This is a genomic window from Tistrella mobilis (assembly GCF_039634785.1).
GTDB classification, from domain to species: Bacteria; Pseudomonadota; Alphaproteobacteria; order Tistrellales; family Tistrellaceae; genus Tistrella; species Tistrella mobilis.
The window spans coordinates 1-57,671 of record NZ_JBBIAB010000017.1; the positions used below are offsets into that span (position 1 = coordinate 1).

Sequence of the window (57,671 nt, forward strand, 5' to 3'; positions counted from 1 at the left end):
AGGCCGTTCATAAACCCGGCGGGTTTCCGTCGTCCACATTCTGTCCGCTCCCGTTTCCTCTGGCGCGGCAGAGAATCACAACGGATTCACCGGATTCAATAACCTTCCGGACGGGCTCTCAGCCGCGCGACCGCGACAGCAGGGCCTGACAATGGGCCGCCACCGCATCGATCAGCGGCACGGCCGGCCGCAGCCGGTCGCGGATCAGCGGCAATTCGGTGCAGCCGAGCACGACGGCATCGGCCCCGCCCGCAACCAGATCGTCGAGGGCGGCCTGAACCGCGGCGATATCGGCCGGGGTCGGGCGCCCGGAAGAAATGCCGGTCTTGATCGCCCGGTCGAGCCCCGCCGCCAGCCCGGCACCGGGCGTCACCACCCTGTGGCCGGCCGCGGCGAGGGGGCCCGTAAATACGCCCGCTTCAAGGGTCTGTGCCGTGCCGAGCACGCCGACCGCGGCCCCTTTGGACGGGAGGCCGTCGGCCAGGAGACCGTCGGCCAGAAGACCATTAGGCAAAAGATCGGCCGGGCGCCGGAAGGGCTCTGCGATATGCAGGCAGGGCACGGGCACGGCGGCGGCGACCGCATCGAAGGCCAGATGCGCGGTGGCGGCACAAAGGCCGATCACACCGGCCCCGGCCGCGGCAAGCCCCTGCCCCGCCGCCACGAAGGCGGCGGTGACCAGATCGAAACGGCCGCGTTCGGCATCGGCCAGGACGGGCGCGAAAGACAGGCTGGCGATCAGCACCGGCACGGTGCCCGGCTCTGCCAGACGGTTCAGACGCTCGTAATAAAGCGCGGTGGAGGGCCAGCCGGTGCCGCCGATCAGGCCGATGGCGCCAGCCATGGGGAGGGTGTCGCGGGTTTGGGGCGCGCGCATGGCTCAGGCGGCCTCGGCCAGAACCAGCACGATGCCGCCGGCTTCGGCCGCGGGCACGACCAGCCGGCTGCCCTCGTCCCGGAAGCGCACGCCATTGCGGGTAAGCACCGCGCGGGCGGTATCGGCCGAGGCGACGCGCACCTCCACCGCCAGTTCGGCGGCGCTGCCATCGGCGCGGCGCGCGGCATCGCCCCAGGCGGCGGCGAAGCCCGCGGCATCGACCGCCTTAAGGGTCTGATCGCCCAGGGTCACCGAGACCGGCCCCTGCCCGGCCGGATCGATGCCGTAGATCGCGGCCAGATGATTGCGCATCGCCGCCGGATCATCGGTCACCACCGTCGCCGCCGCCCAGTATTCGGCGCCGTTCGGATGGGTGATCCAGGCCGGGCGCAGATAATGGCTGCGGTCCATCACCTCGCAGGCATTGAAGGCGAGCGGCCCGCGCGGGGCATCGGGCACCAGCACCCGGAAATGGATCCGGTCGACCGTGCCGTCCTCGGGGTCGCGATAGTCGGTGTCGAGTTCGTAATACATGCAGGCCGGAAAACCCGCCGCCTGCCAGGCCTGATCGAGCGCGGGCAGATCGGTCGCGGCATGGACGATCATCGCCAGCGCCGGCCTGCGGCCCAGAAGATCGCGCATATAGGGCACGGCATGGGCCGGGTCGGCATAGGCGAATTCCAGGAAATTGGTCATGCGATCATCGGTCGGGCGGAACAGCACCAGATGGTTGCCGCCGCGGCCGCCGGTTTTACCGCCGCCCATCGGCTCGTTGGTCCGCCAGGGCGTGACCGAGAAACCCAGCCGCAGATAGCAGGCGCGGATCGCCGGCAGATCCGGGGTTGAGATCATCAGATGATCGAGACCGATCAATTCCTTACGCATCGCGGAGGCTCCTTGACAGATGGCGGGACGTATTCCACGATCCAGAATATATTCCGCGATACAGGACATCAAGCCGGCCGCGGAGCGGGAGACGACCGATCGGGGGACAGGACCCATGACCAGATTGACGACACTGCGCCGCGGGCTTGCCGCGGCGGCGATCTGCCTGGCGGCGACCGCCGGCACGACGGCCGGGGCGGCCACGCTGACCTATGGCTCGCCGGTGCCGGAACAGGCGCTGTTCAATCGCGAGGGCGTGGTGCCCTTCCTGAAGGGCATCGAGACCGCGACCGAAGGTCGGGTCAAATTCCGCGGCCTGTTCGGCGGCACGGTGGTGAAGATGCCGACGGTGCTGCCCTCGATCCGCGACGGCGTGGTGAATGCGGGCTTCGTGGTGCTGGCCTTCTACCCGTCCGACCTGCCGCATGCCTCGGTGATGTCGGAACTGACCGGTTTCGGCGTCGACCCGGTGGCGGCGATGGGCGCGATCAACGAGGCGTTTTTCCAGGGCTGCCCCGACTGCCTGGACGAGATGCGCCGCGAGGGCCAGATCCCGCTGTTCCTGAATGCGACCGCACCGATGGCGATGCAGTGCACCAGCCCGGTGGCGGGCAAGGCCGATCTTCAGGGCCGCCGGGTCAGCGTGATCGGCAGCCCCGAGGCGCGCTGGGCCGAGGCGCTGGGCATGATCCCGGTCACCACCTCGATCACCGATCTGCTGATCTCGCTGCAGACGGGCAAGACCGATTGCGCGCTGGTGCCGATCAGCTGGGCGCAGAGCTATGGCCTGACCGATGTCGTCAAGGGCGTGATCGACATGCCCCAGGGCATCGTCGGCGGCGCGGTGCCGGTTTCGGTCAGCGTCGAGGCCTGGTGCCGGATCGGCGAGGCCGACCGCAAGGCGATCCTGGCCCATGCCGCGGCATCCGCCCTGCCCTATGTGCAGAAAGCCTATATCGATGCCGATGCCATGGTGCGGCCGAAGCTTGAAGCGGTGGCCGGCTTCTCGGCCGGAGATGCGGCGATGCGCGACGCCTGGCCAGCCTATCAGGCGGGCGAGATCAAGGCACTCGCGGCGCGCGCCGCCGAACGCGGCATCGCAGAGCCCGACGCCTTCGCGGCGCGGATCGCCCTGATCTACCGCAAATGGCACGAGGATTACCTGCCGAAGATCCAGGCCGACCCGGCCGAGATGACCCGGCTGCTGACCGAGACCGTCTTCCCGGAAAGCCTGACGGCGTGCCCCGGCTGATGCGCATCCTTGACCTGCTGGCGGCCCGGGCCGCCACGGCCACCGGCGCGCTGGGCGAACTGGCGGTGCTCGCCATGTTCGCCCATATGGCGCTGGATCTGATCATCCGCCTGGTGGGCGGCGGCACGCCCGAGGGCATGCCCGAGGCGGTGGCGCGGATCTATATGGTGATGGTGGTCTTCCTGCCGCTGGCGGGGCTTCAGGCCAGCGGCCGGCAGATCGAGGTGGCGGTGCTGGCCGAACGGCTGGGCGGCCGGGCGCTTTACCTGCAGCGGCTGGCCGCCGCCCTGGTGACGGTGGCGGTGGCGGGGCTGTTCACCTGGCTGTCGTTCGATGTCGCCTGGGTGGCGACGCTGCGCGGCGAGCGGGTGGTGCTGACCGGCTTTTCCCTGCCGGTCTGGCCGGGGCGCTGGGCGGTGGTGGCGGGGTTCGGCGCGCTGGCGCTGGTGGCCCTGGCTCAGCTGATCCGCACCGCAGCCGGCCGCGCGCCGGTGGAGGCCGCCCATGGCGCTTGAGAGCCTCGCCCCGGAATACCAGGCCTGCCTGGCCCTGCTGCTGTTTCTGGGGCTGGCGGCGCTGCGCGTGCCGATCGCCTTCGCCCTGTTCACGGCCGGGCTGGCGGGGACGGTGGCGATGATCGGCATCGGCCCGGGCTTTGCCCTGCTGTCGCGCGCGCCGCTGGAATTCGCCGCCAGCTGGGAGCTTTCGGCCGTGCCGATGTTCCTGCTGATGGGCAATATCGTCGCCCGCGCCGGGCTTGCCGATGTGCTGTTCACGCTGTTTCAGCACCTGACGAGGCGGGTGCCGGGCGGGCTGGCGGTTGCGACCAACATCACCTGTGCCGCCTTTGGCACGGCATCGGGGTCGAGCCTGGCGGCCACGGTGGGTGTCGGCCGGATCGCCGTGCCGCAGATGCTGAAACGCGGCTATGACCCGGGGCTGATCGCCGGGGTCTGCGGCTGTGCCGGCACCATCGCCGCGGTGATCCCGCCCTCCATCCCCTTCATCATCTTCGCGATCCTGACCGAACAATCGGTGCTGACCATGTTCGCCGCCGGCCTGCTGCCGGGGCTGCTGACCGCCCTTGCCTATACGGTGATGATCATCCTGCGCGCCCGGCTGAACCCGGCGATCGCCGGCGCCGATGCCCGCGAGGATGCGGGCCCCCGGCCGGGCCTGCGCGATCTGCTGGGGGTGTGGCCGGTGGCGGCGATCGCGGCCATGGTGATCGCGGGGCTTTATGGCGGCTTCGCGACGCCGACCGAAGCCGGCGGGCTGGGGGCGCTGGCGGCGCTGATCGTGGCGCTGATCCGCCGCACGCTCGACCGCGCGGGTTTTCGGGCCGCCATCGCCGACACCGCCCGGACCACGGCCGCGATCCTGATCGTGGCGGTGGGGGCAAGCACGCTCTCCACCTATCTGGCGCTGACCGGTTTTCCGGAAGTCGTCGCCGGGCAGCTGGCGGTGTTCGCCGATACCGATATCGCCTTCCTGCTGGTGCTGTCGGTGGTGCTGCTGGCGCTGGGCACGGTGCTGGACCCGATGGGGGTGATGCTGCTGGCCCTGCCGATCTTTCTGCCGGCGGTGGAGGCGCGCGGGCTCGACATGGTCTGGTTCGGGGTGATCGCGGTGAAGTATATCGAGATCGGGTTGATCACGCCGCCGCTCGGATTGAACTTGTTTGCGGCCCATGGTCTGATGCCGGCCGGCATCTCCTTCGGCCGCGTGGTGCGCGGCGCCGCGTGGTTTCTTCTCGCTGAAATGGTCGTCATGGTTCTGTTGCTCGCCTTCCCCGGCATTTCCCTCTGGCTGCCCTCGGTGATCCGATGAGCGGGGTGGAGATGGAGGACGACAAGGGGGCGGACGACGAGAAGGGGGTGGAGCGGCGATCCGGCACCATTCAGTCGGTGTCGATCGCGGCGCGCTTTCTCACCATCCTGGCCGATGCCGAGGGGCCGATGGCGCTGGGCGAGCTGGCCCGGCGCGCCGGCACCGGCACCTCCACCGCCCATCGCTATATGCAAAGCCTGATCAAGGAAGGGCTGGCGGTGCAGGAAACCGCCAGCGGCCGCTATGATCTGGGGCCCACGGCGCTGGATATCGGCATCGGCGCGCTGCGCCGGATCGATGCGGTGGAGGTGGCGGCACGCCATATGAAGGCGCTGGCCATGCGCATCGCCGCCAGCGGCGGGGTGGCGATCTGGACCGATCGCGGCCCCACCGTGGTGCGCTGGTATCGCAGCGCCTATTTCTCGATCAGCGCCATTGGCCTCGGCGATGTGCTGCCGCTGGACAACACCGCCTGCGGCCTGGTCTTCCAGGCCTTTCTGCCGCCGGAGCGGATCGAGGTGGCGCGCAGGCTCCAGCCGGCGCCGTTTCGCGGCAAGCCGCCGGCCGCCCGCGATCTGGCGCAGATCCGCGAAAGCTTCGGCCATGAACTCAGCGGCCATCTGCTGTCGGGGATCACCGGCCAGGCGGCGCCGGTTTTCGATGCCCAGCATGAAGTCGCCTGCGTGGTGACCACCACCACCGGCACCGCCCTGCCGGAAGCCGACCGCGCCCTGATCTTCGCCGCAGCGCGGGAGGCCTCGGCCGAAGCCGGCGGCGCCGGGGCCTATGGCCGGCCATAACATCTTTCAAACACCGTATATTTTGCGCTGCGGCGCGCAGCCGCTATGATCGCGCCTGCCCACGGCAGACGCGCCGCGGGCGGCGGGTCCGCCGATCATGCCCCCATATGCCCGGGATCATATGCCAGCAGGGCCATATGCCAAGAGGGTGGCCGGACCGGCAAAGCGGAAGACGACCGACAGGGAAGGTGGAGTTCATGAGCATGAGGTTCGACGGCCGCGTTGCCATCGTGACCGGGGCCGGCGGCGGCCTTGGGCGTTGCCATGCGCTGGCGCTGGCCGCGCGCGGTGCGAAGGTGGTGGTGAACGATCTGGGCGCCGACGGCCGGTCTTCGGATGCGGCCGCCCAGGTCGTGGCCGAGATCGAGGCCGCCGGCGGCGAGGCGATGGCGAGCGGCGCCTCGGTGACCGATGCGGCGGCGGTGGAGGCGATGGTCGCCGAGACCATGGCGCGCTGGGGCCGGGTCGACATTCTGGTCAACAATGCCGGCATTCTGCGCGACAAGAGCTTCGCGAAGATGAGCCTGGACGATTTCCGCCTGGTGGTCGACGTGCACCTGATGGGTGCGGTGATCTGCACCAAGGCGGTGTGGGAGATCATGCGCGCGCAGAATTACGGCCGCGTGGTGATGACCACCTCGTCCTCGGGCCTGTACGGCAATTTCGGCCAGTCCAATTACGGCGCCGCCAAGATGGCGCTGGTCGGGCTGATGCAGACCCTGTCGCTGGAAGGTGTGAAGAACGACATCCGCGTCAACTGCCTGGCCCCCACCGCCGCCACCCGCATGACCGAGGGCCTGATGACGGCCGAGGTTCTGGCGGCGCTGCGCCCCGAGACGGTCTCCCCCGGCCTGCTCTATCTGGTGTCGGAAGACGCGCCGACCCGGATGATCCTGAACGCCGGCGCCGGCAGCTTTGAACGCGCCTATGTGACGCTGACCGAAGGCGTCTACATCGGCGACGGCCCCGACGCCGCCGAGCAGATCGCCGCCCGCATCGACGAAATCGGCGACCGCGCCCGCGAAATCGTGCCGGAAAGCGGCACCGCCCAGGGCACGTTCGAAATCGGCAACGCCACGGCGGCGCTGAAGAAGAGCTGACCTTTGACCTGCCCGGGTACGGGCGGGGTGGAGGGGTGAGAACGGCCGCATCCTTGGGGGTGCGGCTGTTTTTTTTGGGGGGGTGGGGTCAGAAATCGGGGGGTGAGAGGTCGGTGGTCCAGACCGCTTAGATAGGTAACAGTTCAGCCCGCCGACGTGGGTAACAGGTGTGCAAGATGATCGCGGCCGGCTATCATGACGTCGTCTACATCAAGCCCTCCACCCAGATTCTTATAGCCGTCTCAAATGGTGGAGAGATCGCCGCACCCTTTTTCAACTTGAAGATGGCGTGGCATCTGATTTACGGTGCAGACGAGTGGAAGGATTCTGACGGGAAAATTCTCGATGGGACTCCCCATCTGAGATTTCGGGAGGGCTGGGAGTTGGCGATCAGAAATTTCAATGAGGCGCAATTAGTCGGAATTCTTAGTAATAGACTATCCCCCTCTCAGGAGATAAAATCCCCTGAGAAATTAATAGGACGGGAGGCTTACCTACAGCGCATTCATCGAGCACTCCATTCACCGGGACGGCATTTATTTATTTTCGGAGATAGAGGAGTAGGAAAAACTTCTCTTGCAGTTACGGCAGGCCAAATTTCAGTAAATGAAGACAAGAATTTTATATACATTCCTTGTAGTAATGGCACTACTTTTTTTGATGCCATCTGGGCAGTGGGGCGCGCCGTCTCTGATATCAGCCCGGTAAAGAAATCAGGTGGGTTCGCAGTTGGAATAAATCTTCCGCAAGTCGGCGGAGTGAATTTTGGCGTCAATCACGGTGGAAAGACACTAGACAAGCCAACCTCCTTTAACGACTGTCTATCAATGATAGGCTTCGTGAGATCTCGATTAACAGGACAAATAATAATATGCTTTGATGAAATGGATAGGATCTTATCGTCGGGGGAAAAGAACAACTTTGCTGAACTTCTGAAAAATATTAGCTCAGTGGTTGATGATGTAAGATTCATATATTGTGGCATTGGCGCAGATGTCGATGAGTTAATCGGTGCGCATCTATCTGTTGGACGCATGTTTGAACCAATTCACGTTGAAAAACTAAGCTATGATAGTCTTTGGAAAATAATTGACAATGCAGCATCCGATTTAAGCGTAACCATTCCTCAGGGCATTCTCATAAGAATCGGCGTCATCAGCGACGGATTTCCTCACTATGTACACTTGATGGGAGAATGCCTCTTCTATAAAATGTTCGATGATCCAGCATATGTTTCAACATGTTCCGCGGAACACTTCAAGGCCGCACTCCGAGATTCTCTAGTAAAGGCCGAGCCATCCCTCCGAAGAATATATCAAAAAGCCACTGAAAAATCAAAAAATAGTCTGGATTATGAGATTGCGCTTTGGGCACTAGCGGATAGAACCGCGACGCGCCGCCAGATTAAAGAGATATACGAGACATCGTATTCACGTATCCAGAATGCAATGTATACGTCGAATTTTTTGTCAAAAGACGTATTCAATCAGCGCATGCTAATGCTGAGGAAGGATAGCCACGCCAAGATCGTTACTGGGCATGGCGCAGGATGGTTTTCATTCAGGGAGAATGTTGTGCGCGGTTACGTCCGAATGAAGGCCGAAAGTGAAGGTATTGAACTTTCACCAGAACTGACAAATTGATCTGACGCTTCTAAGCGAGGTGATGCCAATAAAGATCAATCAGCGGAGACCCCAGATAGCACGCATTAAGAGAAAAAAGTCCCACGCCCTCGACGCCGCCATCCTCCGCGGCCTCGCCGACGGGGCCGCCGGGCGCACAACCCCTGCTGACGAGGTCTTCGACGAACTCAAAGCCCGCTACACCGCCATGGCCGAAGCCCGCAGACCCAGGTAGGGTCCCCTCGCCCCCTGCCCCACGCCGCCGCGCCCCAACCGCACCGCACACCCCGCCCTAAAATTTCTCCCGCACCGCACAATACGATTTGATCTTGCGCACCGCCCCGGTTTCGGCGACAAGAATAATGACTCATGAATCATTAATCAGTTCGGAGCGAGGCATGCACGCCGAGTTCACGGCCGAAGAGCGGGCGTTCCGCGATCAGGTGCGGCGGTTCTGCGAGGAGCGGCTGCCCGAGGATATCCGGGCGAAGGTGCTGGAGGGGCGGCATCTTTCCCGTGCGGATCACATCCGCTGGCAGAAGATCCTGCATGAACAGGGCTGGATTGCGGGGTTCTGGCCGAAGAAATGGGGCGGGTGCGACTGGACGCCGGTGGAAGGCTATATCTTCCAGGAAGAAACCGCGCGCGCCGGTGCGCCCTGGCTGCTGCCCTTCGGGGTGAATTATGTGGGCCCGGTGATCTTCACCTATGGCAATGCCGATCAGCAGGAACGGCATCTGCCGGGCATTCTGTCGTCCGACGTGTTCTGGTGCCAGGGCTATAGCGAGCCCGGCGCCGGGTCGGATCTGGCCGGGCTGAAGACCCGGGCGGTGCGCGACGGTGACCATTATGTCGTCAACGGATCCAAGATCTGGACCACCATGGCCCATTGGGCCGACATGATGTTCTGTCTGGCGCGCACCGATGCGGAGGCCGCACGGCCCCAGGAGGGGATCTCGTTCCTGCTGCTGGACATGAAGCAGCCGGGGGTGACGGTGCGGCCGATCGTCTCCATCGACGGCGCGCATCACCTGAACGAGGTGTTCTTCGACGATGTCCGCGTGCCGGTGAGCGAGCGGGTCGGCGACGAGAACCGCGGCTGGACCTATGCAAAATTCCTGCTGGGGCATGAGCGCATGCTCTCGGCCGAAACCGGCAAGGCAAGGCGGCTGATCGGCAAGATCCGGCGCATGGCCGCCCGCCTGCCCCATGCCAACGGCCGGGGCGTGCTGGCCGACGATGCCCGCTTCCGCGACCGCATCGCCCGGCTGGACATCCGCGTGCTGGCGCTGGAATGGACCACGCTGCGCATGCTGGATGCCGCCATGGAGGGCGCATCGCCCGGGGCCGAGGCGTCTCTGCTGAAGATCCGCGGCAGCGAACTGGTGCAGGCGATCACCGAACTCGCCACCGACGTGCTGGGCCTCTACGGCATCCCCTTCGATGTGCGGCTGCTGGAAGCCGAGGCACAGGGTGTCGAAATCGGCCCCGACGGCGCCGCCGGCATCCTGGCCGAATTCCTCTACCACCGCGCCCCCACCATCTGGGGCGGCTCCAACGAAGTCCAGCGCAACATCCTGGCCAAACACGCCCTGGGCCTCTGACCGTAACGCCCCGAAGCCCGGGCACTGCCTGCGTTCACAACAGGCTCCCAGCCGCCATTGAGGCGGCGGCCAAGGGTGCGGAGCACCCGCCCGGCGAGGGGCTAAAAGACCCGGCGGCGGCCAAGGGCGCGGAGCACCCGCCCGGCGAGGGGCAAAAAAAACCCGCCCAACCCAGGCTCCCAGCCGCCATTGAGGCGGCGGCCAAGGGCGCGGCAGCGCCCGCCCGGCGAGGGCCAAACAAACGAGCATCACATGAACTTCCGCTTCACCGAAGAACAGTCGATGCTGCGCGACATGGCCAGGCGCTGGGTCGCGGAGCGCTATGATCTGAAGCGCCGCAAGGCCGCGGCGGCCGGCGGTTTCGACCGGGTCGCCTGGGCCGATATGGCGGAAATGGGCTGGCAGGGCGTGGCGCTGCCCGAGGCGGCCGGCGGCAGTGCCGGCGGTGCGGTCGAGACCATGATCGTAATGGAGGAAATCGGCCGCGGGCTGATGGTCGAGCCGTATCTGCCGACCGCGGTGATCGCCCCGGCGGCGCTGATGCTGACCGGGGCGGCCGCGGATGACGCGCGGCTGGCGGCCATCGCCGGCGGCCGGCTGGTGGTCGCCTTCGCCCATGACGAGCCCGGCCTGCGCGACCCCGCCGCCCCGCGCCGCACCCGGGCGGTGCCGGTGGGCGATGGCTGGCGGCTGGACGGCGCCAAGAGCGTGGTCCGTGCCGGGGCCGAGGCGGATTGCCTGCTGGTTTCGGCCGCGATGCCCGAGGGCGCCACCGGGCTGTTCCTGGTGGATGCGACGGCGCCGGGGATCACCCGCACCGGCTATCCGACACTCGACGGCATGACCGCGGCCGAGATCGCGTTCGAGGGCACCGAGGTGCCGGCGGCCGCCCTGCTGGCCGGCGCGGCGGATGCCATCCTGGCCGCCCTGATCGACCGCGCCATCGCGGCCGAACTGGCCGAGGCGCTGGGGGTGATGGAGCGGCTGAAGGCGGCGACGCTGGACCATCTGCGCACCCGCCGCCAGTTCGGCCAGGAAATCGGCCGGTTCCAGGCGCTGCAGCACCGCATGGCCGATATCCACATCGCCTGCGAAGAGGCGCGGTCGATGGTGATCATGGCGACGGTCGCGCTGGACGAGGACGACGTGCTGGCCCGCGCCCGCGCGGTGTCGGCCGCCCGGCTGCATGTCGCGGAACTGGCGATGCATGTCGGGCGCGAAGCGATCCAGCTGCATGGCGGCATCGGCATGACCGACGAGATGATCGTCGGCCACGGCTTCAAACGCCTGAAGGTGATCGCCGCCGGCATGGGCGGCAACGACCTGCATCTGGACCGCTTCATCGCCACCACCGAGCAGAGCAACGCCGCCTGATCGCCTGATCGCCAGAGACGTTGAAGACATCACCCAAGGGCGGCAGACGAACCGCCCCACCTCTGAGGAAACCAGCCCCGTGACCACCGAACCCGGCGCCTTCGAATTCCGCGACTATCAGTGCTTCACCTTCGAACGCCGCAACCGCGTGCTGACCGCAACCATCAATCGCCCCGAGGCGATGAATGCGGTCAATGCCCGGCTGCACGAGGAATTCTCGCGGCTGTTCACCGACCTCGCCATGGATCCCGACAGCGATGTGGTGGTGCTGACGGGCGCCGGCCGCGCCTTCTGCGCCGGTGGCGACATCAACTGGATGCAGGAACATATCGATGTGCCCGGCGAATTCGAACGCACCGGGCTTGAGGCCAAACGCATCGTGTTCAGCCAGCTGGACCTTGAAAAGCCGCTGATCTGCCGGCTGAACGGCCATGCCACCGGGCTGGGTGCGACCATCGCACTGATGTGCGACATCATCATCGCCTCCGACAAGGCGAAGATCGGCGACCCGCATGTGTCGGTGGGGCTGGTCGCGGGCGATGGCGGCGCGGTGATCTGGCCGCAGCTGATCGGCTTTGCCCGCGCCAAGGAATTCCTGCTGACCGGCGACCTGCTGACGGCCCCCGAGGCGGCGCAGATCGGGCTGATCAACCGCGCGGTCGCGCCGGAGCGGCTGGACGACGAGGTCTACGCCCTGGCCGACCGCCTGGCCGGGGGCGCCACCAAGGCGATCCGCTGGACCAAGACCGCAACCAATATCGCCCTGAAACAGCTGGCCCATTCGATGATGGACGCCTGCATCGGGTACGAGAGCATGTCGAACCTGACCGAAGACCATCGCGAGGCGGTCGCCGCCTTCCGCGAGAAGCGCAAGCCGGCCTTCACCGGTCGATAAGCTCACCGGTCGATAAGATCAGAGGAACCCCGTCATGACCGCCCCCACACCCCAGGGACCGCTTGAAGCCGATCTCGCCCGCAGGATTGCGGAGACGGGCACGCTCGGCCGTCTTCTGCGGGCGCGGGCGGCGGAACATGGCGCGGCCCCCATGCTGATCGCCCCCTCGCGGCTGTACCCGGCAGAGGCGGACGGGCTGGCGGTCACCAGCTTCGCCGCCATGGCGGCGGGGGCGGAGCGGCTGGCCCGGGCGCTGGTGGCGGCGGGTGTCGGGCCGGGTGACGGCGTCGGCGTGCTGGCCGGCAACACCGCCGTCACCGAGGCGCATCTGGTGCAGTATGCCGCCGCCCTGGCCGGCGCGGTTCTGGTGCCGATCAACCCGCGCTATGGCGACGAGGATCTGGACCACGCCATCGCCCTTGGCCGGCTGAAGATCGCCTTTGCCGAACCGGGGCTGATGCCGCGGCTTGCCGCCGCCGCGATGCGGACGGACGGCAGGATCCGTACCGTTGATCTGGGCGCGGGGCTCGCCGGGCTGATGGTGGATGCCGATGCCGGTCTCGCCCTGCCCGAGGTGGCGCCCGAGGCCGTCGCCGATCTGATCTTCACCTCGGGCACCACCGGCCGGCCCAAGGCGGTGGAGCACAGCCACAGCTCTGCCGTGGCCACGGGGGCGATCTTCGGCACGGCGCTGGGGCTGACGCCCGATGACCGGCATCATCATGCGGTGCCGTTCTTCACCAGTTCGGGCGTGCATTTCAACCCGCTGGCCGCGCTCTGGGCGGGTGCTGCGATGATCGTGGAGCCCGTCTTCGACGCGGCGCGCATCCTTGCGCGGATCGCGGCCCGGCGCAGCACGGTGCTGCTGTCGGTGCCGTCGGGCTTTCTCTATCTGCTGGATGCGCTGGCGCGGGCGGGCGGCGACGCCCCCGATCTGTCGAGCATCCGGCTCTGGAATTATGGCGGCGCCGCCATGCCGCAGGAGGCGGTGGCGGCACTGGCCCGGCGGTTCCCGGCGGTCGACCAGCGCCAGAACTACGGCATGACCGAGACGGGCCCCACCGGCACCATGCTTCTCCCCCACGAGGTGCTGGCCAGGCCCGGCTCGGTCGGCCGGCCCATGCCGCTCTGCCGGGTGCGGATCACCGATGCCGGGGGCTGCGTGCTGCCGGCCGCGGCGGCGGGCGAGATCGAAATCCTGAGCCCGGCCAATATGATCGGCTATCGCGATGCGCCCGAGGCGACGGCGGAGACGATCAGGGATGGCTGGGTCCGCACCGGCGATTGGGGGCGGATCGATGCCGACGGCCATCTCCACCACCTGGACCGGCTGAAGGATGTGATCGTCCGCGGCGGGCTGAAGATCGCCGCCCGGCGGGTGGAAGACGTGCTGCACCGCATCCCCGGCGTGTTCGAGGCGGCGGTGATCGCCCTGCCCCATCCACGGCTGGGCGAGGATGTCGCGGCGGTGGTGGTGCGCACGGCGCCTGACACAACCGAAGACCTTGGCACAACCGAAGACCCTGGCACAACCGAAGACCCTGGCACAACCGAAGACATCGAAACCGATGAACACTTCATCGCCCGGCTGCAAGCGGCCGCCGCGGCGGTGCTGGCCGATTACGAGATCCCGAGACGGGTCTTCCTCACCGATGCGCTGCCCCGCAACCCGCTGGGCAAGGTGTTGAAGACCGAACTGCGCCGGCTGCATGCCGGGGCGGCCCCACCCTACCGACACGATCTGCACCCACAAGATCTGCACCCATCGCATGGATGAGGCATGAAGGCGCGGCCCGCGACCCCAGGGGACGGAAACCAGAACCGCGCCATGCCCAGGGAGGAGACAGAGATGACCCAGAGCATCACGGGCCGGAAATTCAGCCGGCGGACCCTGCTGAAGACGACCGCCGCCGCGGCCGCGATCGCGCCGATGAGCCGGCTGTGGATCCCCGGCGCCCATGCCGCGGACAACCCCGTCACGCTGGGCCTGGTGACGCCGCTGTCGGGCGCGCAGGAGATGATCGGCAGCTTCGTGCGCCATGGCGCCGAAATCGCGGTCGAGAAGATCAATGCCGATGGCGGCGTGAACGGCCGGCCGCTGGCGCTGGAGATCCGCGACAGCAAGGCCAACCCGGCCGCGGCGACCGTGGCCGCGCGCGAGCTTCTGGGCCAGGGCGTCAACCTGCAGCTGGGTACCATCTCGTCGGCGGTGGCGCTGGCCATGGGCCCGCTGATGCAGGCGGCCGGCGGCACGGTACTGACCTGCGGCGCCGGCACCGAAAAGCTGAACCACGAGAATTACAGCCCCAATGTCTTCCGGGTGGGCGACAGCCCCTATTCGCGCCAGTACGGCCTGATCCGGCTGATCGCCGAGCGCTACCCGAACGTCACCAGCTGGGGCGGCATCATCCCCGACCATGAATACGGCCGCACCACCTGGGCGATCTTCGTGGATGCGATGCTGAACATCTTCCCCGAGGTGACGGGCAGGCAGCCCGAGATCCAGCGCCCGATCCTGATCCCCTATGGCGCGGGCGATTATAAGAACTTCATCGCCGCCGCGGTGCGCCAGCCCTTCGAGGGGCTGTATACCTCGGCCTATGGCGGCGATGCGGTGACCCTGTTCCAGCAGGCGAAGCCCTTCGGCCTGTTCGAGAAGACGAAGGTGGTGGTGGACTCGGCCAATGAATTCCTGGTGCCGCTGGCGATGAAGGACCAGACCCCGGACACCTGGACCGGCACCCACTGGTATTTCAACGGCAACACCGACAACCCGATGTCGAAGCATCTCTACGATGCCTATGTCGCGCGCACCGGCAACAAATATCCGATGGGCTGGGCGGCGGAAGCCCATGCCGCGGTCTATGCCTACAAGGCCGCACTTGAGAAGACCGGCGGCGAGACGAAGGCCGATGCGATCATCGCCGCGCTGAAGGGCCTCACCTTCGACAGCGCCACCGGCAAGCGCACGCTGCGCGCCGAGGACAACCAGGCGATCAAGAGCGTCGAGATCATCCGCATCAGTCCCAAGGCCGACAACCCGGATGGTTTCGCGGTCACCGATTTCGTCTCGGTGCCGGGGGAGAGCGTGGTGGAGCCGGCGCGGCCGGGGCAGAAGCTTGAACTGAAGACGCTGTAAAGGTCTCTCGACTTGCAGCCACCGGGGCGCGGCCAGAACGATCGCGCCTCCCCGGTGACGGGCCGCACCCCCTCCCCGGTGGCTGCACTTTTTTGAGAGTCCAGGGCGGCGGTTTTCGCGGCAGAGAAGAAGGTGGATCCCCGCCTGCGCGGGGATGACGGCATTTTCTTTCTGATCAGCGATCCGCCGTCGGATCCGCGGCAGGCCGGCCGACGAGCGGCGGCAACGAAAACCGATCCCGTCATCCCCGCGCAGGCGGGGATCCACCTTTCCACCCGCCACCCCGACCACCCCGACCTTCCGCACCCCGATGCGGCCTTACGGAGGCGATGATGACGTTCGCCGATCTGGCGCTGATCCTGTTCAACGGCATGGCCTGGGCGGCCGCGACCTTTCTGGTGGCGGCGGGGCTGACGCTGATCTTCGGCATCCTGCACATCCTGAACTTCGCCCATGGCGGGTTCTTCATGATCGGCGCCTATATCGCCTTCACCCTGCTGCAGCTGGCGGGCGGGGGCGGGGTGCCGCTCTGGCTGTATCTGGTGGTGGCGCTGGCATCGGGCATGGCGGTGGCCGTGCTGGGGGTGCTGGCCGATCTCGCCATCTTCCGGCGGCTGCGCGGGGTTGAGGACGCCTATGTGCTGATCGCAACCTACGCCCTGCTGCTGGTCTGCGACGGCGCGGTCAAGCTGATCTGGGGGCTGAACTTCATGTCGGTGCCGACCCCCGACGAGCTGGGCGGCGCGGTGTTCCTGGGCGATGCGATCATGCCCGAATTCGCGCTTTTCGTGGTGGCCTGCGGCCTGCTCGCCTTCATCGGGCTGGACCTGCTGATGGAGCGGACGACCTTCGGCAAGCTGATCTGGGCGGTCGCCATGGACAGCTGGATGGCGAAGCTGCTGGGCATTCGCGTCGGCCGGGTGCTGATGATCACCGTGGTGATCGCCTTCGGCCTGGCGGGCCTTGCCGGCGGGCTGCTCGCCGCCAATCAGAGCCTGTCGCCCAGCCTGGCCGGCGTGTTCCTGCTCCAGGCCTTCGGGGTGATCATCGTCGGCGGCATGGGCAGCATTCGCGGGGCGGCGATCGCCGCCGTGATGCTGGGGCTGATCGAAAGCTTCGGCACCGTCTTCCTGCCGGATTATCCCGGCATCCTCTTCTTCGTCGCCCTGGCCGCCGTGCTGCTGATCCGGCCGCAGGGGCTGATGGGACGCGCACAGGTGGCATGATGACGCTTGCGACCCGGACGACACCGCTTCTGGCGCTCTGGCCGCTGGCGGTGGGCCTCATCCTCTTCGCCCTGGCGCCGGCACTGCTCAATCAGGGGCTGGTGTTCCTGGCGGGGCTGACGCTGGTCAACATCGTGTTCGCCCAGGCCTGGAACCTGCTGTTCAGCACCATCGGCCTGCTGTCCTTCGGCCAGGCGATGTTCTTCGCGATCGGCGCCTATGCCATGGCGGCAGGTCCGCAGCAGGCCGGCGGCGGGCCGTTCCTGATGTGGCTTAGCCTCTCCACCGGGCTGGGGGCGCTGGCGGCGATCGTCTTCGGCATCGTGGCGCTGCGCCGCTCGGGCGGGATCTATTTCGCGGTGCTGACGCTCGCCTTCGCCGAACTGGTCCATGTGCTGATCACCAAGACCGACTGGCTGGGCCGCAATGACGGGCTGACCGGCATCTATCGCCCCAGGATCGAGCTTGGCATCGCCACCATCGATCTGACGCAGGGCGATGCCTATTACTGGTTCATGCTGGTCGCCTGCGGCCTGGCCTCGGCCCTGCTCTGGTGGGCGGGGCATGGCGTGCTGGGCCGCAGCTTCCGGGCGATCCGGCAGGATCCCGTGCGGGCGGCGTTCCTGGGCCTTGATGTCGACCGCCACCGCCTGGCCGCCTTCGCCATTTCGGGCGCCGCCAGCGCCTTCGCCGGCGCGGTGAGTGCGCCCTGGATGCAGATCGTCACCCCCGAACTCGCCCATTGGAGCATGTCGACCAGGCCGGTGCTCTATGCCCTGCTGGGCGGCGCCGCCAGCTTCTGGGGCCCCGCGGTCGGCGCGATCCTGTTCGGGGCGGTGGAATATGCCACCCGCACCATGCACGGCATCGCCGACATCACCACCGGGCTGATGCTGCTGGCCGTGGTGCTGGCGATCCCCGGCGGCGTGATGGGGCTGGTGATGAAGCTGCGCGCGCGGCCCGCCGCAACCGCACCCGCCAGACCCGTCGCATCGACCACCCGCCCGCAGGAGCAGACGCCATGAGCCTGTCCGCCCCCTCCCCCTCGGCATCGTCCGCGCCGCTGCTGGCGGCCCGTGGCCTGGTGAAGTTCTACGGCAAGACCCAGGTGCTGCACGATGTCTCGATCGATGTGGCGCCGGGCGAGGCCCATGTGGTGATCGGCCCCAACGGCGCCGGCAAGACCACGCTGTTCAAGGCGGTCTCAGGCGAGTTTCCGGTCGATGGCGGCGAGATCCGCTTCGACGACGGCAATGTCACGAAGCTTGCCGGCTGGCAGCGGGTGCGGCGGGGCGTCGGCCGGTCCTTCCAGGTGGCGCGGATCTTCGGCGAGATGACCACGGCCGAGAACCTGATCGTGGCGGTGGAGGCGCGCGAGCGCCGGGCCCGCGGCGGCATCGCGCTCACCTTCCGGATCAGCCCCCGCCAGGGCACGCTGGCCGAGGTCCGCCGGCTGCTCGACGGGCTGGGGCTGGGGCCGCGCGCCGACGACCCGGCAAAGCTGCTCTCCCACGGCGACAAGAAGCGGCTGGAGCTGGCGATGAGCCTGGCGCTGCGGCCCAAGCTGATCATGCTCGACGAGCCGACCGCCGGCATGTCGCCGGGCGACCGCACGGCGGCGGCCGAGCTGATCGACGAAACCCGGCGTGCCCACGGCCTCGCCTTCCTGCTCACCGAACATGACATGGGCGTGGTCTTCGGCCTTGCCCAAAGGCTGACCGTGCTGCATCACGGCCGGGTCATCGCCAGCGGCGAACCGGCCACGGTGCGCGACGAGCCGACCGTCAAGGAGGTCTATCTGGGCCATGGCTGACCCGCTTCTGCGCATCGAGGCGCTTCATTCGGGCTATGGCGATGCCGCGGTGCTCCACGGCATCGACCTGGCCATCGCCGAGGGCTCGGCCGTGGCGCTGCTGGGCCGCAACGGCGCCGGCAAATCCACCCTGCTGAAGACCATCCTGAACGCCGGGCCGCGAGTGACCGGCGGCCGCATCACCCTGGACGGCCGGGATGTGGGACCGCTCGGCCCCGATGCCCGCGCCCGGGCCGGGCTGATGCTGGTGCCCGAAGACCGCCGGATCTTCCCGCATATCACGGTGGCCGAGAATATCGCACTGGGCGCCCATGCCGCCCGCCCGGGCGTGAAGCCGATGACCATGGACGAGATCTGGGCGCTGTTCCCGGCGCTGGTGCCCTTCGCGGCCCGCGCCGGCTATGCGCTCTCGGGCGGGCAGCAGCAGATGGTGGCGGTGGCCCGCGGCGTGATCGCCCGGCCGCGCCTGCTGCTGCTGGACGAACCGGTGGAAGGGCTGGCCCCGGTGATCGTGGACCAGATGGCGGCCGAAATCCGCCGCCTGCATCGCGATCACGGGCTGACGGTGCTGGTGACCGAACAGAACCTCGCCTTCGCCCGCGCAGTGACCGACCAGGTGCATCTGATCGACAGCGGCCAGCTGGTGTATTCGGGCAGCTGGCATGAGTTCGACGCCGATCCCAGCCTCAAATCCCGCTACCTCGCCGTTTGAGTCTTTCAGCCCCTCGCCGGGCGGCCACTACCGTGGCCTTGGCCGCCGCCTCAATGGCGGGAGTCTGTTCGACCCTCGCCGGGCGGGCGCTCCCGCGCCCTTGGCCGCCGCCTCAATGGCGGCTTGTGACGATCATCGCCGTTGTTCCGCGCCCTGTGCTCCCGAGGACCCCGCACCCCATGTCCAGCATCCTTGTCGACGACCCGAGCGGCTTTCGCCTGCGCTACACCCCGGACGAGACCCGGCTGCGCCGGGCGGCCGGCGAATGGTCGGGGCGCACGCTGGCCGATCATGCCCGCGACCGGGCGCGCCAGACCCCCGACCGGGTTGCCGTGCGCACCGAAACCGGCAGCCTGACCTATGGCCAGGCCCTGACCCGGGCGGTAAAGCTGGCGCGGCGGATGCGGCAGGCGGGGCTGAAGCCCGGCGATGTGGTCAGCTTTCAGCTGCCCAATTGGGAAGAGGCGGTGGTGCTGAACCTGGCCTGCACGTTGGGCGGGCAGGTGATCAACCCGATCGTGCCGATCTATCGCGACCGCGAGGTGGGCTTCATTCTGGGGGATGCGCGCTCGAAACTTCTGGTCCTGCCGGCGGAATGGCGGCGGTTCGACTATGCCGCCATGGCGCGGGGGCTGAAGCCCGGCCTGGTGCATCTGCGCACCGTCATCACCGTGCGCGGCCGCGCGGAAGGCTGCGATAGCTGGGAGGATTGGGGCGGGGCCGAAGACGACGGCGCCGTGGATTTCGGCGAGGATTTCACCCCGCCCGATGCCTCGGCGCTGAAGATGGTAATGTACACCTCGGGCACCACCGGGCGGCCCAAGGGCGTGCTCTATGCCCACGAGACCTCGCAGCGGGCGCTGCTGAATTCCATGGCCGCCTGGAATGTCCGGGCGGGCCAGGTGATCCTGATGCCCTCTCCCGTGACCCACGTCACCGGCTTCTCTTACGGCATGGAGCTGCCCTTCTGTCACGGCACGACCACCGTGTTCATGGAGCGCTGGGACGGCAGCCGGGCGCTGGATCTGATCGAAGATCATGGCGTGTCGGTGATGATCGGCGCGACCCCCTTCCTGCAGGAGCTGACCCAGGCCGCGGAAAGCGCCCGCGCCGCCGGGCGGCCGCCGGTGGCGGCCAGCCTGAAGATCTTCGCCTGCGGCGGTGCGGCGGTGCCGCCCGAAGTGGTGCGCCGCGCCCGCGCCGCCCTGCCCGGGCTTGCCGCCTTCCGGGTCTATGGGTCGAGCGAATGCCCGATGATCACCCAGGGCTATCCCGGCACCGACCCGGCCTCGGCCGAAGCCGCCGCGGTGACCGACGGCGCGGTGACGGGCTGGGAGGTGAAGGTGGTCGACGAGGCCGGCCGCACCCTGCCGCCGGGGGCGGAGGGCGAGATCCTGGCCCGCGGCCCGGCGCTGTTCCGCGGCTATACCGACCCGGACGCCACGGCCGAGGCCTTCGATGCCGAGGGCTATTTCAAAACCGGCGACCTCGGCACGGTCTCGGCCGCGGGGCAGGTGGTGATCACCGGCCGCAAGAAGGACCTGATCATCCGCGGCGGCGAGAACCTGTCGGCCAAGGAAATCGAGGACGCGCTGCACGAACACCCGCTGGTGCGCGAAGCCGCGGTGGTCGCCATGCCCCATGCCCGGCTGGGCGAAGGGGTCTGCGCCTGGCTGATCCCGACGGATGCGGCCCGCAATGCGGAACATGACGGCACCGCCCTGCCGGATCGCGAGGCGATCGCCGATTTTGTTGCATCGCGGGGGCTGGCGCGGCAAAAACTTCCCGAACGGATCGAATGGGTCGAGGATTTCCCGCGCACCGCGTCGGGCAAGATCCAGAAACATCTGATCCGCAGGATGGTGGCGGACGCAGTCCAGGGCAAGACCTGACCGGCCGTCCACGACCGCACAGTCAACCGAAGGACGGAATTCATGGCGGGGCGCAGACGCAACGAGCGCGCGGAACAGGTGCGCGAGGCGATCATCCAGGCGGCCGCCCGGACCATCGGCGAAAAGGGTTACGACAAGACCTCGATCGCCCGGGTGGCCGAAGAGGCCGGCATCGCCCATGGCTCGGTCTATCTGCATTTCGAAAACCGCCAGGCCCTGTTCGACAGCCTGCTGCCGACGCTGGGCCGGCGGATGCTGGAGTTCATCCGCCGGCGCACCCGCCACACCCGCACGGTGCTGGAACGCGAACGCGTGGGGCTGGAGGCCAATTTCGCCTATCTCTCCACCCACCCGCATCTGCACCGCCTGACCAACGAGGCCGAATTCTTCGCCCCCGACGCCCACCGCGAATTCTATGACCACCTGGCCGAAGGCTATGTCCGCGCCCTGCGCCGCGCCCATGCCGCGGGCGAACTGCCCGGCTATACCGACGCCGATCTGGAACCCATGGCCTATATGCTGATGGGCGCCCGCGAATTCCTGCTCTCCCGCTACTGCGTCACCGGCACGGAAGTCCGCCCGCTGCCGCAGGAGGTGGAGCGCATCTACATGACCGTCGTCGCCCGCGCCCTTTCCGCCACCACCCCCTTGCCCGACGAGGCGGCACCATCGCCGGAGCATGCCGCGGATGCGCTGCGGGAGGCGGCGGAGACGGATTTTGGGAGGGGGGTGGGCTGACATACAGGCCCCCCTTCACCTGTCTCAAGAGGCTGAGGCATCGACCACGGGCGCGGCTCAGCCCCTGGTGTCAGGCGACGTCTGCACCGGGCCGCCAATGGGAAGATCAATCGAAATCGACCGTCCGCCACGCAGCTTTTCGACCAGATCAGCTCTCCGGAATGTCGCCGACAACTTCTGAAGCGTCGGCTCCGTGGTGGCGAATTCCTCATCCAGTTTTGCCCGAATGGCATCAAGCGCCCGCTGGAAGTACACCTCGCCCTTCTGCTCGACCAGCATATGGGCATCGGCGAAGGTACGATGCGTGAGCCCGGCAAGCGGTTGGCCGAGATCCCCGAGCAGGTACTCCCCCATCAGCATCGCGATGAAACGTGATGCATATTGAAGAAAATCGGGCGCGCCCTCGGGCGGGCGCTTTCGTTTATTCTCGGCAATCCGGAGCAGAAGAACTGCGATGACGACCTGAGGGCCGTTCAAAGCTGGTGTAAAAATGAGATCATAGAATTTCCCGAAATGATCTTTACTCGCAAACCTGGCAGAATGAGGTCGATGCCGCCACACTGCAAGAACCGCCTCGGCCGCAGTGGTACTCGTTATGTCTGAAGGACCTGGTGCATTATCGAAGCGCTGGCGCCTGTACGTATAGCCCAACGGTTGGATACTTTCCGTCAGATTCTTCTGGATCTGATCATTCGATCTCAGGTCGCGCAGCTCGACAGGGCTCTGGCTGTTCGTCGCCTCGGTGATGCGTTGCACAAGTTCTTCGTCATCTACCGGTAGTTCGTATATGCGAACCATGACCTGAGCCGACCCGATCTCCGGTCCAACTTCTTGCTGAATATGCTGAATCGTCTTCGATGTCTGCCCGCCATTGACGATCTGGAGGCCGGTGATCTGCACGATCCAGTCTCTTTCGGACAGCGCATTATAGGCAAACTTGGTGCAAACGATCGTGATGCCGTTATTGTAGAAATAAAACTTCCCGCGCTGGTCCGGATCTTTCAGCGTTGCGGCGATGTTGTCGTTGACCCGCACGGTGAGGCCGAGATAGCGACGGATATTGCGATCCAGAAGCACGTCGCCATGCTCGTCGAACAGGCGCGCCAATTCGAGAACGGACATCCGGCCGACCATCGCGCGCATGAACGCATAGTCTTCGACCAGGGCCCGACCGGACAACTGCACCCGCGTCTGAACGTCCCGTTTCTTGCGAAGCAGACCTACGAGTTCTCCCGGTCCGGCATATTCCCACCGCACCAGGTCCCCGAATCCGGCTTGTCTTATGCGCCCCTCGCATACGTCATTCCACTTTCTGCCGTTATTGCACAAGACAATCCGAACGGCAGGTATATTACCCTCTCTGATCAATGAGCGAATCTCTTCGACCTGACGCTTGAGACGGCGATTGGCCGTGTAGCTTGCGTTCGGATCGAATATGGTCCGAATGGCGCCGAACATCTTATCAATGCCGCCCTCCGGGAACGTACTGTCCCCGTCGAGGCTTCGTTTGTATTTCCCCTGAAGAAGAGTTACCTGAAATTCCCCATCATCCGGACTGCCGAAATAAATGGCATCTATTCCGAAGTCGCCGCCCCCGTCGACCAACCCATCAAGAACTTCATCGTCATCAAGCTCCATGAGCGTCTGCGCGACGAGAAACACGAAGGCGGCCGACTTCAATTTATCCGCATCATTCCTGATGCCCACTTCGGCCTGAAGACGCTCCCCCACGCGGGCAACGACCCCCTCGACGCGCTGATCTATAAGCTGCGCATTAATGCTCATATCTCAACTCCCGCAACGCGTGGTGACCCCGGAGCAAATTCCCGGAGCGGGTCCAGTCAGGCAGTTCCTCAGTTCGCAAAAAATCTATCGGCTGTCAAAGTATAACCGGAGGATCAACGTCTATCCCAGGCTCCGCCGGAGTTGTGCCCTGGTTTCAGCGTAGCCCGCCCCCCGGTCCAGGCAAAGCCACCGGAAAAAGCGCCACCCCTCACAAATATCCGGGAACCCGCAGCGCCTTCGTCGATTGACTGCCTGAGAACAGTCAGATCCATCGGAGAGCGACCATGCCATCTGCCCCGCCCGTGACCACACGTCCCGCCCCGCCTGCCGCCGGTCTTGAGCCGGGGCGGTTAGGCGCCCCCAGGACGCCGGTGAGCGCCGGCCGGCGCGGCCGCGAGGTCGGCGGGGAGCGGCGGATCGATCGGCCTTCGCTGAAGGTTCTGGTGCTGGAGGATGATTTTTATCTGGCCGAGACGCTGTCGGACGATATCCGCAGCTGCGGCGATACGGTCGTGGGGCCGTTTGCGGACATGGACGAGGCCATCCGGCATGTTGCGGCCGCGCAGGTCGCGATTCTGGATGTCAGGATCCGGGATCTGGCCTCGTTCCCGGTGGCGGATTCGCTGGTCCTGGGGCGCGTGCCCTTCGTGTTCCTGACCGGCTATGACAACGACATCTTCCCCGACCGCTTTGCCGGCCGGCCAGTCTATCAGAAGCCGCATCACGCCCGCACGCTGCTGGACGATCTGCATCGCCAGTATGAGGACGGGCGGGACGCGCCGGCGCCCGACCGCGACGGCGGCACAAACGACGCTTCGCACGGCCGCATGGATGATGCGCGAAGCCTGGAAGCGGTGGTATCCGGCCTGCTGCAACGGGCGCGCACCCTGCTGCCCGACCAGAGCGCGGCCGAGCGACTGGTGGAGGCGACGCTGCGCCGGGCGATCACCGAAGCCCGGAGCGGCCGGGCCGGAAGCCCGGAGCCGGCCGCCTGGCTGCACGCGGCGCTGGACGACGAATTCCGCCGGCGCGGGCGGCTTTATCTGCACTGACACGAGGCCGCCGGAGGGATCCGGGTACGGGGTGGCGGGTATCAGGATGGCCACCGCCAGGTGGTCCAGGAGGGTTTATGGTCGATCAGAAAAATGATGGTCCGGCACGGGGCGACGAGGACCGCGCGCGATGGGCGGGTGAGCGATCGGCGCGCGAGCGATGGGCGCGCAATGGCGGGATGGACGGCGAAGCCGGCCCCCTGCGAAGTTCGCGCATACCGGGCCGGACCGAGGTGATTCCGCCGCGGCTGCGGCAGCTGGCGCATGAACTGGCGGATGCGCTGGAAGAGGCACGGCGGCGGCGCGGCCCCGCCGATCAGCCGCAGGGCGCGAAGACGCCCGATGGCGATGAAGGCGAGGAGCGGTGACCCATGCGATGCATATGCCGCTGAGGCATCACACGCCGACGAATGACGGCCGCATGCGGGCGCAGATCGATGCCGGCGACTGGTCGGCAACCGCGATCGGCCCCCAGGCCGGATGGCCGCAGGGCCTGATTTCCGCGATCGGGATCATGCTCGCCGCCCCCCAGCCGATGCTGATCTGGTGGGGGAAGGAGCTGATCCGCTTCCACAACGACGCCTGCATCCCGCTGCTGGGCCTGTACCACCCTGCCCTGTTCGGCGGCCCTGTGGACGAGGACGGGAGGGACGAGGACGGGTCGGATGAGGACGGGTCGGATGATGGCCCCACCACGGACACCGCCGCCTGGCCCGATCTCGGCGCCACGCTGGCGGCGGTGATGGCGGGCGGGGCCGCGATCCGGCGCGAGCGGCTGGAGATGGTCGTCACCCGCGACGGGGTGGCGGAAGAGGTCTGCATGGCCCTGTCGTGCAGCCCGATCCCCGACGGCCAGGGCGGCACCGCCGGGGTGATCGGCATCTGCACCGACGAGACCGGCCGGATGCTGAGCGACCGGCGGCTGGCGGCACTCACCGCCCTGGACGACGGCACCCGGGCCGCCCGGGGCGCGGCCCAGACCGCCGCCGCGATCATCGCCGTGCTGAACGACCAGCCGCGCGACCTGGCCTTTGCCCTGCTCTACAGCCTGGACGGCGACACGCGCACCGCCAGGCTGACCGGCTGCGCGGGGCTTGCGGCCGGAACCGCCGTCACCCCCTGGGAGATGGATCCCGACGGCCCGGCGCAGCCCTGGCCGCTTGCCGCCCCCCTGGCGGGGCGTCGGGGCGCGGTGATCGACCTGGCCGGGCCGGGGCTTGCCGCCGGCCCCTGGCCCGCCGCCTCCACCGCCGCCGAGGCGCCGCGATCCGCCGTCGTTCTGCCGCTGACCGCCGCCACGGACGACCACGGCCACAAGGTCACAGGCTTTCTGGTGGTCGGGCTGAACCCCCGGCTTTCCTATGACGACGGCTATCGCCGCTTCCTGGACCTGCTGGCCCGCCAGGTGGGGCTGACGCTGGCGACGGCGCGGCTGGCCGAGTTGCAGGGCGAGGCCCATAAATACCGCACCCTGTTCAATTCCATCGATGAAGGCTTCTGCACCATCGAAATGCTGTTCGATGCGGACGGAAAGCCGGTCGATTATGTGTTTCTGGAAACCAATGCCGCCTTCGCCCGCCAGACCGGCCTGTCGGATGCGGTGGGCCGGCGGATGCGCGATCTGGCGTCGGATCACGAACAGCACTGGTTCGACATCTATGGTCGCATCGCCCTGACCGGCACGCCCGAGCGTTTCGAGCATCGGGCCGATGCGCTGGGGTTCTGGTACAGTGTCTATGCCTTCCGGATCGGCGAAAACCAGGTCGCGATCCTGTTTCACGACATTTCGGAGCGCAAGCGCCACGAGGCCGAGATCGACCAGAGCCGCCGGCGCTTTCAGGCCCTGGTGATGGCGACCGCCCAATCGGTCTATCGGATCAGCCCGGACTGGCAGCAGATGTCGGTGATGGAGACCGGCCTGCCGCCGCATGTCGCCGAACCCGGCGGAACCTCGCTGGACCATAGCTGGCCCGACCGCAACTGGTTGGACCGCTTCGTTCTGCCCGAGGACCGGCAGATGGTGCAGGGCGCCGTTCAGGCCGCCATCGAGGGCAGCACGGTGTTCGAGCTGGAACACCGCATCCGCCTGCCCGATGGCGGCATCGGCCATGTGGTGTCGCGTGCCGCGCCGCTGCTTGCCCCCGACGGCACCGTCAGCGAATGGTTCGGGTCGGGCACCGACGTCACCGCCCCGCGCCAGGCGGCGGAGAAGCTGCGCGCGACCGAAGAGCGACTGCGGCGCTTCGGCGAGGCCTCGCGCGATGTTCTGTGGATCCGCGATGCCGACAGCCTGCAATGGGTCTATCTGTCCCCGGCCTTCGAGACGATCTACGGCCTTGGCCGCGAACAGGCGCTGACGGGGGATAATTACCGGCGCTGGCTGGATCTGGTGATGGCGGAAGACCGGCCGCGGACCGAGGCGATGATCGCCCGGGTGCGCGGCGGCGACCATGTCACCTTCGACCACCGGGTGATCCGCCCCGGCGATGGCGGCATCCGCTGGCTGCGCAACACCGATTTCCCCATCCCCGACGCCAGCGGCCGGATCGCCTTCATCGGCGGGATCAGCCACGACACCACCGAGGCACGGCGGGTTCAGGACGCGCTGCAAAGCAGCAGCGACCGGCTGGGCATCGCCGTCAAGGTGGCGCGGCTGGGGCTGTGGGACTGGGATCTGGAGGCCGGGCATATCCATTGGTCCGACGAACATTACCTGATGGAAGGCTATGCGGTGGGCGAGGTGACGCCCAGCTACGAGGCCTGGATGCGCCGCATCCACCCCGAGGATCGCGACGAAACCGAGGCCGCACTGCACGAGGCGATGGCCGACGGGAGCGATTTCGTCAGCGAATTCCGCACCCTGCACCCCGATGGCTCGGTGCACTGGATCGCCGGGCGCGGGCGGTTCTTCTATGACGCCGAGGGCCGGCCGGTGCGCATGGTCGGCGCCATGATGGACGTGACCGGCCAGCGGGAATGGCAGGAGCGCCAGAAGGTGCTGCTGGCCGAGCTGCAGCACCGCACCCGCAATCTGATGGGCGTCATCCGCTCGATCGCCGACAAGACCGCCCGGGCGAGCACCGATCTGGGCGATTTCCAGACCCGGTTCCGCGACCGGCTGGACGCGCTGGCCCGGGTGCAGGGCCTGCTGTCGCGGCTGAGCGATCACGATCGCGTCGCCTTCGACGAGCTGGTCCGCGCCGAAATCGCGGTGATGGGCGGCCCCGCCAGCCAGGTGACCCTGACCGGGCCGTCGGAGGTGCGGCTCAGATCCTCCACCGTGCAGGTGCTGGCGATGGCGCTGCACGAACTGGCGACCAATGCGGTCAAATACGGCGCCCTGACCCAGCCAGCAGGGCGGTTGCAGATCTCGTGGCACCTGGCGCCCGCAGGGGACGACGACGGCGGGCCCTGGCTGCATATCGACTGGCGCGAGCGGGGCATCACCATGCCCGCCGCCCCGCCCGGCAGCGACCAGGGGGATGGGGGCCAGGGAGATGGCGGTCAGGGCCGGGCCCTGATCGAACGCGGCCTGCCCTATCAGCTGAAGGCGAAGACCAGTTTCACGCTGGGCCCCGACGGGGTTCACTGCACCATTGCGGTGCCGGTGCCGGTGCCGGTGCCAGTGTCGGGGCCAGTGTCGGCGGGGCCGGCCATCTGATAAAACAGGCCGATCCGGCTGGTCGTCCTGCCCCGACGAGCGCAGCCTGCAAAGCCCGGAGGAACGATCATGACGACGCACAGGACGGCCGGCACGTTCAGGCTCGGCGACCGCATGGTCGACCGCATGGGGTATGGCGCCATGCAGCTGGCGGGGCCCGGCGTCTTCGGCCCTCCCAAAGATCCGGCGGCAGCGATCGCGGTGCTGCGGGCGGCCGTGAAGGCCGGGGTCAACCATATCGACACCAGCGATTTCTACGGGCCCCACATCACCAACCAGCTGATCCGCGAGGCGCTGCATCCCTATCCGGACGACCTGGTGATCGTCACCAAACTGGGTGCCGTCCGGGGCAGTGACGGCGCCTGGCTGCCGGCGCAGGCCCCGGCGGAGCTGGAGCGCGCGGTGCACGACAATCTGCGCAACCTGAAGCTCGACGTGCTTGAGGTGGTCAATCTCAGGATCGTCGAGGGCCACACCCCCGGGCCGGAAGAGGGCTCGATCGAAGAGCGGTTCACGGCACTGGCCCGGCTGCGCGACCAGGGACTGATCCGCCATCTGGGGCTCAGCAACGTTACCGCCGCCCAGGTCGCCGAGGCGCAGCGGATCGCGCCGGTGGTCTGCGTGCAGAACCACTATAACCTCGTCCACCGCGCCGATGATGCGCTGGTCGACCGTCTGGCGGATCAGGGCATCGCCTGGGTCCCCTTCTTCCCGCTCGGCGGCTTCACCCCCCTGCAATCGGCGGCGCTGGCCGAAGAGGCGGCGGCGCTGGGCGTGTCGCCGATGCAGCTGGCCCTGGCCTGGCTGCTGGCCCGCGCGCCCAACATCCTGCTGATCCCGGGCACGTCGAGCCTCGACCATCTGAAGAAGAACCTGGCGGTGCCGTCGCTCGACCTGCCGCGGGACAGGCTGATGGCGCTGGGTGACCGGGTCGCCGGCGAGGCCGGCTGACCCGGTCCGTCAACGATTGCCCTTGTGCACCGCGTTCATCATCGGGCGAAGTAACCCGCCGTGCGGATGTCGTGAAGCAGCCCCGGCCCCGTCGGCACCCAGCCCAGGCTGTCGCGGGTGATCGTGGCCGAGGCCGGCACGTCCATCGCGGCGAAATGGCTGAACCAGGTGAAATGGGCCGGCGCCTCTTCGGGCGTAACCGAACGCAGGGGCAGGCCCAGCCCCTCCCCGATGGCGGTTGCGACCTCGCGGAAGGCGATGCCCGGCTCGGCGACCGCGTGATAGCGGGCGCCGGCCTGCCCCGCTTCCAGCGCCAGGCGATAGAGCCGGGCGGCATCGCCGCGCGCCACCGCCGGCCAGAGATTGGCGCCCTCGCCGATCCAGGCCGAGGCGCCGCGCTGGCGGGCGATATCGATCAGCATCGGCACGAAACCGTGATCGCCGGCCCCGTGGACCGAGGGCGGCAGGCGCAGCACCATGACCCTGGCGCCGCCGGCCAGCGCCTCGGCGGCGGCCTCTTCCGAGGCGACGCGCGGCAGGCTGCCCGATCCGGTGCGCGGGCCGTCTTCTTCGGTGCACAGCCGCCCCTGGGGCAGCACACCGATGCCGGAGGTGACGATCAGCGGCCGGTCGCTGCCGGCAAGCGCCGCCCCCAGCGCCCGCACCGCGGCGCGGTCGATTTCGCAATTGGCGACGTAATTGGTGAAGTCGTGGATGAAACCGGCATGGATCACCCCATCCGCCGCCGCCGCCGCCGCGGCAAGCCCGGCGGTGTCGCGGAGATCCCCGCGGATGGGGGTGACGCCGGCCCGGGCCAGGGACGCGGCCGCATCATCGGACCGGGCCAGGCCCGAAACCCGATGCCCGGCCCCAAGAAGGTCGTGGACGACCGCCGTGCCGACGAAACCCGTGGCACCGGTGACGAAGACATGCATGGCAACCTCGTAAAACTGCAGGATCGGTAAAACACCGAGGCCGCAGGATAGGCCCGGCCCCATGGACGATCCATGCTGCAGCCTCCATAATATCTTCGCGATCGTCCTGTGGCGGCGCTACTCTCCCCCGAAGAGGCCCGGCGATGGACCCGCTCTCCGACAGTCTGTCCCTGCTCCGCCCGAAGAGCTATGTCTCGGCCGGCTTCGATGCCGGCGGCGACTGGGCCGTGCGCTTCGACGACCAGCAGGGCTATATCAAATGCTATGCCATCACCCGGGGCGGCTGCTGGCTGACCGTCGACGGCCTGGCCGATCCGCTGCGGCTGCAGGCGGGGGAAAGCTTCGTGATGCCGAGCGGCCGGTCATTCACCCTGGCGAGCGGGTTGGACCTGACGCCGGTCGCCGCCCGGGAGATCTTCCCGCCCGCGCGCGAGGGCGGCGTGGCGCGGCTGGGCAGCGGCGGCGGCATGTTCCTGGTCGGCAGCCGGTTTGCGGTCGATGCCGGCCGCGCCGGGCTGCTGCTGGCCAGCCTGCCGCCCGTGCTGCATGTTCATGCCCCCGCGGATCGCGAGGCGCTGCGCTGGGCGGTGGAGCGGATGATCGACGAGTTGCACGACCCGCGCCCCGGCAGCCAGCTGATCGCCCGCCATCTGGCCCATATGATGCTGGTCCAGGCGCTGCGCCTGTGCATGACAGAGGGGGCGCCCACCCGCACCGGATGGTTCTTTGCACTTGCAGACCCGCGCATGGCGGCGGCGATCGGCGCCATGCATGCCGATCCCGCCCGGCGCTGGACGGTGCAGGACCTGGCCGCCGCCGCCGGCATGTCGCGATCGGCCTTCGCCGCGCGCTTCCGCGAAACCGCGGGCGAGACGCCGATGGAATATCTGACCCGCTGGCGCATGCTGCTGGCGGCCGACCGGCTGGAGACCACCGGCGACCCGGTTTCGGTGATCGCGCCCGATCTGGGCTACTGGTCGGACAGCGCCTTCAGCACCGCCTTCAAGCGGGTGATGGGCCGCCCGCCCCGGGCGTGGAGCGGGGGCACCTGGCGGCCGATCAGATGAAGGTGGCGAGGCCGTTGCCGGTGGACCAGTTCTCCTTCTGCACCTCGACCAGGTTGATGAACACATCCTGGGGCCTGAGCCCCGGATTTTCGGCCAGAAGCCCGGCCATGCGGCGGTAGAGCGCCTTTTTCTGATCGGTGGTGCGGGTGTTGTTCACCGTCAGCTGGATATAGACCAGGTCGTCGCTGCGCTCGATGCCGAAGCACCGGGCGCCGTAGCGGAAATTGGCGGGCTCGTGTTCGTGGATCGCCATGAACTGATCGTCCTCGGGCACGTCGAACGTGTCGCGCAGGGCCTGATAGACGCCGTCGAAAATGGCCTGGCGCCAGGCCTCGGGCTTGCCTGAGCGCAGCGAGATGTGAACCAGCGGCATGGGGTGGCCTCCTGATCATGTGTGGTGATGGCCCCAAGGCTAGCCCTGCCCCGATCATTTCGATATCCTATGAATTGCGATATCAGAAATGACAATCTGAAATGACAGGACCGCATGGCCGACCGACCGCTCGACCTCGATGCCGTTCAGGCCTTCGTACGCATCGCCGATTACGGCAGCTTCACCCGCGCCGCGGAAGCCGGACGCACCACGCAGTCGGCGATCAGCCTGAAGCTGAAGCGGCTGGAGGAGCGGCTTGGCTGCCGGCTGGTTGAACGCACGCCAAGGCATGTGGAGCTGTCGGCCCGCGGCCTGGCCTTTCTGGAACAGGCCCGCGCCCTGCTGGCCGCCCATGACCGGGCCTGTGCGGCGGTGGCGCCCGCGCGGCGGCATCTGGCCATCGGCATCAGCGACCATGTCGCGGGGCCGGAACTGCCGCTGCTGATCGCGCGGATGAATGCCGAGGATCCGCAGCTGTCGATCGGCATCCGCATCGGATCTTCGGGCGAGCTGCTGCGCGCCTTCGACCGGCGCGAGATCGACACGGTGATCGTGCGTTTCCAGGACGGCCGCGACGATGGCGAGATCATCGCCCGGGAACGCTTCGGCTGGTTCGCCGCCGGCCGCTGGCAGCACCGGCCCGGCGAGCCGCTGCCGATCGCGACCATGCCCGAACCCTGCGGCGTGCGGGTGCTGGCGGGTGCGCTGCTGGATCAGGCGGGCATCGCCTGGACCGAGGTTTTCACCGGCGGCGGCGTGACCGCGGTGGCCGCAGCCGTCACCGCGGGGCTGGGCGTCGCCGCCCTGTCGCCGCGCATGGTGCCGATGGGGGCGGTGGATGTGGGGAAACGGCTGGGCCTGCCCCGCCTGCCGCGGCTGCCGGTGGTGCTGCACAGCCGCGACCAGGAGGGCCAGAGCGCCCGGGCGGTGGCGGCGCTGGTCGCCGCCTACCGCTCCGCAATCAGATGATGGGCCGCAGATCCGCGGCCGGCACCAGCGGCGCGCCGGTAAGGGCGCGGATGGTATCGACCGACACATCCGGCGCATGTTCGCGGAGCAGGAAGCCCGCGGGTGTCACGTCGATGACCGCCAGATTGGTGAAGATGCGGTGGACGACCCCGGCGCCGGTCAACGGATAGGTGCAGGCATCGAGCAGCTTGGGCGCGCCGTCGCGGGTGACATGCTCGGTGATGACGAAGACCTTGCGGACGCCGGCCACCAGATCCATCGCCCCGCCCACCGCCGGCACCGCATCGGCGGCCCCGGTCGACCAGTTGGCGAGGTCGCCATTGGCCGCAACCTGCATGGCGCCCAGAATGCAGATGTCGATATGGCCGCCGCGGATCATCGCGAAACTGTCGGCATGATGGAAGAAGGCGGCACCCGGCAGCAGGGTGACCGGCTTCTTGCCGGCATTGATCAGCTCGGGATCTTCAGCGCCGGGCGGGGGCGGCGGGCCGAAGCCCAGAATGCCGTTTTCGGTGTGATAGATCACCTCGCGCCCGGCCGGCACATGGCCCGCAACCAGTTCGGGAATGCCGATGCCCAGATTGACCACGGCACCGTCGGGGATGTCGCGCGCCGCACGGCGGGCCATGGCATCGCGGGAGATGCCGCGGGGCAGGCTGGTCGGGAGTGTGGTGGCGGTCATGGATACTGCTCCCCCCGGGCGACCAGCACGGATTCCTGCGCCGGATCGGCGATGGCGACCAGCCGGTCGACGAAAATGCCCGGGGTCACGACATGTTCGGGGTCGATGGCGCCGGCCGGCACGATCTCGCGGACCTGGACGATGGCGACCCGGGCGGCCTGGCACATGATCGGGCCGAAATTGCGCGCCGCCTTGTTGTAGACCAGATTGCCCAGCCGGTCGGCGCGCTCGGCCCGGACCAGGGCGTAATCGGCGGTGATCGCCTCTTCCAGCACATAGCGGCGGCCGCGGATGTCGCGCACCTCCTTGCCCTCGGCCAGCACGGTGCCGACGCCGGTGGCGGTGAAGAAGGCCGGAATGCCGGCGCCGCCCGCGCGGATCCGCTCGGCCAGCGTGCCCTGGGGGACGAGTTCCAGCTCGATCTTTCCCGCCCGGTACAGCTCGGGGAAGGTTTCGGAATTGGACGAGCGCGGGTAGGAGCAGATCATCCTGCGCACCCGGCCGGCGCCGATCAGCGCCGCCAGCCCGACCCGGCCATTGCCGGTGTTGTTGTTGACCACCACCAGATCGCGGGCGCCGTGGTCGATCAGCGCATGGATCAGCTCAATCGGGCTGCCGGCCTCGCCGAAGCCGCCGATCAGGACGGTGGCGCCGTCGGGGATGTCGGCCACCGCGGCCGCGGGGTCGGGGACCTGTTTGTCGATCATGGTGCGGGGTTCCGTAAGATGCCGGGAGACCCGCTCATCTCACGGCCGAAGCCGTGCAGGGTCAAGATGATGTGCACGGGCTGCGGTCGATGTTCGCAGACCGCACGGATCCATCTCCGGGAAGGCCCGCTCAGGCGATGATGGGGGCTCAGGCGACGATGGGGCCCTTCAAGCGGTCGATCTCTTCGCGCAGCAGATCGGCGACCGCATCGGCGCCCATGTCGAGCAGTTCGTCGTCGATGTCGAGCCCGACCCGGCCCTCGCGGGCGGCGGTGAACAGGCTGCCGCGATTGTCGACCTCCAGGTCGACATGTACGCCATGGTCGCGGGGCTGGAAGGCGATGCCCACGCACTCCACGCGAACGTCACGCAGCGACATCGGCCGGAAGACGAAGGTCTGGAAAAAGGGACAGGCATCGCCCGGCACATGCTCCACCTCGGCCTCGGCCAGGCGGAAATCCAGGTGTTCCATGGCATCGAGCACCGCACCGGTCCAGCGGTCGGGCAGGATGCGGATGGCATCGCCATCGGCCCCGTCCTGGGCACCATCCACCTCCACCCGCGTGCGCAGCCCGGCGGTGGACACACCCAGCGACAGCGGCGCATGGGCCGGGATCTCGATCGCGAACGGAAGGGCCAGCAGCTGGCCGGGGTCGAGCGTCAGATCGGTGGCGATGGTCTCGGCGGCGATCATGATCAGCCCGTGATGGGGCTCCGGGGCATCTTCCCCCTCGCCCGCCGCCCCCTCGCCCGCCGCCCCCTCAGCTTTCGGCTGCCGGCGCGGATCGGGATGGATCAGGGCCCTGACCACCAGATCCAGCGTCACCCGCGCGATATGCAGGGCGGCAACGCCGCCTTCGACTTCCACCACCCCATCCAGCACCTCCCCCACCCGCACCTCTCTCAGGGCCGGCACGGTCTCCACCGCCAGCGCGGGCGTGCCGGCCGCTCCCAACATCGTCTTGATCATGGCGCTCGATGCTCCGTTGTTCGTTCAGGGCGGATGTGTCCCCGCCTTGTTCAACAACAGTGTGGGGCCGGAAGATCCCGCATACGAGGGACGTCCACGATTTGTTACGACCCGCCCTCGGAATGCCCCGCCGCCCCCACGATCCACCGCCGGAACGCCTCTACCGCCGGCTGGCCGGCCTTGGCGTCGGGGATGACGATCCAATAGGCCTCGTCGGGGACGATGGCGCGGTCGAACAGCACCTCCAGGCGGCCGGTGGCGAGGTCGTCTTCGATCAGCAGGCGGGGCAGAAGGGCGGCGCCGAGGCCCGAGGCGGCCGCCTGGGCGATCATCGCGAACTGTTCGAACACCATGCCGCGCACGGTTTCCGGGGCATCCAGCCCCTGGGCGGCGAACCAGGCCGGCCAGGCGGCCGGGCGGGTGGATTGCTGGAGCAGCGGCAGGCGGGCCAGATCTTCCAGCCGGTCGGGGGCATGGGCGGCCCGCCAGACCGGGCTTGCGACCGGCACGATCACCTCGCGCATCAGGTGGTGCGCGGTGGCGCCGGCCCAGTCGGCGCGCCCGTAATGGATGGCGGCATCGAAAGGGTCGGCCGCGAAATCGAAGGGCGACAGCCTGGTCGAGAAGTTGATCGAGATGTCGGGATGGCGGGCGAAGAAATCCGGCAGGCGCGGCACCAGCCAGCGGGTGGCGAAGGTGGGCAGCGTTGCCAGGTTGAGGATCCGGCCGCGGCCGGCCAGCGCCATCACCCGGTGGGTCGCCTCGCCCAGATCGACCAGGGCGCGGCGGACATCGCCCAGATAGAGCCGGCCGGCATCGGTGAGGGTGACCCGCTGGCGCACGCGCACGAACAGCGCCAGGCCGAGCTGATCCTCGATCTGGCGGATCTGGCGGCTGACGGCACCCTGGGTGAGGTTCAGCTCGGTGGCCGCCCGGGTGAAGCTTTCATGCCGGGCGGCGGCCTCGAAAGCCAGAAGCGCGCCGAGCGAGGGGATGAGCCCGCGCTTCGACGGCAGATCATTCCCGAAACTCATGACCTCCCCATTATTCATCGTTTCCCAAACCGGCCGCCAATATCGCACGATCCCTGACGTCGGGCACCCCCCGCGGCCCGATTTCCGAAACCTCCCCCGCCTGGGCTTTCCGGCCCGTCAGGAATGAGTGTGCAGATGACCGCCCGTGACACGACCGTGCTCCACCGCCTCGTCGCCTCCGTCGCCGGCCCCGCGCGGACCGACAGCCTGATGACCACCATGGTCGTGCATCCGGCGCTGGCCGGCGCCACCGGCGACCGCGCCTCGCGCGCCGTGATCGCCCAGGCGCTGAACATGCTGCTCTTCGCCGATCTGATCGACCGGGTGCCGGCGGCGGCGGCCTATGTGGCCGAACGGGTGGCGGCGGGCGGCACGCTCTGCCACGATCATGGCGCGGTGCGCACGGTGGCGATGGCCGGCCAGGGCGCCCTGCCGGCCGGCGAGGCCGCGATCACCCGCATTCTGGAGCCGCTGGGCTATGCGCAGGTCGGGCATTATCCGCTCGACCGGCTGAAGATGACCGGCCGGTCCTATGCCCAGAAGGACCTGCCCGAAGACATCGCCCAGTTCTTCGTAAGCGAGCTGCACCCCGAACGCTTCGGCCCCGATTTCGAGGCGGCGGTGCTGCGGGTGACCGGCAGCTCGCGCGATCCGCTGACGCCCGCGGCCGCGGCCGCGCTGGACCGGCTGGCTGCGGAAGGCACGCTGGACATCGACACCGCCACCGCCCTGCTGCCGGTGCTGGTCGCCTGTTTCGACCGCCAGCACGACGTGCCGGCACTGGCCGATTACGAGGCGCTGAAGGCGCAGTCGGCGGAAATGGCCTGGATCGCGACCGAGGGCAACGCCTTCAACCACGCCACCGACCGCGTCGCCGATGTCGAGGCCCTGGCCGAGGCCGAGCGCGCCGCCGGCCGGCCGATCAAGGACAAGGTCGAGGTCTCGGCCTCGGGCCGGGTACGCCAGACCGCCTATCGCGCCGCCGAGGTGGAACGCCCGTTCCGGGATGCGGCGGGCGCCACCGTCACCCGCATCGTGCCCGGCAGCTTCTACGAGTTCATCACCCGCGACCCCCTGCCCGAGACGCTGGCGACCGAAACCGGCCGGCGGCTGGATCTGGGCTTCGACAGCAGCAATGCCCAGGGGATCTTCAAGATGACGGCGGCGGCGTAAGAGTCTGTTTGGCCCTCGCCGGGCGGGCGCTGCCGCGCCCTTGGCCGCCGCCGGAGTCTGTTTGGCCCTCGCCGGGCGGGCGCTACCGCGCCCTTGGCCGCCGCCGCAATGGCGGCTGGGCCGATGGGTGGCCATCGGCCCGATGCGGCGGGTTCTGACGTCGGAACGTGAGTTCCAGCCCACAATTTATTGTTTTAACGGCATCATTTCCCCAGGGAATGATCGGGTGCGCCCCTCGGCAGGCACGAATGCCACGTGCCTGCCGCCCCGCCCCGCCCTATGATGCCGCCAGCCCATTGCGCCGGTCGACCTGCCCTGAAGAGGCGGCCCGGCGCGTCCGGACAAGATCACGACCCAGGAGTTCAGAGCGCCATGACCCGCGAGACCGAGACCCGGCTCAGCCCTGCCGACGATGCCCGTGCCGTCCTCGCCCGCCTGGGGGTGGACCCGGCGCGGCTTTCCGGTGGCGACCGCATCGCCCGCTCGCCGCTCGACGGTTCCGAGATCGCGCGGCTGACCGACACCACCCCGGCCGAGGCCGAGGCGGCGATCGCCGGTGCGGCAGAGGCCTTCAAGGCCTGGCGCCTGGTGCCGGCGCCCGAGCGCGGCCGGCTGGTCGCCCTGCTGGGCGAAGAGCTGCGCGCCGCCAAGGAAGATCTGGGCCGCCTGGTCACCCTGGAAGCCGGCAAGGTCCCGGCCGAAGGGCTGGGCGAGGTTCAGGAGATGATCGACATCTGCGACTTCGCGGTCGGCCTGTCGCGCCAGCTCCACGGCCTGACCATCGCCACCGAGCGCCCGGACCACCGGATGATGGAAACCTGGCACCCGATCGGCCCGGTGGGCGTGATCACCGCCTTCAACTTCCCGGTCGCGGTCTGGTCGTGGAATGCCGCACTCGCCTTCGTCTGCGGCGACCCGGTGATCTGGAAGCCGTCGGAAAAGACCCTGCTGACCGCGCTGGCGGTGACCGCCCTGTTCGAAAAGGCGGCCAGGCGCCATGGCAAGGTGCCGGCGGGGCTGGCCTCGCTGCTGATCGGCGGCCGCGAGATCGGCGAAAAGCTGGTCGACGATCGCCGGGTGCCGGTGATTTCGGCCACCGGCTCCACCGCCATGGGCCGCAAGGTCGGCCCCAGGGTTGCGGAACGCTTCGGCCGCGCGATCCTGGAACTGGGCGGCAACAATGCCGCGATCCTGCAGCCCTCGGCCGATCTGGAACTGTCGCTGCGCGGCATCGCCTTTGCCGCCATGGGCACCGCCGGCCAGCGCTGCACCACGCTGCGCCGCCTGTTCCTGCATGGCTCGATCTATGACGGCTTCATCACCCGGCTGAAGGCCGCCTATGCCTCGGTGAAGGTGGGCGACCCGCGCGAGGCCGGCGTGCTGGTCGGGCCGCTGATCGATGCCGATGCCGCCCGCGCGATGGATGCGGCACTGGAAGCGGCCCGCGCCGCCGGCGGCACCGTCCATGGCGGCGAGGTGGTCGAGGTGATGGGCCAGGGCCAGTATCGCCGCCCGGCCCTGGTGGAAATGCCGGCCCAGGCCGATATCGTCCGCCACGAGACCTTCGCGCCGATCCTGTATGTGATGCGCCATGACGATCTGGCCGAGGCGATCGCCGCCCAGAACGACGTGCCCCAGGGCCTGGCCTCGTCGATCTTCACCAACGACCTGCGCGATGCCGAACGCTTCCTGTCGGCCGCCGGATCCGATTGCGGCATCGCCAATGTCAATATCGGCCCCTCGGGCGCCGAAATCGGCGGCGCCTTCGGCGGCGAAAAGGAAACCGGCGGCGGCCGCGAGGCGGGTTCCGACGCCTGGAAGGCCTATATGCGCCGGGCGACCAACACCATCAATTACGGCAGCACCCTGCCGCTGGCCCAGGGCGTCACCTTCGATATCTGATGAGGGGTGACTGATCGCCCCCCATGACGCACAGGCAAGGCGGGTCGCCGCACCAGACGGCACCCGCCTTTTTCTTACCCCCCCGCTCTTCTCCTCCGGAGACCCGACATGTCCATGACCGACACCACCGGCGCCGCCAGGGCGGCCGGACAGGCTTCTTACGGCTTTCGCGCCGCCCGGCGGTTGGGCGGGATCGGCGTGTCGGAGATTCTGGCGATCGGCGCCCGGGCGCAGGCGATGGGCGGGGATGTGATCGTGCTGGCGGCGGGTGAGCCGGACCTGCCGACGCCGGCCCATATCCGAGAGGCGGCCGCGGCCGCGGTGGAGGCCGGCGCCACGCGCTATGCGCCGCTGACCGGTACCGCCGCGCTGAAGGCGGCGATCATCGCCAAACATGCCCGCGACAACCGACTGGATCTGACGCCCGCCAACATCATCGTCGGCTCGGGCGCCAAGCAGGTGATCCACAATGCGCTGATGGCGACGCTGGACGAGGGCCGGGAGGTCATCGTGCCGGCGCCGTTCTGGACATCCTATCTGGACCAGGTGGCGCTGGCCGGCGGGCGGGTCGTTTCCCCCCGCATGCGGGCCGAAGACGGCTTCCGGCTGACGCCTGAGGCATTGTCGGCCGCGATCACCCCGAACACGGCCTGGCTGATCCTGAACGCGCCGTCGAACCCCTGCGGTGCGGTCTATTCGATGAGCGATCTCAAGGCCCTGGCGGCGGTTCTTCGCGACCATCCGCAGGTCTGGGTGCTGTCGGACGACATCTATGAACACATCATCTATGACGGCCGCCGCTTCGCGACCATGGCCGAAGCCGCCCCCGATCTGGCAGATCGGGTGCTGACGGTCAACGGCGTCTCCAAGGCCTATGCCATGACCGGCTGGCGGATCGGCTGGGGGGCCGGCCCCGCGCCGCTGATCCAGGCTATGGCTGCCGTGCAGAGCCAGAGCACATCCGGCGCCGCCACGCCGTCGCAGGCGGCGGCGACCGCGGCGCTGACCGGCCCGCAAACCGTGCTGGCCGATCATCTGGCGGTGTTCGACCGCCGCCGCAGGCTGGTCACCGCCGGGTTGGAGGCGATCGACGGCATAAGCTGCCCGGCCCCCGACGGCGCCTTTTATGCCTTCGCCGACATCCACGGGCTGATCGGGCGGCGCACACGCAGCGGCACCAGGCTCGACGACGATCGCGCCGTGGCGCAGTGGCTGCTGGACGAGGCCCATGTCGCCCTGGTGCCGGGGGCCGCCTTCGGCAGCCCGGGCCATCTGCGCCTGTCTTTCGCAGCCGCCGACGAGGTGCTGCACCAGGCGATCGAGCGGATCGGCGCGGCGGTGGCCGCCCTGCCCGCCTGAGGTCAGCGCCGCCGGAGGTCGGCCAGCGTCAGGGCGAGGCCGAGGCCGAGCCCCGCGGCCAGCACGACCATCGCCCCGGCCGGCCCCGTCTCTGCCAGCCGGACGGTGGCGAGCGGCACGGCCGCCAGGATCGCGACATTGTTCAGGGTTTCGGCCACCGCCAGCACCATGCCCTTGTCAGGCCCGGCACGCGTGGCCAGCACCACCGTCGCCGCCGGCGCGCCGGTGCCGAGCGCCGCCCCCCAGGCCGCCAGGCACAGCAGCGCCGCCCAGAGCGGCAGCGACCAGGCCATGAACAGGGTCACCGCCAGGGCAAGGACCAGGGTTACCAGAACCAGAACCAGCTCCTCGCGGCCGAACAGCCGGCGCAGCCGCCCGGCCGCGAGGTTGCCGAGCCCCAGCCCCAGCCCGAAGGCCGCGACCGTCACCCCCACCGCCGCCGGCCCGAAACCATAGCGCAGCCGCAGCACCTCTCCGGACAGCAGGAAGGCCGCGACGCCGGTGCCGTTCCAGGCGCCCTTGGCGACCAGCGGGCGCAGGATCGACGGGTTGCGCAGCCAGGACCAGCCGGCACCGCCCGCCCGGCGCGGCATCGCCGAGGCACGCCCGGGCAGCCATCTCTGGCCGATGACGAAGGCGGCGGCACAGCCGGCGGCGGTGATCACGAAGGGGGCGGCCCAGCCGATCAGATCGGTGGCGATCCCGGCCATGGCCGGCCCGAAGGCGATGCCGGCGGTCATGCCCAGCATCACCAGCCCCATCGCGCCGGCCTGGCGGTGATGGGGGATCACCTCGGCGATCAGCGCAAAGGCCGTGGGGATCAGGATCGCCGAGGCGATGCCGCCGAAGATGCGGAGCGCCACCGCCACCCCCAGCGTGGGCGCAAGGACGATGGCCAGCCCGTCGAGCGCGAACAGCAGCAGCCCGGTCAGCAGCAGCCGCCCCCGATCCACCCGGTCCGACAGCCAGCCGAACACGGGGGCCGCGATCGCATAGGCGACCGCATAGCCCGAAATCAGCCAGGCCGCCCCGGCCGGCGTGGTGTCGAAGGCCGCCGCCAGAGGTGCAAGCATCGACGACAGCATGAATTCGGTCGCGCCGACGAAGAAGACGGTGACGGCGAGGAGCGGCAGCAGCCGGCGGCCCGCCGACTGCTGCCCTGTAGAGATCATCACGGCCGGACGGTCTTTCTGTTTCCGGTCCCGGCCGCTTGCCCCCGGCCGCACGCCACGATGTCGTGCTGGCGGATCCGTCAGGCAGGCTGGCCGCGGAAGCCGATGGTGAAGGTCACGACGTTGTCGCGATAGGCGCTGACCACGCAGTCCGCCGTCATGCCATAGACCGGCCTGACCAGGTGCCCGGTGGATTTGCAGCCATCCCAGGCCGCGAACAGGGCGCCCGCATCGGTCCCCCCCTCATTGATCCAGATCTGTGCGCGGGCGTTGGTGAGGCTTCCAGCACCCGGGACGCCGAAGGCCACATCGAGCGGGCGGCTGTCGTCGTCGCCGATCTGGAACCGCAGCCAGCCGACGGCATCGCCGTCGGACACCGTGTTCCAGACATAATCGGCGAAGACCCAGCGCGCAGGCGCCGTCTGGTGGGCGGGGATCTGGTCGACCGGCCAGGCGGCAAAGCCGCCGCGCAGGCCCTTGCGATCGGTCAGCCGGATCGTCACCGCGCTTTCGTTGTAGATGATCACCCGGCAGGCATAGCGGCCGCCGAAGGCCAGGCTGTAGAGCCAGGTACGGTCATTGGCGCTGGCCCAGTCGGGCAGCAGCTGCGGCCAGTGGTCGGGCTGGCCGGGGTCGATCAGCTGGAAGCGGGCGAAACTGCTCTCGGCCGGGCTCTGCACCCGAAGCGGCTGGGTTGCATGCGGGTCGGTATCGCAGCCGGGGGTGAACAGGCCGGCAATGCGCCCCGTCGACGCCAGGACCAGCCGTTCGCCCCGGGCATCATACCGCCAGAGCTGATCGCTGTTGCGGGCCTCGTCTTGCGGGGCCAGAACCAGCGTGCCGTTGCGATGGGTCAGGCACACCCGCCCGGGGGCATCTTCCGACTGCGCCGGGAACAGGCGGCCGGCACCATCGGTCGTCCAGACCTGGTGCCGCCCGATGACGAGGCGGGCGAGCACCGCCCGGTGCCCGTCGAGATGGCCGTCGCCGGTACCTTCGATCGACAGCGCCATATCGGCATTCACGGCCAGCGCCGCCGCCGGGTCTGCGGCCCGCCGGGCGATGATGCAGAACGGGGTTTTGATGGTCAACCCCGTCCCGGGACGGGCATCCTCTGCCTTGCGGCGATCGCGCGCCAGATAGGGATCGCGCGTCGCATCGGCCCCGTCCGACGTCTTCAGCAGGGCCGTCAACTCTTCGGGCGACAGCGGATCGACCATCCAGAGATCCGACAGACGGAAGGACCCGGTGACGGCCGGATCGAAACGCCCCACGGCGGTCAGCCCGGCGTCCAGGCCGGTATTGATCAGATGGCCGGCGGCGGTGAGTGTCCAGCTCTGATAGGGCGCGGTGTCGAGGACGGTGATCGCCGGTTTGAACCGGTCCGCCGGCGGCCGGCCGGCCGGGCCGGTTACGACATCGTCGGTCAGTGCAGTCAGGGCGAATTCGGCCGTGGCGGAACAGGGATAGGCGATGATCTGACCCAGGCCGTTTTCATACCAGAGCTGCGACGCCGGATCGGCCTTCACGCCGGCATCGCGCAGCCCGACCTCGACGCCATTGCCCGGCTGATCCATCAGCAGCGACAGCAGCTTGTCGGGCTCCATGCGGTTGCGGATGCGGAAATAGACCGGGCGCGCGCTTTCGCCGGCAATCCGGCGATACTCGTTGTAGAACAGGAAATGGGCGCCCTTCGCCTGCAGCTCCTGCACCGTATGGCGGCTGGCATAGTCGCGCAGCACCGCCCGGCAGCGCCGCGCCAGATCACGCGGCAGCAGATCGATGCTGGGCATCGGATCATCCTGCATCACCGCCGACCAACGCCGGTAATTGCCGAGAGATTTCGCCCATTCGCCGGCATCGGACAGAAACTGCCCCTCGCCGCCCACAGCACTCAGGGTCAGGCCCTGACGCTCGGCGGCGGCCAGCGCCCGCGACTGCTCGCGGGTGGCATCCCTCATCTCGGCCGCCGCCTGCGCCGTGCCGACCCCCAGATGCGACACCTCTGCCTTCACGCCCACCGACAGGCTGCGGGTGACATCGGCCGTGCCCTCGGTCGCCGACAGGGTCTGCACCCGGGTGCCGAACAGCCGGCCGCCGACCAGGGTGCGGCGGGCGACGAAATGGCCATAGATCGCCAGCACCGCCATCAGCCGCTCGGCCGGGTCGATCAGCTCCGGCCAGGGATCGATGTCGGCCGGGCCGGCAGGATCGAGCGCCGCCGTCACCGCCGCCAGGAAATCCGGCGCCGCCGCGGGGGTCCGGTCGTCGAAGGACAGTTCCACCCTGGGCAGGAAATAGCTGGTGACGACGAACACCGTCTTGCCGGCCTCGGCCGTTGTGGTCTCTGACCGCCGGCCGATGCCGACACCCACCCCGACGCCACCCTGGAAGGACGGCTTGCCGACCGCGGCGGTCATCGACATCGACAGGCCGAACACGCCGTTGCGCTGCGCCTGATGGACCTGTTCGGAATAGGTGTAGCTGGTCTCGTAATAGCCCGAAAGCTGCGGCTTCAGATAGAACAGCCGGGTCGGCCCGGTGGGGGCGGCCGGTCGGGAGGCTACAGGCGGTGCGCCGGCCGCAGGTTTGGCAGCGGCCGCAGCTTCGCCCGCCGGCTCGGATCTGGTGGGCGCCTCGGGCCTGATGGGCATCTCGGGCCTGGCGGCCTGCTGGCCGGTGGACGTGATCAACGCCGCCGCGGCGGCCGCCATCAGTGCGGTTTCGGTCGCCCCCCTGCCCTTGTCCGGATCGGCCGGTTTCGCATCCGACAGCCCGGCCAGCCGGCGGCGCATGACCGCATCGCCCCGCAGATCCAGCCGGTAGAGCACGTCGCGGAAGCTGCGAGCGGCCACTTCACTGCGGCTGTGGTCGATCACGATGCCCCGATAGAAGCCGATCCGGTCCAGCAGATCATCGCGCTGGGCAAGGTTGAGCGTGAAGAAATCCGAATGGTCGGCCGCAAGCGTGCCGCCGCCGGCGGTGAAGACGCGGGTTGCGGCCTCGGCAGTGAAGTCGCGCCTGGCAAGCGGCGTCTCGGCCATGGCGGTTGCGATCTGCGCGGTCGGATCGGGCACCGTTACCCGCAGCCGGTCCAGCAGCTTCTGCCGGTCGTCCAGCGCCTCGCGGCCGCGCTCCTCGCGCCGGCGCATCGCCGCCTCGGCATGGTCTTCCACCGCGCGATCGGCATCCAGTTTCGCCTTGCGGGCGGTGAGCACCGCGGTGTCGCTGGCCAGCATCTCGATCTCGGCCTTGTCGGCCGCCAGCTTGCGGATGCGCGGTTCTGCCGCGGGAATGTCGGAAATGCAGGTCACGGTCAGGCTGGACCGGCCGTCATCGGGGTAGTCGGCGGTGAAGACCTCCTGATAGGGCCGGTCTTCCGCCGCTTGCGACAGCGGCTCTCCGTTGGCCGCCCGGAACCGGCAGTTTTCGGGGATCCCGGCCAGAACCAGCCGCTGCCGGACCGCCGCCACAGTATCCCCCAGCTTGAGGTCGATATCGACCTCGCGGCTGGACACCGGATCGCCGTTCAGGTCGACCCATTTGACGATGCACAGCATGGCGTGCTCCTTCGGCCCCATAGCCAATCGTGTTATCATATATGAACATGATAGGATGTGGCCGGGTGCTGTCCATCGCTATATGCAGCAGTCTCCGTGAATTTTTTACCTGTAACGATCCCGCCTTGTCAGGCAGGGTACGGCGGTCGTCCTATGGCACCGCTCCGGCCCCGGTTCTGTTCGGGCTTGGGAACATGACTACCCGCGCCGGGGTACGGATCCCCCCGACTGCGTGCCTCCGCACCCACGAGATCGGCGCTGGCGACAGGACTGGGCCGTCCGCGAGGATCAAAAAACCCGACCAACCTTTTGATAATGAGATCATCATGTAATTCCCGTGGCGTGTAACCGCGACGAAAACGACGTCTCAGCTTTTCTGATTGTCGGAAAAGACCAACCCATTGAAACTTTTAATTTAGCCTTGAAAGCGAACCTGCTCAAGATCCTCGTCGAAGAGATTGAGAACGCAGTGGTTAATCGGCATTTGTAGGTAGACAGGCCTTCTGCTGCGGGAGTCGATCGCACGAATAACAAGCGTCAATCGAGAATATACAATAGGCTGATTTTTTGCCATCAAAATTTCTAGAAATATTTTCTAGACTTTAATATATTATTCTATTTTCATTCCGGCGCCCCAGAATAAATCACATCCCGACATCGAATTTCTGAAAAATCTCCTGTAAAAAAATACTTAAATAAATTACCATTTTTATTAATTTTATTTCTAACAATTCCGCGACAATCGACGCCATCCGTGACGGATATTGCAAATCCTATGACGCCATAGAATAAGTGAGGCTGAATGCGACACCAGTGCTCCTCACCCAAACCTCCCCGTAATATAATCCTGCGTCCGCCGCTCCCGCGGGGTCGAGAACACCGTCTCGGTGTCCCCGAATTCGACCAGTTCGCCCAGATACATGAAGCCGACCTTGTCGCTGACGCGGGCGGCCTGTTGCATGTTGTGGGTGACGATCACCACGCAGTAGCGCTTGCGCAGGTCCCAGAGCAGTTCGTCGATGAGCGCGGTGGAGATGGGGTCGAGGGCCGAGGCCGGTTCGTCGAGGAGGAGGACGTCGGGGCGGATGGCGATGGCGCGGGCGATGCACAGGCGCTGCTGCTGGCCGCCCGAGAGGCTGAGGCCCGAGGCGTGGAGCTTGTCTTTCACCTCGGTCCAGAGGGCGGCGTCGCGGAGGGCGGATTCGACGGCGTCGTCCATTTCGGCGCGGCTGAGGCGGGTGTACATGCGCAAGGGGAAGGCGATGTTTTCATAGATCGACATCGGAAACGGCGTCGGTTTCTGGAACACCATGCCAACGCGTGCGCGCAGCCCGGCGATGTCGCCGTGACGGGCAAGGCCGCGGCGGGTGAGGATGTTTTCGCCGTCGAGCAGGATTTCGCCGTCGATCCGGTGGCCCGGATAAAGGTCGCAGATCCGGTTCAGCGTGCGCAGCAGGGTGGATTTGCCGCAGCCCGACGGGCCGATCAACGCCGTGATCAGCCGGTCGCCGAAGGTGATGTCGACATCCTTCAGCGCATGATTGTCGCCGTAATGGAAATTGAGCTTGCGGGTGACGATTTTCGGGACGAGCCCGGCGGCGTCGACGGGGGTGGATGCGGTCATTTGCGGCCTCGGGCAGAGATCAGGCGGGCGGTGATGGAGAGCAGCAGCACGCCGGCTGCAATGAGCAGCGCGCCCGCCCAGGCGAGATCCTGCCAGTCGCGATAGGGGCTCATCGCGAACTGGAAGATCACCACCGGCAGGCTGGGGGTGGGACCGGTGAGGTCCCAGGCGTAGAACTGGTTGTTGAGCGCGGTGAACAGCAGCGGCGCGGTCTCGCCCGCAATGCGGGCGATGGCGAGCAGAACGCCGGTCAGGATGCCGCCGGCCGCCGCGCGCCAGGTGACGCCGGCAATCATCCGCCAGCGCGGCATGCCGAGGGCGACCGCCGCTTCGCGCAGCTGATCGGGCACCAGCGCCAGCATGTCTTCGGTGGTGCGCACGATCACCGGCACCGCGATCAGCGCCAGGGCCACCGCCCCCGCCCAACCCGAGAAATGGCCGAGCGGCACCACCAGCAGCACATAGACCGTCAGCCCGACGATGATCGAGGGCGCGCTCAACAGCGTGTCGGCGAACAGGCGCACCAGGCCGGCGGCCCGGCTGTCGCGGCCGTATTCGGCAAGCCATGTGCCCGTCAGCACCCCCACCGGGGTTGCGACCGCAATCGCCGCCGCGGTCATCGACAGGCTGCCCAGAATGGCGTTGAGCAGCCCGCCCCTGCTGCCCGGCGGCGGGGTCGCGCGGGTGAAGACATCGAGCGAGAGGGCGCCCGCACCACGGATCACCAGCTCCCACAGGATCAACGCCAGCACCAGAAGGGCGGCCAGCGCCGCGGCGGTGCACAGCCCCGTCATCACCAGATTGACCAGCCGACGCCGGCGCAGCCGTGCGGGCGAAACCGGGATGGTGCCCCCCCTCATCGCCCCCTCCCCCCTCATCGCCCCCTCCTCCCTCATCGACCCGCCCTCCCCGTGCGGTTCAGCAGCGTGCGGGCGCCGAGCAGCACCACGAAGGTGACCACGAACAGGATCAGCCCCAGCGCCGTCAACGCCGAGACATAGACATCGCCCGAGGCTTCGGTGAATTCATTGGCGAGCGTCGCCGAGATGGTGGTGCCGGGCTGAAGCAGAGAGGCATGGATGCGATGGGCATTGCCGATGACGAAGGTGACGGCCATCGTCTCGCCCAGCGCACGGCCGAGGCCGAGCATCACGCCGCCGATCAGCCCGCGCCGGGCATGGGGGATCAGCACGCGGCGCGATACCTCCCAGGTGGTGGCGCCGACGCCATAGGCGGCCTCGCGCAGCACCGGCGGCACCTCTGCCAGCACCTGGCGGGCGACCGAGGTGATGAAGGGCAGCACCATCACCCCCAGGATCAGCCCGGCGGTGAGCACGCCGATGCCGAAAGGCGGCCCCTGGAACAGCGCGCCCAGAAGCGGCAGCGGCCCCAGCGTACCGATCAACGCCGGATAGACCGTGGAGGCCAGCACCGGCGCCAGCACGAACAGCCCCCACATGCCGTAGATGATGCTGGGAATGGCGGCCAGCAATTCCACCGCCACCGCCAGCGGCGCGCGCAGCCGGTGGGGGCAGAGTTCATTCAGGAAGATGGCGATGCCGAGCGCCGCCGGCACCGCCAGGACCATGGCGATGGCCGCCGTGATCAGCGTGCCCGCCACCGGCGCCACCGCGCCATAGACATCGGTCACCGGGTTCCAGGCCTGGGTGACCAGAAACCCCGCCCCCATCCGATCGGCCACCGGCAGGGCGCCGATCACCAGCACCACCAGCATGGCGGCAAGTGCGGCCACCACCATCAGGGCCGCAACCCCGGTCAGCCGCCGGAACGGCCCGTCCCAGCCCAGCCCCGCCGGCAGGGCGCTGAGGTGCAGCGGCCGGGCCACCGGATGGGCAGAAACGATGTCCGGCTCCGGCGCAAGGCCGGCCTCTTCGACGCTCATGAAACCTCGCAGGGCCGCCGCCGGCCAGGGGATGCCCCCCGCCGCCGGCGGCCGGACGACAGACGCAATGCACAGACGACGCCGGGATCAGTAGACGGGTTTGCCGTCCTTGCCCTTGATGCTGTCGGCCCAGGTCTTTTCGACCATCTGCACCACCGCCTGCGGCATCGGCACATAGTCGAGCTTCTCCGCCGCTTTGCCGCCATGGGCATAGCTCCAGGCGAAGAATTTGAGCGCGGCGGCCGCGCGGGCCGGCTGGTCCGCCTGGCTGTGCATCAGGATGAAGCTGGCACCGGTGATCGGCCAGCTGTCCCGGCCCGGCTGATCGGTCAGAACCAGGTGATAGCCTTCGGCATGGGCCCAGTCGGCATTGGCGGCAGCACTCTGGAAGGTCTTGCTTTCCGGGGCGACCACGGCGCCGTCGTGGTTCTTCATCTTCAGCCAGGCCAGCTTGTTCTGAAGCGCATAGGCGTATTCGACATAGCCGATCGAACCCGGGGTCTGGCCGGTGAAGTTGGCCACACCCTCATTGCCCTTGCCGCCCAGACCGGTCGGCCATTCGACCGCGGTGCTGGCGCCGATATCCTTTTTCCAGTCGGCGCTGACCGAGGAAAGATAGGTGGTGAACAGGAAAGTGGTGCCCGATCCGTCGGAGCGATGGACCACGGCGATCGCCTGATCGGGCAGTTTGACGCCGGGGTTCAGGGCCACCAGCGCCGGATCGTTCCACCTGGTGATCTTGCCCATATAGATCGCGGCAAGCGTCGGCCCGTCGATCTCCAGCGCACCGGCGGCGATGCCCGGGATGTTGACCACCGGCACCACGCCACCCATGACCATCGGCCACTGAACAAGGCCGGCCGCCTTCAGATCGGCGGCTTCAAGCGGCATGTCCGAGGCGCCGAAATCGACGGTATGCGCCTTGATCTGCTTGATGCCGCCACCGGAGCCGATGGACTGGTAGTTCAAAGACACGCCGGTTTCGGCCTTATAGGCCTCGGCCCATTTCGCATAGACCGGGTAGGGGAAGGTCGCACCGGCACCGGTGATCTCGTCGGCGGCCTGGGCGGTGCCGATGCTCAGGCCGAGCATCAACAGTCCTCCGGCAACAGCCGGAAGGCGACGAAGGACGGACATATGCCAACATCTCCAGCGGGATATGGATCGGAAGCGCCGCGGCGAGGGCACTATAGGCCCGCGTCTTCCGCCTCTGCATCCCGATTCCAAGTCGACCGGCCATAATTCATCAAACTGACACATATCGACTTGACGTCTACGATTGCCCATTTTGGGCAGTCTTCAGACATACTCATTCTTGTCTGGTTCTTATGGCCGCTGCTCTTGTAACGATGCGGCGGCCGTCATGAAAAAACGGCCGCTTCCGAAACGGAAACGGCCGTCGGGCGGCAGATGACCCGGATGGTTTCGCTTGGCCGCCATGCCGTTGGACTGGCCAAGGGCCCCGGCATTTCAGCGGCGCGGCCGGTCAGCGCAGAAATGCCGCCTCGTCGCGCGCCACCTGATCCATGCCCTGCAGGCGGAAGATTTCACCGACCGGGGCGATGCCGCCCTCGACGCCCAGCGTGTCGCCATCGGCCATGATCCGGGCGAAGCTCTGCTGCATGGCGGCGACCGCGGCCCGGATCGCATGGTTGCCATAGATCACCAGGCCGACCCGGCCGCTTGCCGCGGCGCGCGCCATGGTCATCTGCGGATAGGCGGTGGGCACGATGACGATGGGGATGCCGCCATCCCAGGCGGCGATGAAGCCTTCGATCTCGTCGGGCCCGGGCGATTTCGAATGGACCAGCAGCAGATCCGCCCCGGCGGCGGCATAGGCCCGGCCGCGTTCCAGCGCCGCATCCGGCCCGGCGCCGGCAATCAGCGCCTCGGTCCGGGCGATGATCAGGAAATCCGGGTCGTTCCGGGCGTGGCGGGCGGCCTCGATCTTGCCCTGAAACTCGGCGATCCTGAGCAGGTCCTGGCGCCCGCCCTCGACCAGCGAGGTGACCTTGGGAAAGACCTTGTCCTCGATCACCACCGCGGCGGCCCCCGCCGCCTCGTAGCTGCGCACGGCATGCAGGACGTTGAGGGCATTGCCGAAACCGGTGTCGATATCGGCCACCACCGGCAGGCGGGTGCGGGCCGCCATCGCGCGTACGACCTCCAGATGCTCGGCCATCGAAACCAGGCTGATATCGGGCAGGCCGAGCGCCGCCGAGATTTCGAAACCGCTGGCCCAGACGCCGTCGAAACCGGCCTCTTCCACCAGCCGTGCCGAAAGCGGGTTGTGGGCGGCCATGATGCGGGCGGGCATGGTGTGGGCGCCGCCGCAGACGCGATCGCGGAAGGCTCGTCGGGTCGATGTCATCGATCTTCTTTCTTGAGAAGGAGAAGGAGAAGGAAGTGCAGGCTCAGGACAGGCGGGCGATCGCCGCCGCCATGGCCCGCGCAGCGCGGAGAAGGGTCTCGTCGGCGGCGGCATAGCTGATGCGCAGATGGCCGGGTGCCAGGAAACCGCTGCCGGGCACCAGCGCCACGCCTGCCTCGTCCAGCAGATACAGCGCCAGATCGCCGTCGGTGCCGATCACCCGGCCCACCGGCGTCGTCCGGCCGATCAGGGCGGTGCAGTCGACGAACAGATAAAAAGCGCCCTGGGGCAGATGGAAGGACAGGCCCGGGATCGCGGCGATCTCGCGGCAGAGCAGATCCCGGCGGCGGCGGAAGGCGCTGCGGAAGCCCTCGATCACCGCCGGATCGCCGTCGAGCGCGGCGATGGCGGCATATTGCGCGATCGAACAGGTGTGCGAGGTGGACTGACCCTGGATGGTGTTCATCGCGCGGATCAGCTCAACCGGGCCGGCGCCATAGCCGACCCGCCAGCCGGTCATGGCATGGGATTTCGAGACGCCGTTGACGGTGAGCGTGCGGCCCGCCAGATCCGGGGCGACGGCGGCCATGGTCGCAAAGGCGGTCTCGCCATAGACCAGATGTTCGTAGATGTCGTCGGAGAGCACCATGACCTGCGGGGCCTCGCGCAGCACCGCCGCCAGCGCCGCCAGATCCTCGGCCCCCGCCACCGCCCCGGTCGGGTTGGCGGGCGAATTGAGCATCAGCCAGCGGGTGCGCGGGGTCAACGCCGCGCGCAGCGCCTCGGGCCGCAGCCGGTAGCCGTCGGCGGCGGTGGTCGCGACCGGCACCGGCACGCCGCCGGCCAGTTTGATCATTTCGGGGTACGACACCCAGCAGGGGGTGGCGAAGACCACCTCGTCGCCCGGATCGAGCGTCGCCATCAGCGCGTTGAACAGCACCTGCTTGGCGCCGCACCCCACCGTCACCTGGTCGGGGGTGAAATCAAGGCCGTTCTCGCGGGCGAATTTGGCGGCGATCGCCTGACGCAGCGGGAGGATGCCGGCGACCGCGGTATAGGTGGTCCGACCTTCGGCGATGGCGCGCACCGCCGCCTCGCACACCGCCGCGGGGGTGGGAAAATCGGGCTCGCCCTGGCTGAGCGCCACGACGTCGCGGCCACGGGCGCGCAGATCCGCGGCCATCTGGGTCATCGCCTTGGTGGCGGACGGCGCCACCTGTCTCATGCGGGCGGAAAGCGTGATCATTGTGTCGGAAACATCCCGGCGTGGAGCAGAGGGGGAATGGATGGGAGTGGCCGCCGCGGCGGAGAACGCCGCGGCGGGGCAGCGGTGTCGGGTCAGCGGGCGGCCGCCGTGACCTCCTGCCAGATCGCCAGCACCCGGTCGCGGTCGCGGGCGGCCGCATCCTGGTCGACCGCGATCACCTTCAGATCCGCCAGCCGCGGCAGGCCGGCGATGGCGGTGACATCGACCCGGTCATTGGCCGGCCGGCGCCAGGTGGCGGCGAAGATCGCCGCCTGGGCGGCATCGGAGGCCATGATGTCGAGCAGGCGCTGCGCCGCCTGCGGATGCGGCGCGCCCTTCACCACCGCCATGCCTTCCGGCGACAGGAAGGTGCCCTCCGCCGGATAGACCAGACGGATCTCGCGCTGGCCGCCGGCGACATAGGCCTCGGCGGAATATTCCATGGTGATGCCGGCGGCGAACTCGCCGGCCGCCACGCTTTTGTAGACATTGGACGAGCTGCCGGTGACCACGACATTGCGGGCGAGCTTCTCCAGCCCCTCGCGGCCGAAGAGCTGATACAGGCCGTAGATCTGGGCATAGGCCGAGGAGGAATTGGCCGGGTCGCCGATCACCACCTGGCCCTTCCAGGCCGGATCGAACAGATCCGCCCAGCCCGCGGGCATCGGCCGGCCGTCGAGGCGGCGGTCATTGACCATCAGCACCATCACGTGGACATTGGCGCCGGTCCAGAGCCCGTCGGGACCGACCATGTCGGCGGGCAGTTCCACCTTGGTGTGATAGGGCGCCAGCACCGCGCCATAGGCGGCGAGTGTCGGGAAACCGGCGCTCCAGAACAGATCGGCCCTGGGCGCGGCGGCCTCGGCTTCGATGCGCTTCAGCAGGGCGCCGGTGGCGCCGCGCACCACCTCCACCTCCAGATCGGGGGCGGCATCCCCCACCACCTTCAGCAGCGCATCGACCGCCGCGGAATTGTTGGAGGCATAGAGCACCGCGGTCTCGGCCGCGGCCGGAAGGCTGGCGAAAGCCAGGCTGCCGATCAGGCCGGTGCCGGCCAGGATGAGGGTCTTGAGCAGGGAGGCGCGTGACATGTCGGGTTTCCGTCGATGGGGTGGCGGATGGGGCGGGCCGCAGGGCACCAGGGACCATCAGTCCGTGGCGAAGACGCGGATCCCGAAGATGCGGGTCGCGAGCCAGAGCGGCAGGAAGATGGAGAGGAGCAGGATCAGGCTGTAGGCCGAGGCCGGGCCCATATAGCCGCTGTCGATCTGCTGATAGATCTGGATCGGCATGGTGGTGAGCCCGGGCGAGTAGAGCACGATGGTCGCGCTCAACTCCGACAGGGTGGTGACCCAGATGAAGACCGCCCCGCCGGCCATGGCCGGCCGGAGCAGCGGCAGCACGACCTTCAGGAAGCTCCGCCCCGGCGGCACGCCCAGGCTGATGGAGGCTTCCTCGATCGAATCGCGGATCTGGTAGACCGCCGCGGCGGTGGTGTTGACGGCATAGGGCATGCGCCGGATGAAATAGGCGATCGCCATGATGAGCCAGCCGCCGGTGAGCGCGAACCAGCCGCCATTCCAGGTGTTGATCAGCGCGATGCCCAGCACCGTGCCCGAGACGGCGAGCGGCAGCAGGCCCAGATAGTCGAGCAGATGGGTGAGGCCCGAGCGCTTCTTGATCGACAGCCAGGCGAGCACCGTGCCGAACAGCACGCCCGCGATCGAGGCCAGGGTCGCAAGGCCGAAGGAGTTGCGCATCGCCTCGGCCCCGAACGAGGCGAGGCTGGCGAAATTGCCGAGCGAGAACCGCCCCCAATGCAGCACCGGGCCGATGCTGTGGGTGAAGGCGCCGATCGCCACCACCGCCACCGGCAGCAGCGACAGCAGCACCATGGCGGCAAGCCCGCCGCCGACCAGCCGGGCAAGCGGCGCCGGCAGGTCGATCCGCACGGGCGCGCGCCCCGCCTCCATCTGATAACCGCGCCCCCGGGCCAGGCCCTTCTGCAGGATCAGGGCCAGCGCCACCAGGGCCACCAGCACCACCGACATGGTGGCCTGCATGGTGCCGCCGCCGCCGAATTCGCTGACGAAGGCATTATAGGCTGCCACCGACAGCACCGGCACCCGCGGGGCCACGATCACCGGCACGCCGAAATTGTCGACCGCGAGCGTGAAGACGATCAGCGCCGCGGTGGCGACGGGCGGCAGCAGCAGCCGCGCGGTCACCGTGCGCCAGACCCGGCCGGGGCCCGACCCCAGCACCGTCGCCGCCTCTTCCAGAGACCGGTCGATGCCGCGAAAGGCCGCCAGCACCAGCAGATAGACATAGCCGTAATGCTGCAGGACCATCACGAAGACCAGCCCGGTCCAGCCATAGAAGCCCGGCAGGGTGATACCGAAGCGATCATGGAGCAGATTGGTCACCAGCCCGTTATTGCCGAAGACCATCAGCCAGGACTGGGTGACGATGATGTCGGGCAGCACGAAGGTGGCGAGCGGCGCCAGGGCCAGCAGCCCGCGGCAGGGCAGGCGCAGCCGGGCGACGGCGAAGGCGAGCGGCAGGCCCAGCAGCAGGGCACCCAGCGCGGTCGCAATCCCCAGCGTCACGGTGTTGACCAGCGCATCGACCAGGGCCGGGGTGGCGAAGAAGCGCCGGTAGCCGTCCAGGCTCCAGCCCTCGGGCCCCTGCAGGCTGAGGGCGAAAAGCCGGAACAGCGGCACGGCGACGAAGGCCGCCAGCACCGCCAGGCAGGCGAATTTGGCGACGGTCCAGACCGGAAATCCGCGCATCGCCTAAACCTCCCGCACCAGACAGCAGCCGGGGGACAGCTCCACCGTCACCGCACTGCCCGGCTCGGGCGCCGTGGCGCCGAACCCGTTGGGCTGGATCAGCCGCAGCGCGGCACCGCCCTGAAGCCGAAGCTCCACCCGCGTGGCCTCGCCCATGAAGGTCAGGCGGGTGACGGTGGCGCCCAGCCGGTTGTCGCCACCCTGATCGCCCGCGCCGGGGGCCAGGATGCGGGCCTCTTCCTCGCGGATGCACAGCCGCACGGCATCGCCCGGGCGGCAGCCATTGGCATGGGCGGCGATGCGCGCACCGCCCAGCCGGCACTGCGCAACCTCGCCCCGGATCCCGTCCAGATCGACCGCCAGCAGATTGGCGGCGCCCAGGAAATCGGCGGCATAGGTGGATCGGGGCCGATGATAGATCTCCCGCGGGCTGGCGATCTGTTCCACCCCGCCCGCGCGCAGCAGCGCCACCCGATCCGACATGGTCAGCGCCATGCGCTGATCATGGGTCACGAAAACCGTGGTGACGCCATAATCGCGCTGGATGTCGCGCACGAAGCTCTGCATGCCGGCGGCAAGCCGGGCATCCAGCGCCGAGAGCGGCTCGTCGAGCAGCAGGACCAGAGGCTCGATCACCAGCGCCCGCGCCAGCGCCACCCGCTGGCGCTGGCCGCCGCTCAACGCCGCCGGCTGGCGATCGGCGAAACCGGCCAGCTCCACCCGCTCCAGACAGGCGCCGACCCGGCGGCGGATCTCGGTTTCGGACACATGGCGGGCGCGCAGCCCGTAGGCGACGTTTTCGAACACGCTGCGGTCGGGGAACAGGGCATAGTCCTGAAAGACCATGCCGCAATCGCGCCGATGGGCCGGCAGCCGGGTGACGTCGCGCCCGGCAAAGGCCACCCGGCCGCGGGCCGGTGCCAGAAAGCCGGCGATCAGGCGCAGAAAGGTGGTCTTGCCGCAGCCGCTGGGCCCCAGGATGGTAAAGAAGCACCCATCCGGAATTGTCATGCTTTGGCCATCGATGACCGGCCGGCCGCCATAGGTGACGACGACGTCGTCGATATCGATTCTGGCCATGTCTCAGCTTTCGTCTGCAGGTGTGCCCTGCCCTCCCCAATAGCGGCGACGGATGAAGATCTCGTGACATTCATCAGGAAATGAGATTGGTCTATGATCCGGCGCATGGATGCGCCAGCATGCGGGCGAAGCAGGGGGGAGAAGAACGCATGGGGACAGATCACGACGACATCCCGCTGAACGCCCTGCGCGCCTTTTGCGAGGTGGCGCGGGATGTTCACGTCTCGCGGGCCGCCGCCCGGATCGGCGTGTCGCAAAGCGCCGTCAGCCGGCATCTGGCCCTGCTGGAAGCCCATATGGGCGCGCCCCTGCTGGAACGGCAGGGCCGCAACGTGGTGCTGACCGAACTGGGCCGCCAGCTGGCCGAAGCGGTGACAGCACCACTGGAAGAGATCGCCTTTTCGGTGCGGCTGATGCGGCGCCGGCGCAGCGGCCGGCGCAATCTGGTGGTGCGCACCTCTCTGCCCACCTTCGCCTTCACCACGCTGATCCCGCGGATCGCCGAATTCAGCCGCGAACACGGCGATGTGCCGATCGACGTGCTGACCTCGGTCACCTCTCAGGAACTGCATGGCGATTTCGACGTGCTGATCACCCGCGATCTGGTCCTGCCCGGCCCGGTGCAGGAATGGACCATCGCCGAGGAAAAGGTGGTCTGCGTCGCGGCCCCCGGGATCGCCCGGCGGATCACCCTGGCGACCCTGGCGGCGGTGCCGCTGTTCATCGTCAATTCCCGCCCCGACATCCTGCCGGCCTGGCTGGCGGCCCGGGGGCTGGGCGAGGGCGATATCCGCATGGGATCGCGCTACGATCATCATTACATGGCCCTGCCGGCCGCCATGGCCGGCCAGGGGCTGGTGCTGGCGCCCGAGACGGTGGTGGCGGATTATCTGCAGAAGGGCCTGCTGGCGGCGGTGCCCGAGACCCGCTTTTCGACCGGCATGGTCTACAAGGCCTATGCGTCGGATCGCGGCATGGACCCGCAGCTGAGCGCCGCCTTCTGCCGCTGGGTCGTCCGGCTCTGCCGCGGCTGACGCTGCTATGGCCGAGACCGGCCGCGGAACATAGGCAGGGCCGCGCATGGCCGGCAGACTGGGCCGGCCGATGACCGCCGGCAACCACGACCGGCGGCAGACCGCAGGAGGAAACCGCCATGACCAACCCGTCCGCCCCGCACCAGACGCTGCGCGACAAGGCGTATTTCGACCGCCGCGCCACCGACGAGATGGCCCGACACCTGGCCCCCACCAGCCGCAGCCTGCACGAGACCATGGCCACGTCCTGCCGGATTCTGGCGATGACCGGCCAGGAGGCCGGGCTGGCCGGACAGATCAGCGTGCGATCCGACCGCCCCGGCGCCTATTGGACGCTGCGTTTCGGCCTGGGCTTCGACGAGGCGACGCCCGCCGATTTCATCGAGGTCGACCGCGACCTGAACACGCTTACGGGCCGCGGCATGGCCAACCCCGCCACCCGCTTTCATCTCTGGGTCTATGACGCCCGTCCGGATGTGAGGGCGATCATCCACACCCATTCGCCCTGGG

General features: G+C 68.1%; 48 protein-coding genes (1 of these 48 running past the window's edge). 28 read left to right on the plus strand and 20 right to left on the minus strand.

Annotated elements, in window-relative coordinates:
• Positions 1-118: 118 nt before the first annotated feature.
• Together WI697_RS20460 and WI697_RS20465 are read right to left on the minus strand one after the other, a co-directional pair.
• Entirely contained in the window at positions 119-844 is a 726-nt protein-coding gene (locus WI697_RS20460) for an aspartate/glutamate racemase family protein (RefSeq protein ID WP_345959755.1), read from the minus strand.
• Between the two features lie 36 nt (positions 845-880).
• Positions 881-1,762 carry a VOC family protein gene (locus tag WI697_RS20465; protein ID WP_345959756.1) on the minus strand — a complete coding sequence of 294 codons (882 nt, stop codon included), beginning with the start codon at positions 1,760-1,762 and terminating at the stop codon, positions 881-883.
• A gap of 115 nt (positions 1,763-1,877) precedes the next feature.
• On the opposite strand from WI697_RS20465, the gene WI697_RS20470 reads away from it, so the two are divergent.
• From WI697_RS20470 to WI697_RS20555, 17 genes are all read left to right on the plus strand, one after another.
• The gene (locus WI697_RS20470; protein ID WP_345959757.1) at positions 1,878-3,014 is read left to right on the plus strand and encodes a type 2 periplasmic-binding domain-containing protein; all 1,137 of its coding nucleotides are present in this window, start codon (positions 1,878-1,880) and stop codon (positions 3,012-3,014) included.
• On the plus strand, positions 3,014-3,529 hold the full coding sequence (locus WI697_RS20475) for a TRAP transporter small permease subunit (RefSeq protein ID WP_345959758.1): 516 nt from the start codon (positions 3,014-3,016) through the stop codon (positions 3,527-3,529). Before WI697_RS20470 ends, WI697_RS20475 begins: the two co-directional genes overlap by 1 nt.
• Positions 3,519-4,844 carry a TRAP transporter large permease gene (locus WI697_RS20480; protein ID WP_345959759.1) on the plus strand — a complete coding sequence of 442 codons (1,326 nt, stop codon included), beginning with the start codon at positions 3,519-3,521 and terminating at the stop codon, positions 4,842-4,844. Before WI697_RS20475 ends, WI697_RS20480 begins: the two co-directional genes overlap by 11 nt.
• A gap of 11 nt (positions 4,845-4,855) precedes the next feature.
• The gene (locus tag WI697_RS20485; protein ID WP_345959760.1) at positions 4,856-5,644 is read left to right on the plus strand and encodes an IclR family transcriptional regulator; all 789 of its coding nucleotides are present in this window, start codon (positions 4,856-4,858) and stop codon (positions 5,642-5,644) included.
• Between the two features lie 197 nt (positions 5,645-5,841).
• Positions 5,842-6,744: an SDR family NAD(P)-dependent oxidoreductase gene (locus WI697_RS20490; protein WP_345959761.1), complete on the plus strand. Its 903-nt coding sequence runs from the start codon at positions 5,842-5,844 to the stop codon at positions 6,742-6,744.
• Positions 6,745-6,920: 176 nt separating this feature from the next.
• Positions 6,921-8,387: an AAA family ATPase gene (locus tag WI697_RS20495; RefSeq protein ID WP_345959762.1), complete on the plus strand. Its 1,467-nt coding sequence runs from the start codon at positions 6,921-6,923 to the stop codon at positions 8,385-8,387.
• A gap of 377 nt (positions 8,388-8,764) precedes the next feature.
• A complete protein-coding gene (locus WI697_RS20505; protein ID WP_345959763.1) occupies positions 8,765-9,970 on the plus strand; it encodes an acyl-CoA dehydrogenase family protein in 1,206 nt (401 codons plus the stop codon).
• Positions 9,971-10,222: 252 nt separating this feature from the next.
• Complete coding sequence (locus WI697_RS20510) at positions 10,223-11,344, plus strand: acyl-CoA dehydrogenase family protein (protein ID WP_345959764.1); 1,122 nt, start codon at positions 10,223-10,225, stop codon at positions 11,342-11,344.
• A gap of 79 nt (positions 11,345-11,423) precedes the next feature.
• Positions 11,424-12,239, plus strand: a complete 816-nt coding sequence (locus tag WI697_RS20515) for an enoyl-CoA hydratase/isomerase family protein (protein ID WP_014753002.1) — start codon at positions 11,424-11,426, stop codon at positions 12,237-12,239.
• A 34-nt stretch (positions 12,240-12,273) separates the two neighbouring features.
• Positions 12,274-14,016, plus strand: coding sequence for a class I adenylate-forming enzyme family protein (locus WI697_RS20520; RefSeq protein WP_345959765.1), 1,743 nt, complete (start codon positions 12,274-12,276; stop codon positions 14,014-14,016).
• A gap of 72 nt (positions 14,017-14,088) precedes the next feature.
• The gene (locus WI697_RS20525; protein ID WP_345959766.1) at positions 14,089-15,378 is read left to right on the plus strand and encodes an ABC transporter substrate-binding protein; all 1,290 of its coding nucleotides are present in this window, start codon (positions 14,089-14,091) and stop codon (positions 15,376-15,378) included.
• A gap of 329 nt (positions 15,379-15,707) precedes the next feature.
• The gene (locus WI697_RS20530; RefSeq protein ID WP_197465225.1) at positions 15,708-16,604 is read left to right on the plus strand and encodes a branched-chain amino acid ABC transporter permease; all 897 of its coding nucleotides are present in this window, start codon (positions 15,708-15,710) and stop codon (positions 16,602-16,604) included.
• On the plus strand, positions 16,601-17,629 hold the full coding sequence (locus tag WI697_RS20535; protein ID WP_345959767.1) for a branched-chain amino acid ABC transporter permease: 1,029 nt from the start codon (positions 16,601-16,603) through the stop codon (positions 17,627-17,629). Before WI697_RS20530 ends, WI697_RS20535 begins: the two co-directional genes overlap by 4 nt.
• A complete protein-coding gene (locus WI697_RS20540) occupies positions 17,626-18,417 on the plus strand; it encodes an ABC transporter ATP-binding protein (protein ID WP_345959768.1) in 792 nt (263 codons plus the stop codon). The genes WI697_RS20535 and WI697_RS20540 overlap by 4 nt, the downstream gene beginning before the upstream one ends.
• Positions 18,410-19,129, plus strand: a complete 720-nt coding sequence (locus tag WI697_RS20545; RefSeq protein WP_345959769.1) for an ABC transporter ATP-binding protein — start codon at positions 18,410-18,412, stop codon at positions 19,127-19,129. Before WI697_RS20540 ends, WI697_RS20545 begins: the two co-directional genes overlap by 8 nt.
• Before the next feature lie 179 nt (positions 19,130-19,308).
• A complete protein-coding gene (locus WI697_RS20550; protein WP_345959770.1) occupies positions 19,309-21,021 on the plus strand; it encodes an AMP-binding protein in 1,713 nt (570 codons plus the stop codon).
• A 42-nt stretch (positions 21,022-21,063) separates the two neighbouring features.
• Entirely contained in the window at positions 21,064-21,759 is a 696-nt protein-coding gene (locus tag WI697_RS20555; protein WP_345959771.1) for a TetR/AcrR family transcriptional regulator, read from the plus strand.
• 57 nt (positions 21,760-21,816) lie between these two features.
• Here WI697_RS20555 and WI697_RS20560 read toward each other — a convergent pair whose 3' ends face one another.
• A complete protein-coding gene (locus WI697_RS20560; RefSeq protein ID WP_345959772.1) occupies positions 21,817-23,544 on the minus strand; it encodes an AIPR family protein in 1,728 nt (575 codons plus the stop codon).
• Positions 23,545-23,915: 371 nt separating this feature from the next.
• Here WI697_RS20560 and WI697_RS20565 point away from each other — a divergent pair, with 371 nt between their 5' ends.
• The 4 genes from WI697_RS20565 to WI697_RS20580 all read left to right on the plus strand — a co-directional run bounded on the left by WI697_RS20565 (position 23,916) and on the right by WI697_RS20580 (position 29,208).
• Positions 23,916-24,596: a response regulator gene (locus WI697_RS20565; RefSeq protein ID WP_345959773.1), complete on the plus strand. Its 681-nt coding sequence runs from the start codon at positions 23,916-23,918 to the stop codon at positions 24,594-24,596.
• 77 nt (positions 24,597-24,673) lie between these two features.
• Positions 24,674-24,964, plus strand: coding sequence for a hypothetical protein (locus tag WI697_RS20570; protein ID WP_345959774.1), 291 nt, complete (start codon positions 24,674-24,676; stop codon positions 24,962-24,964).
• A 53-nt stretch (positions 24,965-25,017) separates the two neighbouring features.
• Positions 25,018-28,257, plus strand: a complete 3,240-nt coding sequence (locus WI697_RS20575; protein ID WP_345959775.1) for a PAS domain-containing protein — start codon at positions 25,018-25,020, stop codon at positions 28,255-28,257.
• Positions 28,258-28,326: 69 nt separating this feature from the next.
• Entirely contained in the window at positions 28,327-29,208 is an 882-nt protein-coding gene (locus WI697_RS20580) for an oxidoreductase (RefSeq protein WP_345959776.1), read from the plus strand.
• Between the two features lie 38 nt (positions 29,209-29,246).
• On the opposite strand, the gene WI697_RS20585 is transcribed toward WI697_RS20580, so the two are convergent.
• A complete protein-coding gene (locus WI697_RS20585) occupies positions 29,247-30,143 on the minus strand; it encodes an SDR family oxidoreductase (protein WP_345959777.1) in 897 nt (298 codons plus the stop codon).
• A gap of 143 nt (positions 30,144-30,286) precedes the next feature.
• Here WI697_RS20585 and WI697_RS20590 point away from each other — a divergent pair, with 143 nt between their 5' ends.
• Positions 30,287-31,210, plus strand: coding sequence for an AraC family transcriptional regulator (locus WI697_RS20590; RefSeq protein ID WP_345959778.1), 924 nt, complete (start codon positions 30,287-30,289; stop codon positions 31,208-31,210).
• Here the strand turns inward: WI697_RS20590 and WI697_RS20595 are convergent.
• Entirely contained in the window at positions 31,203-31,583 is a 381-nt protein-coding gene (locus WI697_RS20595) for a tautomerase family protein (RefSeq protein WP_062766567.1), read from the minus strand. The genes WI697_RS20590 and WI697_RS20595 overlap by 8 nt on opposite strands.
• 114 nt (positions 31,584-31,697) lie before the next feature.
• Between WI697_RS20595 and WI697_RS20600 the strand changes: the two genes are divergently transcribed.
• Entirely contained in the window at positions 31,698-32,552 is an 855-nt protein-coding gene (locus tag WI697_RS20600; protein ID WP_345959779.1) for a LysR family transcriptional regulator, read from the plus strand.
• On the opposite strand, the gene WI697_RS20605 is transcribed toward WI697_RS20600, so the two are convergent.
• From WI697_RS20605 to gcvA, 4 genes are all read right to left on the minus strand, one after another.
• Positions 32,545-33,234, minus strand: a complete 690-nt coding sequence (locus WI697_RS20605) for a 3-oxoacid CoA-transferase subunit B (RefSeq protein ID WP_345959780.1) — start codon at positions 33,232-33,234, stop codon at positions 32,545-32,547. The two genes, WI697_RS20600 and WI697_RS20605, sit on opposite strands and share 8 nt — an antisense overlap.
• A complete protein-coding gene (locus tag WI697_RS20610; protein ID WP_062766559.1) occupies positions 33,231-33,941 on the minus strand; it encodes a 3-oxoacid CoA-transferase subunit A in 711 nt (236 codons plus the stop codon). Before WI697_RS20610 ends, WI697_RS20605 begins: the two co-directional genes overlap by 4 nt.
• 148 nt (positions 33,942-34,089) lie before the next feature.
• Complete coding sequence (locus WI697_RS20615; RefSeq protein WP_345959781.1) at positions 34,090-34,911, minus strand: sporulation protein; 822 nt, start codon at positions 34,909-34,911, stop codon at positions 34,090-34,092.
• A gap of 104 nt (positions 34,912-35,015) precedes the next feature.
• Complete coding sequence (gcvA, locus tag WI697_RS20620) at positions 35,016-35,945, minus strand: transcriptional regulator GcvA (RefSeq protein WP_062766553.1); 930 nt, start codon at positions 35,943-35,945, stop codon at positions 35,016-35,018.
• Between the two features lie 135 nt (positions 35,946-36,080).
• Here gcvA and WI697_RS20625 point away from each other — a divergent pair, with 135 nt between their 5' ends.
• From WI697_RS20625 to WI697_RS20635, 3 genes are all read left to right on the plus strand, one after another.
• Positions 36,081-37,118, plus strand: coding sequence for a DUF1338 domain-containing protein (locus tag WI697_RS20625; protein ID WP_062766550.1), 1,038 nt, complete (start codon positions 36,081-36,083; stop codon positions 37,116-37,118).
• Positions 37,119-37,490: 372 nt separating this feature from the next.
• On the plus strand, positions 37,491-39,020 hold the full coding sequence (amaB, locus tag WI697_RS20630; protein WP_345959782.1) for an L-piperidine-6-carboxylate dehydrogenase: 1,530 nt from the start codon (positions 37,491-37,493) through the stop codon (positions 39,018-39,020).
• Between the two features lie 108 nt (positions 39,021-39,128).
• Positions 39,129-40,379 carry a pyridoxal phosphate-dependent aminotransferase gene (locus WI697_RS20635; RefSeq protein ID WP_345959783.1) on the plus strand — a complete coding sequence of 417 codons (1,251 nt, stop codon included), beginning with the start codon at positions 39,129-39,131 and terminating at the stop codon, positions 40,377-40,379.
• Between the two features lie 2 nt (positions 40,380-40,381).
• Here the strand turns inward: WI697_RS20635 and WI697_RS20640 are convergent, their stop codons facing one another.
• From WI697_RS20640 to WI697_RS20690, 11 genes are all read right to left on the minus strand, one after another.
• Entirely contained in the window at positions 40,382-41,551 is a 1,170-nt protein-coding gene (locus WI697_RS20640) for an MFS transporter (RefSeq protein ID WP_345959819.1), read from the minus strand.
• A gap of 80 nt (positions 41,552-41,631) precedes the next feature.
• On the minus strand, positions 41,632-45,111 hold the full coding sequence (locus WI697_RS20645) for a hypothetical protein (RefSeq protein ID WP_345959784.1): 3,480 nt from the start codon (positions 45,109-45,111) through the stop codon (positions 41,632-41,634).
• 820 nt (positions 45,112-45,931) lie between these two features.
• Positions 45,932-46,735 carry a phosphate ABC transporter ATP-binding protein PstB gene (gene pstB, locus WI697_RS20650; protein ID WP_345959785.1) on the minus strand — a complete coding sequence of 268 codons (804 nt, stop codon included), beginning with the start codon at positions 46,733-46,735 and terminating at the stop codon, positions 45,932-45,934.
• Positions 46,732-47,595: a phosphate ABC transporter permease PstA gene (gene pstA / locus WI697_RS20655; protein WP_345959786.1), complete on the minus strand. Its 864-nt coding sequence runs from the start codon at positions 47,593-47,595 to the stop codon at positions 46,732-46,734. The genes pstB and pstA overlap by 4 nt, the downstream gene beginning before the upstream one ends.
• A gap of 32 nt (positions 47,596-47,627) precedes the next feature.
• Entirely contained in the window at positions 47,628-48,638 is a 1,011-nt protein-coding gene (gene pstC / locus WI697_RS20660; protein WP_345959787.1) for a phosphate ABC transporter permease subunit PstC, read from the minus strand.
• An 87-nt stretch (positions 48,639-48,725) separates the two neighbouring features.
• On the minus strand, positions 48,726-49,730 hold the full coding sequence (gene pstS, locus WI697_RS20665; RefSeq protein ID WP_082828320.1) for a phosphate ABC transporter substrate-binding protein PstS: 1,005 nt from the start codon (positions 49,728-49,730) through the stop codon (positions 48,726-48,728).
• Between the two features lie 394 nt (positions 49,731-50,124).
• Positions 50,125-51,009 (minus strand): isocitrate lyase/phosphoenolpyruvate mutase family protein, encoded by an 885-nt coding sequence (locus WI697_RS20670; protein ID WP_345959788.1) that lies wholly within the window; start codon positions 51,007-51,009, stop codon positions 50,125-50,127.
• A gap of 43 nt (positions 51,010-51,052) precedes the next feature.
• Complete coding sequence (locus tag WI697_RS20675) at positions 51,053-52,255, minus strand: pyridoxal phosphate-dependent aminotransferase (protein WP_345959789.1); 1,203 nt, start codon at positions 52,253-52,255, stop codon at positions 51,053-51,055.
• Between the two features lie 92 nt (positions 52,256-52,347).
• A complete protein-coding gene (locus WI697_RS20680) occupies positions 52,348-53,346 on the minus strand; it encodes an extracellular solute-binding protein (RefSeq protein ID WP_345959790.1) in 999 nt (332 codons plus the stop codon).
• A gap of 57 nt (positions 53,347-53,403) precedes the next feature.
• Complete coding sequence (locus WI697_RS20685; protein WP_345959791.1) at positions 53,404-55,047, minus strand: ABC transporter permease; 1,644 nt, start codon at positions 55,045-55,047, stop codon at positions 53,404-53,406.
• A 3-nt stretch (positions 55,048-55,050) separates the two neighbouring features.
• Positions 55,051-56,127: an ABC transporter ATP-binding protein gene (locus WI697_RS20690; RefSeq protein ID WP_345959792.1), complete on the minus strand. Its 1,077-nt coding sequence runs from the start codon at positions 56,125-56,127 to the stop codon at positions 55,051-55,053.
• Between the two features lie 149 nt (positions 56,128-56,276).
• Between WI697_RS20690 and WI697_RS20695 the strand changes: the two genes are divergently transcribed.
• Positions 56,277-57,161, plus strand: coding sequence for a LysR family transcriptional regulator (locus WI697_RS20695; protein ID WP_345959793.1), 885 nt, complete (start codon positions 56,277-56,279; stop codon positions 57,159-57,161).
• A 119-nt stretch (positions 57,162-57,280) separates the two neighbouring features.
• Positions 57,281-57,671, plus strand: the 5' portion of a protein-coding gene (locus tag WI697_RS20700; RefSeq protein WP_345959794.1) for an aldolase. 386 nt of this gene lie beyond the right edge of the window; the window shows 391 of its 777 coding nt (coding positions 1-391); the start codon lies at positions 57,281-57,283; its stop codon lies off the right edge, out of view.

Coding starts and splice junctions, on each gene's coding strand:
- WI697_RS20460 (WP_345959755.1), bottom strand. CDS start 844: ATGGCTGGCGCCATCGGCCTGATCGGCGGCACCGGCTGGCCCTCCACC.
- WI697_RS20465 (WP_345959756.1), bottom strand. CDS start 1,762: ATGCGTAAGGAATTGATCGGTCTCGATCATCTGATGATCTCAACCCCG.
- WI697_RS20470 (WP_345959757.1), top strand. CDS start 1,878: ATGACCAGATTGACGACACTGCGCCGCGGGCTTGCCGCGGCGGCGATC.
- WI697_RS20475 (WP_345959758.1), top strand. CDS start 3,014: ATGCGCATCCTTGACCTGCTGGCGGCCCGGGCCGCCACGGCCACCGGC.
- WI697_RS20480 (WP_345959759.1), top strand. CDS start 3,519: ATGGCGCTTGAGAGCCTCGCCCCGGAATACCAGGCCTGCCTGGCCCTG.
- WI697_RS20485 (WP_345959760.1), top strand. CDS start 4,856: ATGGAGGACGACAAGGGGGCGGACGACGAGAAGGGGGTGGAGCGGCGA.
- WI697_RS20490 (WP_345959761.1), top strand. CDS start 5,842: ATGAGCATGAGGTTCGACGGCCGCGTTGCCATCGTGACCGGGGCCGGC.
- WI697_RS20495 (WP_345959762.1), top strand. CDS start 6,921: ATGATCGCGGCCGGCTATCATGACGTCGTCTACATCAAGCCCTCCACC.
- WI697_RS20505 (WP_345959763.1), top strand. CDS start 8,765: ATGCACGCCGAGTTCACGGCCGAAGAGCGGGCGTTCCGCGATCAGGTG.
- WI697_RS20510 (WP_345959764.1), top strand. CDS start 10,223: ATGAACTTCCGCTTCACCGAAGAACAGTCGATGCTGCGCGACATGGCC.
- WI697_RS20520 (WP_345959765.1), top strand. CDS start 12,274: ATGACCGCCCCCACACCCCAGGGACCGCTTGAAGCCGATCTCGCCCGC.
- WI697_RS20525 (WP_345959766.1), top strand. CDS start 14,089: ATGACCCAGAGCATCACGGGCCGGAAATTCAGCCGGCGGACCCTGCTG.
- WI697_RS20530 (WP_197465225.1), top strand. CDS start 15,708: ATGATGACGTTCGCCGATCTGGCGCTGATCCTGTTCAACGGCATGGCC.
- WI697_RS20535 (WP_345959767.1), top strand. CDS start 16,601: ATGATGACGCTTGCGACCCGGACGACACCGCTTCTGGCGCTCTGGCCG.
- WI697_RS20540 (WP_345959768.1), top strand. CDS start 17,626: ATGAGCCTGTCCGCCCCCTCCCCCTCGGCATCGTCCGCGCCGCTGCTG.
- WI697_RS20545 (WP_345959769.1), top strand. CDS start 18,410: ATGGCTGACCCGCTTCTGCGCATCGAGGCGCTTCATTCGGGCTATGGC.
- WI697_RS20550 (WP_345959770.1), top strand. CDS start 19,309: ATGTCCAGCATCCTTGTCGACGACCCGAGCGGCTTTCGCCTGCGCTAC.
- WI697_RS20555 (WP_345959771.1), top strand. CDS start 21,064: ATGGCGGGGCGCAGACGCAACGAGCGCGCGGAACAGGTGCGCGAGGCG.
- WI697_RS20560 (WP_345959772.1), bottom strand. CDS start 23,544: ATGAGCATTAATGCGCAGCTTATAGATCAGCGCGTCGAGGGGGTCGTT.
- WI697_RS20570 (WP_345959774.1), top strand. CDS start 24,674: ATGGTCGATCAGAAAAATGATGGTCCGGCACGGGGCGACGAGGACCGC.
- WI697_RS20575 (WP_345959775.1), top strand. CDS start 25,018: ATGCGGGCGCAGATCGATGCCGGCGACTGGTCGGCAACCGCGATCGGC.
- WI697_RS20580 (WP_345959776.1), top strand. CDS start 28,327: ATGACGACGCACAGGACGGCCGGCACGTTCAGGCTCGGCGACCGCATG.
- WI697_RS20585 (WP_345959777.1), bottom strand. CDS start 30,143: ATGCATGTCTTCGTCACCGGTGCCACGGGTTTCGTCGGCACGGCGGTC.
- WI697_RS20590 (WP_345959778.1), top strand. CDS start 30,287: ATGGACCCGCTCTCCGACAGTCTGTCCCTGCTCCGCCCGAAGAGCTAT.
- WI697_RS20595 (WP_062766567.1), bottom strand. CDS start 31,583: ATGCCGCTGGTTCACATCTCGCTGCGCTCAGGCAAGCCCGAGGCCTGG.
- WI697_RS20600 (WP_345959779.1), top strand. CDS start 31,698: ATGGCCGACCGACCGCTCGACCTCGATGCCGTTCAGGCCTTCGTACGC.
- WI697_RS20605 (WP_345959780.1), bottom strand. CDS start 33,234: ATGACCGCCACCACACTCCCGACCAGCCTGCCCCGCGGCATCTCCCGC.
- WI697_RS20610 (WP_062766559.1), bottom strand. CDS start 33,941: ATGATCGACAAACAGGTCCCCGACCCCGCGGCCGCGGTGGCCGACATC.
- WI697_RS20615 (WP_345959781.1), bottom strand. CDS start 34,911: ATGATCAAGACGATGTTGGGAGCGGCCGGCACGCCCGCGCTGGCGGTG.
- gcvA (WP_062766553.1), bottom strand. CDS start 35,945: ATGAGTTTCGGGAATGATCTGCCGTCGAAGCGCGGGCTCATCCCCTCG.
- WI697_RS20625 (WP_062766550.1), top strand. CDS start 36,081: ATGACCGCCCGTGACACGACCGTGCTCCACCGCCTCGTCGCCTCCGTC.
- amaB (WP_345959782.1), top strand. CDS start 37,491: ATGACCCGCGAGACCGAGACCCGGCTCAGCCCTGCCGACGATGCCCGT.
- WI697_RS20635 (WP_345959783.1), top strand. CDS start 39,129: ATGTCCATGACCGACACCACCGGCGCCGCCAGGGCGGCCGGACAGGCT.
- WI697_RS20640 (WP_345959819.1), bottom strand. CDS start 41,551: ATGATCTCTACAGGGCAGCAGTCGGCGGGCCGCCGGCTGCTGCCGCTC.
- WI697_RS20645 (WP_345959784.1), bottom strand. CDS start 45,111: ATGCTGTGCATCGTCAAATGGGTCGACCTGAACGGCGATCCGGTGTCC.
- pstB (WP_345959785.1), bottom strand. CDS start 46,735: ATGACCGCATCCACCCCCGTCGACGCCGCCGGGCTCGTCCCGAAAATC.
- pstA (WP_345959786.1), bottom strand. CDS start 47,595: ATGAGGGGGGGCACCATCCCGGTTTCGCCCGCACGGCTGCGCCGGCGT.
- pstC (WP_345959787.1), bottom strand. CDS start 48,638: ATGAGCGTCGAAGAGGCCGGCCTTGCGCCGGAGCCGGACATCGTTTCT.
- pstS (WP_082828320.1), bottom strand. CDS start 49,730: ATGCTCGGCCTGAGCATCGGCACCGCCCAGGCCGCCGACGAGATCACC.
- WI697_RS20670 (WP_345959788.1), bottom strand. CDS start 51,009: ATGACATCGACCCGACGAGCCTTCCGCGATCGCGTCTGCGGCGGCGCC.
- WI697_RS20675 (WP_345959789.1), bottom strand. CDS start 52,255: ATGATCACGCTTTCCGCCCGCATGAGACAGGTGGCGCCGTCCGCCACC.
- WI697_RS20680 (WP_345959790.1), bottom strand. CDS start 53,346: ATGTCACGCGCCTCCCTGCTCAAGACCCTCATCCTGGCCGGCACCGGC.
- WI697_RS20685 (WP_345959791.1), bottom strand. CDS start 55,047: ATGCGCGGATTTCCGGTCTGGACCGTCGCCAAATTCGCCTGCCTGGCG.
- WI697_RS20690 (WP_345959792.1), bottom strand. CDS start 56,127: ATGGCCAGAATCGATATCGACGACGTCGTCGTCACCTATGGCGGCCGG.
- WI697_RS20695 (WP_345959793.1), top strand. CDS start 56,277: ATGGGGACAGATCACGACGACATCCCGCTGAACGCCCTGCGCGCCTTT.